Source organism: Acinetobacter sp. NEB 394, from assembly GCF_013374795.1.
GTDB classification, from domain to species: domain Bacteria; phylum Pseudomonadota; class Gammaproteobacteria; order Pseudomonadales; family Moraxellaceae; genus Acinetobacter; species Acinetobacter johnsonii.
The window spans coordinates 2,940,492-2,998,162 of sequence record NZ_CP055277.1 but is presented as its reverse complement, the minus strand read 5'-3'; the positions used below and the strand labels follow the sequence as shown (position 1 = coordinate 2,998,162).

Genomic DNA, 57,671 nt, shown 5'->3' with positions numbered 1-57,671 from the left:
TGAACTTTATAGCGTCATTGGTAACATCGCGCCACGTTCGACGTTAACTTTAGTGATTGAACGTGCGACAGATGAAGGTAAGAGTGAAATGGTTGAAGTGCCTGTAACTTGTCGTTTAGATACCGAAGAAGAAGTGTCTGTATATGAAGCGGGTGGTGTATTGCAACGCTTTGCGCAGGATTTCTTGGAAGGGAGTGTGGCTTGATACTTTAGTTAAACATTATTGATATTGTTTAAAAAAAAACCTATCTTAATGATGGGTTTTTTATTAAATTATAATATAGGGTTAGAATATGCCTAGTAGATTAGAATTGACGAAGAATGTTCTATTTTTTAAATCCAAAGTTTTATTTAATGATATTTTAATTCGCGAAATACTCAACTTAGCAACTGATAATAAAGAAGATAAGACGAAATTCATAATAGATAAATTTAGAACTAAGGAGAAGACACAAACAAATATTGATTACACTTTATCAATTAAAGTCTTTTCAACAGTTAGACCTGTTTATTTTTTAGATGATGATAGTTATGAGGATCGTATTTATGCTTATATAATTTTAATAGAGATAGATGATTATTTAGTTTTACTAAGTAAAAGTTGTGCGACGTATTTACAGTTTGTGAAAGAGAGTTTTCAATTAATTAATGTTAGCGAATTGAGTAAATTAGTTGGAAAAAATGCTGATTTCCAAAAAATATCATTACGCAATATGACTGTTTCAGAAAAAGCTATTAGAAATAGATCATTTGAAGCAAGTGATCTTGAAGGATCTTTTTCAAGTCATTCTGCAGGACGCTCAGTCCCATCGTACTTTAAAGTAAGGGAGCAAGGGCAAACAAAGTCTATTTCAGCAAGTGGTAGATTTGTTGAATCATCTCCTAGACAGTCTGTTGAGAGCATAGTTGAGTGGGCACATAGTCAAATTCAATTAATTAAAAATGCAAAAGAGAATGAGTTTCTTCAAATATTTGCAAGGAAAGTTTTATTAAATGATGTGCTTTCCTCTTGTAATCCAGCAGCTTTATTAATTGATGTTTCAGCGATTGAGGAAAGGATAGAGGATGGAATCATTTCATTAAAATACGAACGTAAAAGAAAAGAAAAAATAAATGGTAAAACTAAGCGTGTTAAAAAAGTTATAGATGTACCTAATGGAATATCTGAGAAATTATTTTTTCAATTGGGGGCTGTGTATGAAATAGATTCTAATTTAGACATAATTAGCTTAGAAGAATCCACAAAAATAAATAGAAATAAAAAAACATTGTCTATTTATTCTAAGTTATTGAGAAATTTTAAAATTGAAGAAAATGGTAAGTTAGAAAGTCTTGTAAATTACATTAATAAAAATGGACTATTTTGTTTAACTTTTGATAACCCTCGATATATGTACTGCATGGATAATTGCTTCGAGGATGTATCTGGCATGTCTGAAATAGATTCGATTTTAGCTATGCTTTATCCTCAAAATAACATCAAACAAGTTGCATCTGAAAAAGGACAATTTAGTACTGTACAAGAAGATTTTACAGCAGATTCAATGTTTAATTTTGTGGAAATGATACATTCGAATAACGATTATATTTTTTGTGATGATTTAGGTGATGAATGGGCAGATCATTTAACTATTGATTTGAAAGAATTTAGTATTAATTTTATTCATTCAAAATATTCGAATGATGAAACTAACTCTGCAAGTAAATTACAGGATGTAGTGGGGCAAGGTATCAAAAATTTAGGAAATATGCATTTTTCAAGTCAACAAATATTAAATAAATACTCCACAACTTTTGCAGATTCATATAAGAGTGGAAAGGGGGCTAATGGTAAAGGTAAGGGGGTACAAACAAAAATTTCTAGGATTCGCAAGGATGCTGGTAGTCTTGAACAAGATATTGATTTAATTTTAAAAAATCCAAAATTGCATAGAAAGTGTATCCTGAGTTGTAATTTTATTTCGAAATCCAAAATAGAAAAAGAACTAAAAAAATTGCAAAAAGGACAAAAGGTAGGAGGGCATATTACCCAATGGCTATGGATTTTATCATCGTTTTCTCATGCTGCTAAAGATGCTGGTGCTTTTCCTATGATTTATTGTGCCGCGTAAATGCTAATCAATTTATATAAGCCTATGGCTAGCAAGTTAAAATGGAGTACTTTACTTCTTGTAAGACGTTTAGATTTTCTATGGAAATCATTTCTTGCCCAAATGCCATCATCATTTGTCGAAATGATCAATAGACATTCATCATAAAATGCATATACTAGTAAGACCATTTTCTAAACATATGGAGAACAAAAATGGTTACTGCTGGCGAAAAACCTGGAACAGGCTTCTATTTTTGTGTTCAATGCGGACACCGCGTCTACTTAGAAATTGGTACAGATCGTTTACCCCCGTGTACCAAATGCCAAGGCAATCAATTTAACAATAAGAATGCCTAAGCTAAAGATTTAACAGTTACCCACTGTTTAAAAGAAAAGCCCTATCACCCGATAGGGCTTTTTGCTAAGTTATAAAAAAGATAAAAACATCCCAACTTAGGCGACATAGGAAAAGCACATGGAAACCATATTAGGACTTTGTATCGGCATTGGCTTAAGTGCGGCCTGTGGCTTTCGTGTTTTTGTCCCACTCTTGGTCATGAGCCTTGCATCTATTATGGGGTGGTTCGAACCCATGCAAGGTTTTGAATGGTTAACCATGCCATCGGTATGTATCGCCTTAGCCATTGCAACTGTTTGTGAAATCGCAGCTTATTACATACCATGGGTAGACAACGCTTTAGACACCATTGCAACGCCAGCCGCAATGGTCGCAGGAACACTTACCACTATGGCGGTTAGCAGCGGGGAAATGTCACAGTTTGCCAGTTGGGCTGCGGCAATCATTGTGGGTGGAGGAACAGCAGGCGCCGTGCAAATGAGTACCGTTGCTGTCCGAGGAGTTTCAACCGCGACGACAGGTGGGGTTGCCAACCCTTTGGTGTCTACCGTGGAATGGGTGGGTGCTGTTTTACTGTCCGTGCTGTCACTACTGGTTCCTGTCTTGGTGGTGATTGTAGGCATTATTTTGGCGATCTGGGCCGTGCGATGGTTTAAACGTAAAAAACAAGAAAGTATCAGCACCCCTTTATAGTTTCAGCAGTTTTCTTATGGTGTTGTTGGATCTTTAAATTTAAAGATAGAGTGGCTAATTTTTCGCTTATGTGGACATCAATTCTTTTAGCTGGATATGACTTAGAGATCAGTTTCACTTTTAAAATAATGATTGATTTTCATACGCTATCCGTTTAATTTTATAAATACATACTTTTTGTATGGTTTTGTTTGTAGTTGAACTTTATAAAAATTATTCGGGGAACTGTAAATGATAAAATTTATTGTAAATGAACAGCCTAGTGAAAAAGGCATTCATCATATTCATAATGCATCCTTAGGCTGTGCAGATTTACCCAGCTCGGAGGATCAAATTCTGATTGGTTATTTTGCCAATTACGAGCTGGCTTATAAACGGGCAAGAATGAACTGGCCTAGAGAAAAAGTCGAAGGTTGTGACAAGTGTTGTTTCAACTAATCAAAAACAAAAAAGCTCTGCAAATTATGTAGAGCTTTTCATTGTTGGATATGGATGTTCTATTTTTTAGGTACTACAAGATTAATGAATTTCAATTCGGGTCGTGACTTTAATTTTTCGACACTCTCGGTCAGCTTCAACTAAAGCGCGAATTTTAAAGTCAGAAAATCGCACTACTCGGTTTTGCATAGCAAACTGTTCAGGTGTTTAAATTTCTAAGCACTGAAAGGGACGCAGATTTTTTAGGATGTGCTTCTGTTTATCCGTCATGTTCTGTGTCGATAAGTACACATAGCCTTTGGTGGTTTTTAACAATACTTCATTTGGCTGTGTTTCAGTTGAGCTGGTGACTTTAACGATATGTGTTTTTAACACTTTGCATGCACTGAGGGAAAGCGCAAGGCACAGCATCAGCAGGGCAGTTTTGGTTTTCATGATGAAGCGTATTTGAATGGTCTTTCGCCACTTTAGCCGAAAGTTTTCAACGGCAGCAATCAAAATATGACACGGATACGGTCATCTGTTTTTAATTCTAGATCATTCTACAAACAGACTTCTGATAAATGCTAAGCTGCAGCACAGATGCCAAAAATGAAGCATTCATTAGCGCGCTCTTTTACCTACTTTATTTTAAAAATTAACAAAACTATGAAAAAACAGTTCATTCAAACTTCTCTAATGTTCGCTGCAATGTTGGGTATATCCACCAATCTCTGTGCTGAAAACTTAAGCGCAGCGGATATTCAGCGACACAAAGCCACCAACCAATACCAAGCTTACCTTCCCGCAAAATATACGGTGTATGAGGTCGTGCAAGGGGACTTAAACAAAGATGGTTTAAAAGATGTGGTTTTAATCGTCAAAGGTACAGATCCGAAACAATGGGTCACCGATGAATACCGTGGAAAACTAGATCGTAACCGCCGTGGTGTGATTGTGCTGTTGAATGCAAAAGGGCGCTACCAAAAAGTCGTTCAGAACCTGTCACTGTTTTCTTCAGAAAATGAAGATGGCGGTGTGTACTTTGCGCCTGAGTTGGTGCCCTCTATCGAAAAAGGCCTGTTAAAACTGCATTATGCCCATGGCCGTTATGGATATTGGGCCTATCAGTTCCGTTTAGAGGGGCGTGATATGCGCTTGATTGGCTATGACAGCTCCGATAATTTTGGCCCTTATGTGAACAGTGAAACCAGTGTCAATTTTCTCACCGCTAAGAAGCTGGTCAGAGAAAATCTCAACAAAGATCCTGATAGCGACCCTAAATTTAAAGAAGCATGGAGCAAAGTGAATGTTGCTCCGATGTATTTGAGCAAAATTCAGGACATCGACGATCTGAGTTTTGAATAGTGTTGGCTTAGTTTTTGCTAACTTATATCTCAAAATGCACTTTTATGAGTGACGTGAGTCTGAGGCATCAGTCACATGACTGCTTGGATTATGTATAGGGGAAAGCGATGGAAAATAAAGAACTGCTCTTGAGTGCTGCAGAGAAACCTAAGCTGAGTACAGCTGCTCATTTGATGGCAGGTTGGCCTTTGTTTTTAGTGATGATTGGTGGTGCAATCGGTGGAGCCTTAGCTGTGGTTGCGTATGTAATTAACCGAAAAATCTATCTGTCTCAGCTCAGCAATATGCAAAAGGTGCTTGCCAATTTACTCTGTGGTATGTCTGCGATCAGTTTATGGTGGTTTATTGCAACATGGTTGCAAGGCTATATGAGGACTTAAGCGTTCTGAAATGATGGTGTAAAAAATGATAGAAGTTCATTTTTATGCGATGAAATAGATGATTCAACTGTCGTTATGAATATTTTTATCAAGTCTGGTTTTATTTCTGGAAATATTTTTCATCATCGCTTGAAATTAGCTAATCTTCGGAAATTCATCCCGCACCAATTTGCTTAATATAGCGTTTAAGGGCACAGGAATCGAAAAGAGTAGTTTGCGACTCGTTATCTATCAGATCAGCGTCGTACTTACCCACAAGGTCTCGATTCGGCTTAGGACGCTATAGATTATCCATTTATAGGCAAAAGTTTAGAACTTACCCAGTTTTAATCGTTGAAGTTATCTCCTGATCCCTAGAAACTACATGATAAAAACAACACGATAAAAGACACGTCCATTTAAATATTTTCTTCCATTTTAAAACTTCTATATTGCTCCGAATTTATCCCAATATTTGCTCTAACTGTGTCAAAACAAATTGGCGCTTTGGTTTGCGAAAACGGCTTTAAAAAAATTGCGATTTGATAACATTGGAACGCTTAGAGTTCTGCTATAACCATTAAAAGTCTGATAAAAAATATGGAACAACAATGAAAATATATGTCACCAGTATCATGGTCGATAGCCAAGAAAAAGCCTGTCAGTTTTATACAGAAAAACTCGGTTTTAAAATCAAACATGATGTACCTGTGGGTGATTTTCGTTGGCTGACCTTGGTTTCACCCGAAAGTCCAGAGGGTGTTGAACTGCTACTGGAGCCTGATGCACATCCCGCGGCACAGCCGTTTAAGGCCGCAATTAAAGCAGATCTGATTCCCTATACTTCTTTTCAAGTGGAAGATCTCGATGCGGAATATGAACGACTCAAAAACCTAGGGGTACGTTTTACCAGTGAACCGATGCGGGCAGGAAAAGTTAAAGTTGCGGTCTTTGATGATACCTGCGGGAATCTCATTCAGCTGATGCAGGTCTGTGCAGGAAGTTGATTTTCTCATCTGTGATGCAGTAAAGAAATAAAATCCTGAGAAAAGTGATTTTATGTGAGAAAAAAATCATAAATACGCTGCATTTGGGAAAATATTTTTTAGATAACCTGAAAGCCAAGATTTTTTTCCAAAAATAGCCAAAAAGACTTTATCTTCGGGAAACAATCCCGCCCTTGGATTGTTAAATTATATCTCAAGGGTGTGACGGGATCGAAAAGAGTAGCATGCTACCAGTGGCGCAAAACGCGTGAGTAGTACTTACCCAAAAGGTCTTGATTCGGCTTAGGACGCTATAAATCAAAAGTTTATAGGCTATAAGATCATCACTTACAAAGTTATGATAGTTGAAGTAAACAACATGTTTTCCCAGACACCCTAAAAAATTTGAACTCGAATAAAAGATAAATCAAAAAAAAATAAATCAAAAAAAAATAAATTTTAATATTTCCCGCAAAAACCGAAAAATCCTGCTGTTGTAGTTTCACTTACATCATTTTATTTTAGGCGTTCAATCTAATCAGCGCTGCTAAAAAGCTGGCTTATATGGAGTGATGGACGCCTAGGATTCAGGCTGTTTTCCATATTTTGTGAATGATTGACAGCAGAAACACAGCTTGCTATTTTTCGCGCTCGCTTTTGTATGCTGTTATTCCCATGGCTCTAAATGACAACTTTATTTATACACCGCCCCAAGAAGACTTGGTGATCGTTTATGAAGACGATGATTTGGTGGTGATTGAAAAGCCTGCGGGCTTGTTGTCTGTGCCAGGACGTTTACCAGAACACCAAGACAGTGCCTATTTAAGGGTTTTAGCGCAGTATCCGCATGCCAAAATTACCCATCGTTTAGATATGGCGACCTCGGGGATTTTAATGTTTGCCAAGCACCGCGATGCCGAAGTTGCCGTCAGTAAAATGTTCCAAGCCCGCACGGTGGACAAACACTATATTGCTTTAGTTCAAGGCCAGTTGGATGCCGAAGGCAGTGTTGAAGTACCACTGATTACAGACTGGGAAAATCGACCACGGCAGATCGTGCACTTTGAACTGGGTAAGCCTGCAAAAACGCTTTATCAAGCGCTTAGCTATGATACTGAGACCGATATTACGCGAGTTTTATTGACTCCGATTACAGGTCGTTCGCATCAGCTCCGTGTGCATATGCAATATATTGGGCATCCAATTACAGGGGATAAGTTGTATCACCCTGAGCCGACACGGAGTCCATTAAAACGTATGGCTTTACATGCCAGTTTTCTCGCCTTTCAGCAGCCTTTAAGTGGGAAAGCGGTCGCGATTCATGGAAGTGTGCCATTCTAACTGTGTCACACTTTGCCTATATTTTGAGAAATACTTAAAATTTGGGATATCGGGCAGTTTAAAAAACCGTTAGCGTAAGTTGTGTAAGTGCACTTTTATCCAGTGTGCTTATCTTTGTTGAAATTAACATTTGAGTTTGGCTTTTTGGCCATCGTCATGACTGATTGAAATTGAATGAAAATATGTTTGTCTGTTCCAAGGCTTACTGTTTGAGTTTCATGTATTCTTACAGCTGAGTCTTTAAAATAAAAATGACATTCCCTTAGGGAGATAGGCCATGCTTTATGTACTCGCTGTCATTCTTGTCCTGCTGTGTGCTGTTATATGCGGGCAAAAAATACACAGTCTTGCCCAAAAAAAGAAGATTGAATCCTTAGAAAGTAATTTAGAACGTAATCGAAACAGTTTAGAGGTTTATGAACAGCAGCAAAGTGAATTACAACATCGGCTGACCAGTTTAAGAATTGAGCTTGGAACACTCAGGCAACGTAACGAAACTTTGAGTCCTTACCAAGAAATTATTGATGTCGAACACTATGTTATTGAACGGCACAACCAAGTTGAATTATTTGCTGAAACGGTCAAATTTGATGCTGAACAAATGCTCAAACAGTGTCGGCAGCGCATTGAAAAAGTACATCACTTCTTAACGGAATATGAATGTAAAGTCAAAGAAGTTACTATGCAGCGCGCCAGAGAAAAACTGGGTGCTTTTTTTCACATGGCTGAAGAACGACAACATCTGGCTGAAATATCAAAGGCCTTACACCATAAAATTGAAACCTACAGCCAAAGTTATCAACTGCCTTCGGAGCAGTTATTAGATGAACTCATCGAAGGCTATGGGAAAACGGATGCGGCCGGCCATTTATTGAAAATCCGGCAACAGGTGATTCATGCGGTTGAGCAAAATGACGTTGTGATCTGTGCTTTTATGGATGAACATCGACGACTATCGATGATGGTCTTGGTTTCACAGTTATTTAATACGAAAGCAGATTTTTATTTGCAACGTGTGAGCAAAGACAATCTTGGCCTTTTGATTCAAGCTTTGCAGGATGATTTTACCCTTATCAATCACTATGGTACGGCCTTTGGTCATACTCGTATACAAGACAGTTATTTGGCTTTACGCCTAGAAGAACTCAAATTTGCGGCCTTATTAGAAAGCCTAAAAAGCAGTGATTTACAGTTTCAAGCGGAGATTTTAGTTGAACATCGGGTTTTACAATAACACGGCAAAGTCTGCGTGAAATAAAGTCCAAACAACCTTCGAAAAATCAGATGTAACTGCTATAAAAATGAGCAAAATATGCTATGTTGAAGTCACTATTTTGTCACTTGCCAACGATATATTGGCTAAAAAGATAACAAGGACATACGCATGACACGTGATTATGAATTATATCCAGATGATGATAACGGAAATGTACTTTGGCAAATGGCTGAGGATGGCGACGACCTATCTGAACCGCATGAAATAGAATATTCGATTGCCTTTCAAGAGCAGTCACAAGCAGAAAAGTGTGCGTTGTATTTATTACAAGAAGAGCAAAAAATCACGTTGTTTGTCGATGAAGAAAGCGATGTATCTGAGTGGATTATTACCATCTATGTGTATATGGAACCTGAGTATTCAGACATTGTCGACTTAGAACAATGGTTTACTAAAATTGCAGAACAGTTTGGTGGCGAATATGATGGCTGGGGCTGTATGGCCTATGTCTATGACGACGAAGATGACGAGGACTATGAGCAAGGTCAGGCTTAAAAAAATGGTCAAATTTAAAGCATGTTGAAAAACATGCTTTTTTATTGGTGGGTAGAAAAGCCAGCGGGCCGAGTTTGGCTATTTAAAAAAAGATGCACAAAAAAATACAGTATGTGGGTTTGAGCGTTTTAAACTAAATCTGAATATTTGAAAAGAACGAGAAAAATCATGTCAAATAGCGTCCAATTACACCGCGTATTTAGTGCACCCGTCGAGCGCGTCTATCGTGCTTTTACCACTGCAGATGCATTAGTGAAATGGATGGCACCACATGGCTTTACCGCACATGTAGATCAGTTTGATCTGCGTGAAGGTGGTCAATATCGCATGTTTTTTACCAACTTTAGTACAGGCATGCAGCATTCATTTCATGGCACTTATCATGAAATCGTTGAAAACAGTTTATTGCGCTATACCGATGAGTTCGATGTGCCTGAACTTGCAGGTAAAATTGAAGTGCGTGTTGAGTTTAAAGAAGTATCTGTCGGTACTGACGTCCATATTACGCAGTCTGGTTTACCTGATGTGATTCCTGTCGATGGTTGTTATTTGGGTTGGCAAGAGTCATTGCAACTCTTGGCTTTTTTAGTGAATCCAGACATTCCTGATGAATAGTGCATTGTCATCGTTGAACAATAGAATAAGTTGCACAATAGATTAAAAGGAGTTTTGCATGCCAATACGCATGAAGCGAATTTATGCGCCTGTCGAGGCAGAGGATGGCAAACGGATTTTAGTTGATCGGCTATGGCCTCGAGGGGTCTCAAAACTTGAGGCCAAAATAGATGAATGGCCAAAAATTCTCACACCATCCAATGAACTAAGGAAATGGTACCACCAAGACATGGTGGCACATTGGGATGAGTTTAAAGTCCGTTATATGAAAGAACTGGAAGCACATCCCGCCGAGTTGAATGATTTGCGCCAATTGGCGGTGCAAGAGCAGATCACGTTACTCACCGCAGCCAAAGAAGAACAGCATAACCATGTGGTGATTCTGAAGCAGTGCTTGGAACAAAAATAAGCGTTGGAGTGATGCCATTACACTTAAAACTTATATTTCCCTAAGCATTATTTTATCAATCCCGTGACAAGGCTAAAGCCTTAAAATAAATAGGTGATTCGCATCGTTTTCGTCTGAAAAATGCTATATTGGCGTTTTGAGCAATGTGAATTGCTTATTTTTTTTATTTTTGAGGTTTTTATGTCTTTACCCAACTGCCCAAAATGCCAGTCCGAATATACCTATGAAGATGGTGACTTGCTGATCTGCCCTGAATGTTCAAATGAATGGAAAGAGGGAGAAGCAACTGAAGAAGTGGTAGCAATCAAAGATGCCAACGGCAATTTACTTGCTGACGGTGACACGGTAACGGTGATTAAAGATTTAAAAATTAAAGGTTCGTCATCGGTGGTGAAAGTCGGAACCAAAGTGAAAAATATTCGTTTACTGCCAGATGCCGCAGATGGTCATGACATTGACTGTAAGATTGACGGTGTCGGTGCGATGAAACTGAAATCTGAGTATGTGAAAAAAGCCTAATCCGCTGAGTTTGCAGCTTGAGATTAAAACGGAGTCAATTAGACTCCGTTTTTGTTTTTTCAGCCATTCTAAAAAGACATTTAAACGTTGAAACACCAGCACAGCATGCTATAAAGATAAAAATCTGTTGAAGAATACGCTATGCCACATATCCACCTTGAATATTCAGACAATATCGACACCCTTGAAGTTAAGCCGATTTTATTGGCGTTAAACCAAGCTTTGCTAGATGGTCAGTTTGTACAATCGGGCAATGACATCAAAAGTCGTGCCATTCGACAGTCCGATTTTGTGATTGGGGTAGATGGCGATGCACAGGCTTATTTGCATGCCAAAGTGTCCTTATTAAGCGGACGAGATGAAGCCACCAAGTGTGCCATTTCGAGCCAATTGCTTAAAACTTTGCAGCAAAACTTTACAGCCCCTCAGGATTTAACGGTACAAATTTGTGTAGAAATTATTGAAATGCCAAAAAGCAGTTATAGCAAATTGGTATTAAAAGCATAAAATTAGGAAGAGTGCCAAACCGTTTATTGGGCCGATACTGCGTGTCATTTAAACGGTTTGTGGCTGTCATGCGTTATTCATATAGCGCTGTTATTTTAAAAAAATAAAATTTGGGCTGGTAGTAAATGCACTTTTTTTTATAAAAGAAGTCATTTATATTTTATGAAATTGGATGTTTTTTTATTCAGTTTTGGTGGATCTACAATCACTTTAAAATAACAATAGGTGAGCTTATGTCAGGATGGTACGAAGTAAGTCAGGCAAATGATGGCCAATATCGCTTTGTTTTAAAAGCGGGAAATGGCGAGGTCATTTTGACCAGTGAACTGTATAAAGCAAAAGCGTCAGCACATAATGGAATTGAGTCGGTGCAAAAAAATAGCCCCGATGATACGCGTTATGAACGCTTAGAAGCCAAAAATGGCAAACCTTATTTTAACTTAAAGGCTGCCAATCATCAGATTATTGGTACCAGTCAGTTTTATGCCAGTGAGCAATCCAGAGATAAGGGCATTGAATCGGTGAAAAACAATGGTTCAAGTACCACGATTAAGGATTTGACGACTTAAGATCAGATTACATATTTTGCTTGTTTTAAGAATTAAAGAAAACCGCGTGTTTGCTATGGATGGCGCACGCGTTTTTTTATGCGGTTTGATTTGTAGTGTGGGAGTGCGATGTGGATTTTCGATTAGTTGGAGATGAGCATGCAGGGCATGAAATTATCTTCAGACTCAAACAATGGGATGATGCCATTTGTAAAATGGATGTACAAAATATCATTCGTCTTTGTCAGAGTGATGTCAGCTTGTTTGATATTGGGTTTGAGCTGCAAGGTGTGCAAGCCTATCAAGAATTGTGGAGACGATATGCCCCATTTTTTCAGGGGGAAATCAAAGTGTTTAGGCGTAACATCAATATTTTTAGTCGTGACGGTTTAGCTTTTTTACATTGTTATTCTAAACTGGATCATGCCAGTGGTGTTGCAACTCCAGAGATTCCTTGGTGCAGAATCACCCTATGTTTTCAAAAAACGGCAGGTGAGTGGTTGGTTGCCCATCAGCATATTTCGGTGCCTGTGGACTTTGAAACTAAAATGTCAAAGCCGATTTATTTTCCAGACTGAGTTCGACTAAAGCTTTGGCTTGGGCACAGATCGAGCCACCTCAGTTTTAGTGAGTTATGTTTTAATGACAACATGAACAACATGAACAACATGAACAACATGAACAACATGAACAACATGAACAACATGAACAACATGAACAACATGAACAACATGAACAACATGAACAACATGAACAACATGAACAACTTAAGAATAAGGTATATATGGCATTTCAAGACTTTTACCGACTGAGTTCTCATGCGGTGCTAACCAATGCTGTAGGGCAGGTTTTATTACTGAAAGCCAATTATGCCGATCAGGCTTGGGGGCTGCCCGGTGGAGCCTTGGATATGGGAGAAACCATTCATCAGGCTTTGCTGCGTGAGTGCCAAGAAGAACTCGGTTGTCAGGTTCAGATCGATTATTTGTCGGGCGTGTATTTTCATTCGGCAGTGACCTCACATGCCTTTATTTTTAGATGCCATTTGGCTGCATCTGCTGAGATCAGGCTCAGTGATGAACATACGGCCTATGCTTGGTTTGATTTAGATCAGCTGTCGAAAATACAACGGATTCGCGTTGAAGATTGTTTAAATTATACAGGTATCGTGCAAAGCCGAAGTTTTTGAGTGCAAGATTATATTCCTCTAAAGTGGAGTGAGTGCATATGTTGAATAATAAGATCATAAAACGAAATAGTCCCATTATTGGTGTGTTGCTGATGAGTGCCTTGAGCCAGTTGACTCATGCTGAAACGGGTAACTATTTTATGCATAAAGACTGGGAGCTTGCCTGTGATAATACGGGTATGTGCCGCGCGGTAGGGTATCAAAGTGATGCTCAGTTTGGTCATCCAGTTTCATTACTGATTTCTCGTCCGGCAGGTGCAGGCAGTGCGGTGCTCAGCCAAATTCAAGTGGCTGAGGAGTTTACGCAGGATACTGAAGCCAGTTTAAATGTAGGAGGAACATCTCTGGGGAGCCTGACCATCGATGCCAAGAAAAGTACTGCGAAACTGTCCAGTGCTCAAAGTGCGCTGTTGTTAAAGGCTTTGGTGGGCGCAGAAGATATTCGTCTCACGACTCAAGCACAGCAATGGCAAATTTCAACCGCTGGGGCAAATGCTGTTTTGCTCAAAATGGATGATATACAAAAACGTGTAAATACACCGAACGCGGTATATCAAAAAGGCAATCAGTCTGAGCAAAATGTTTTACAACCCAAAGCCATCCCCAAAATTGGTATTACGGGATATCGACCTACGGTTGCCAGTCATTTTGCCGTGGACAGTAAAAATGCCCATCAACTCTTTAAAAAGTTAAAAGTGAAAACAGATGAACAAGACTGTCCAAATCTATATGAAGCACGGTTTTTTGAGGAAGATCGGGTTTCAGTCTATCCGCTGAATGCGGAACAAGTGGTGGTTCAAGTGCCATGCTGGCGTGGGGCGTACAATGAAGGTCTAGGTTATTGGGTTATGGACAAAGCATTACAAAAGATTCAGCAGCAAGTCACCACATCAGGCTCAAGTTTTAGTGAGGCGCAAATTTTCTCAGAACAAAAAGGGCGGGGTATCGCTGACTGTGGTATTCGTTCCGAGTGGGCTTGGAATGGAAAGGCTTTTGTCCTCAGTTATCAGGCACAATCGCAGCAATGTAAAGGCTTTACAGGTGGTGCGTGGAACTTACCCACTTATGTCGCGATCGTTGCGCGAACGGATTAAGTCGCGCTTGCGTTTAGTTTAAGAATAATGTCATCCAGCGGCTTGATACGTTTGACTTCATCCCAGAGGGCTTTGGCTTCAGGATAGTGTTTAGACATCATGCCCAACCATTGCTTATAGCGTCCGACCATATTCATTTCTTTCTTATACCCGCCGTTTAAGAAACGGATTTGTAAAGTCAATAGCTCATTCCATGTCAGCAGAGGCGTATCGATATTTTGACGAATACACTGGGTCAAATCGGGTGTGGTCACGGCACCACGTCCAATCATCAAATCTTCACAGCCAGACTCTAAGCGACACTGTTTCGCGTCTGCATTGTTCCAAATTTCGCCATTGGCAATCACATTGATTTTCAATGCTTCACGAATCGGGCGGAGCTGATCCCAAAAAGCGGGTGGGGTATAACCATCGGCTTTGGTACGTGCATGAACCGTAACCCATGCTGCACCTGCATCTTCAATGGCATGAGCATTGTCCAACATAAAATGTCGGTCCATATAACCTAAGCGCATTTTCGCAGAAACAGGAATGTGTGCAGGAACCACATCACGTACTGCTTTGACCAGTTCATGTACCACTTCTGGCTCATCTAAAAGCACAGAGCCACCACGATGACGGTTCACGGTTTTGGCTGGACAGCCAAAGTTCATATCAATGGCGGGCGCACCGAGTTTCACTGCACGGATGGCATTGGCAGCCAACATTTCAGGGTCATTGCCCAAAAACTGCACATGCACGGGTGTTCCTGCCGCCGTTTTTCCGCCATTGAGTAATTCTGGGCAATACTGGTGGTAAATATGATCGGGTAAGACCGAATTGGTCACACGGATAAACTCGGTCACACACCAGTCGAAGCTACCTACAGACGTGAGCACATCACGCATGATTGGGTCGGTTAAGCCTTCCATTGGTGCAAGAATGAGTTTCACAGCGGTGTCACCAGTCAAATAGAAAAACGGTGTTATACGTTTTTTTAGTGGGGATGTCTAGAAAAAGGTCTTTGAAATCTTGTAGAGTGATAGAGGCTTGAGTACTTATATTTCGTATAAGAGATTTTATGTTAAATAGATATTAAGAACATTTGGAGAATCAAAGAATAATGCTTACATTTTTAGAAATTCAACGTAAGGTTGATCAAATTTGTGAAAAAATTGGGCTGGAAAAAAAAAGAGTTTGGCCCGCAGTTCAGAATGATGGAGCTCCATATGTATTAATCCATGAAAATAAATATTGGTATATTTCTGAAGAAAGAGGAGAAGTTTTTTTTGAAAAAACAACTAAGGATTTTGAAGAGTTGCTTTATTGGATAATGGATAATTTTATATCTAGCTATTCGTTTGAGTTTGAACTTAAGAATAGAACTAGAGGACAAGATTCCCGTCGACTCGCTTTTTCAAAACAAATTGAACTTTTTGGTTTAATCAGTGATCAATGGAAAGTAAAAAAAGAAAATGAGATAAAAAAAGTATTGGAAACAGCTCCTTTTAGAGATGTTTGATTTATAAATATTTATTTTCAAGAGAATTAAAATATCTATGGAATTTCGCATAACAGCCATTATGTTAAATGGAATCAATCTCTCTCCTCAAAGTCAGCATTAATTCTATCGATAGTCCATTTTACTGTATTGTTATCTAAGTAAAAAAAATCTCTATTTAAAATATCATCTTCAAAAATTAAGCCATTAACATCTATCTTCCCTTCTTTTAAATATCCAATAATTTCATATCTTAGACTATTATCTATTTGCTTAATTTGATGGGGATAATGTATTTTCTCAATAAGGTAATCATCAAAAATAGTAGCTTCTAAATCTATAAGGTAATTTTTTTTGAGATCAATACATGAGGGTATTGAAGAACTAAATACCTCTAGAATTTCATTACGAACCTTAATTTTTAGAATGAATTCGAGATCCTCATTACATTCTATGATTTGAGCTATATATTTCACTTCGATTAAGTTTTCCTAAAATTAACATAATACACCTTATACGAAACTAAAAATGGGAGCTTTAAGCTCCCATTTTTGCTGAGTTTTTCAATTTTTAGGTAGTAGCCTAGGCTTCAATAAATTACGCACCTAAACGCATTAACTTTTCTTGAATCGCATCACTGACAAAGGCATTTAGAGAATTACTTGATGCTAAAACTGCCTTACGGTGCAATTCAGGGCTAATACGGACATTAAAAGTGCCTTTGAATGGTTGATCAGGAGATTTTCCTAGTTCAGCACATGATTCTAAATAGCCGTCTACAGATTCCTGAAAAGCTTTCTCAAGGGCTTTTAAAGTTTCCGCTTCATAGGTGATAAGATCACGAATAAAAGCAAGTTTTCCAAATAACTCACCTGTTTCAAGATCAGGCTCAATTGTTCCGAGATAACCCTTGTATTTTAAATAGCTCATAAAAATCCCTCCTGCTTGAGTGCCTGTTTTACAGCTTTCAATGCCCCACCTTTGATTTCATTTTCAGGGTGTGGTCTATGCAGTAAAATCATATGTTCAGTTTTTTCATTAAAAAACCGAACACGAGAGCCTGCCATTTCAAATTTTTCATAGCCGAGCTGGCTCAGTAAAACGACTAAATCTTTATATGGAAACGTATTTTTTGAATTTCCAAATTTTTCCAATAACTTTTCCGTTTTACCCATATTTTAGCCCTACTCAGTTACGACTAAGTATAGTCCCTTGAAATTAAAAAATGCAACTAAATTTAGTTGCATTTCATATAATCGCCATTATGTTAAATAGAGATGGCTAAAAGATATTTTTCCACCACTGATTGGCTGTTTTCTGTTTTTCTTCGTTTATTATTTTATTAATTTCTGCATCCATTATAGGTTTGAATTTTTTATTTATTTTTTCTAAAACCTGATTGAGATCATCTCGACTCCACACATGAAATAATCCCATTGTAGCTCCCATAGCTTCTATGATCGTTTGATGTACTTCTTCATTGTCATAGCCTTTTAATTTTTTACTCAACATATCAATAACTAAATCAGTCAAATTAGGCTGTAGGTCATTATAAAAATCTATTGTTGTAAGATCTTCTAAATTATCATCTTGTATAGTCCACTTTGGTACTGGTAAGTCAAAACTATCAAAGATAATACTCACTCTTATGATGTCTTCATAGTGCATAATTCTTTGAGTGCCATTGAATCGAATCTCTATTATTTTTTCATCATCCCATGTTAGCTCTTTAGTCAAATAAGGTTTAGAATTTTCATTATTTTTGTTTCTACGGCTAAAAAGATTAAATAACATTATTTCACCTCTTATTAAAATAAAGCCCATTGAGTAAATGCTTCTAACTCCTCATCAAAAGCATCAACTAATAGATAAGCACTAACTCCGCCAATTGCCCCACCAATGATAACTCCAACAGTAGAACATATAGGCGAGCCTGGGCCACATATCAGACCTGCTGTAGCACCACCAGCAGCACCTCCTGCGATTCCTCCACCAATGGTAATTCCTTGTCTATATGTTTCTTTTTCTTTATTTTCAGCAGGCTTTGTTGCACAAACCTATCTGTAAAGGCTTTTTTAGCGATATAATTTTCAAATGAAGAAGCCTACACACAAAATCTACCGCACAACCAATTGGCCCGCATATAACCGAGCACTCATGAATCGCGGAAATATTGCCATTTGGTTTGATCCTGCTACGCAATGGTATGCGCCATCAAAAGGCAAACAAGGGCGAAATCAAACCTACTCCGACGCAGCCATCCAATGCTGCTTAATGATTAAATCCTTATTCCGTCTGTCTTTACGTATGGTTACTGGCTTTGTGCAAAGTCTGATTAAACTTTGCGGATTAAATTGGATAGCTCCAGATTACACCACGCTTTGTAGAAGACAAAAGCATATTGATATTGTAATCAGCTACCAAAAAAGTAGCGATGGGCTGCATCTACTCATGGACTCTACAGGCATGAAGTTTCTAGGTGAGGGCGAATGGAAACGCAAGAAACATGGACCTGAATATCGTCGCCAATGGCGTAAACTTCATATTGGTATAGATGCTAAAACCCTGCAAATACGAGCAGTTCAGCTTACAACCAATAATGTCAGTGATTCACAGGTGCTTGGTGATTTACTTAATCAGATTCCACAAGATGAGCGGATTGACTCTGTTTATACCGATGGAGCTTATGACACCAAGCAATGCCGTCAGGTCATTGCAGATCGGCAAGCGCATGCGGTGATTCCACCTAGAAAAAATGCGAAACCATGGAAAGATACAAAGAGTAGCTCGCTAGAGCGAAATGAATTACTTCGAACAATTAAACGTTTAGGCAGGACGCTATGGAAAAAATGGTCAGGCTATCATCGGCGAAGTTTGGTTGAAACTAAGATGCACTGCATCAAATTATTAGGCGATAAATTAATGGCAAGAAGCTTTCCTAGTCAGGTGAATGAAATTCATGCTCGTGTAGCGGTCTTAAATATATTTACAGAATTAGGCAGACCTCATACCCAAGTTACGCCTTAAATTTGACTCAATTAGGGGCGCTTTGCATTTCAAATCTTTGTGCAACAAAGCCGTCTATAGCTGCTCGATTTGATTTTAAAGCATTAAATTTATTAGGATCGTTTATTTCCATTGCATAATACTCAAGAATTTGCTCTAAAGTTTTCCCCAAAGCTTTTTCTTTTTGTGAAACAGCTAACCCTATGGCAGAGTTTTTCTTTCGAGTAGCGTCTAAAATTTGATTTCTTAAGTCGGTTGCTTCTAAAGCTGCATCTTTAACAGAAATACTTCCTTTTTTCACAGCTTCAAGATAACCATCACTCATTTTTTTAATTTCACGCATATATGCTGCACGTAAGTTAGCATCATGAATTAAAAAATTATTACCAAAATAAACGGCTGTTCCATTCAAGTTATCAAGAGCAACTTCTAATTCATTTTTGACTTTCACAGGAACTTTGTTTGATTCAGATTTTTGGGTTGTTCCTGTTGTGGATTTTAACGTAAAAGTGGATTTGTTAAATTCACCATTTTCTAATGCAGGGACATGTACTCTCGCAAGCTTTGAATTATTTAAAAATAATTCTACAAAAATTAGATCTAACTTATTGCAATTATAGACTTTTGTGCAACCATTAGAGTCAATTTTACCACCATAATTTTGCTTAGTTGTTGTATTTGCAAAGGTGTAACTTAATTTAGATAAAATATCTTTATTATCACAAAAGACTTTTAAACGAGCCGTATAAGTCATTCGTCTTGCTCCGCTACGTCCGCATCATATTTATGTACCATGATGGTATATTTTTCTTCTTTATCATTCGATGTAATTCTTACGATCCCATCTTTAGGAACATCACCTGTACGAACATTTCCTTTAGAATCAATAAGGCTAAAAGTTGGTGCACTTTCTAATAATTCATTACTAATCTTGTGCCTAACATCAAACTCTAAGATATATGCACCATCATGTGGGGTTGGTAAAAATGGAATATCGTTTATGATCTGCTGACCTGATAAAAATTGATGTTGTCCAGCTTTTACTTCAAATTTTCCACCCATTGGGTTCAACCTTTTTAATAAGTTTTATTTTATGGTTTGATTATACAATTCTATTTTTCGAAAACTCCATCACAGCATGACATTAACTGTTGCTATAAACATTGATGATTACATTATTCTTACTGGTGATCATCGACTAACGATAGAGTGCGAGCCGTTTACAGGCTTGCCTGCAAGAACAGTTGTGGATGACTATAAAAAAATTAAGTATTGGAAATATGGTGCAATCACTGTTTCAGGTGATGTTTTACTGATGTATTACTTTCATGAAGTATTAGAGTTTTATGCGAAACAGAATAATTGGGATTTTTTACAGGTAGCTCAAGTAGCTAGAGCTATGTATTTGAATGATGATAAACCTGAACAGCATGCAACAGGAACAGCTTTTTTCTCTCTCTTTACATTAGGAAAAGTGGAAATTATTCATCTTTCAATTAAAAAAAATTATATTGAATATGAAACAATTAAACCTATGCATGCTCATTTTTCTTTATTTGAAGGAACACCTGACGATCCAATTTATCAGCTTTTTGTAAATTCTCTACGGAAAATAGATAGCTTTTTAAATTTTGAAGATTTTTATAATTATCATACTGAATTGTTAAGGTTTTTTTATACAAGGCAAAAACGTATTGATGATTCTATAACATCATCCTTTGATTTATTTATTCAAAATACAAAAACAGGGCAAGGATTTATGCAAACCATAGAGAATTAATGCTTATCTTTCCTAAAATTAACATAATACACCTTATACGAAATGCACTGCATAAGTTATGTGAAATCAATAGATTATTGATCAACTAAAAAGCCCAGTTTATACAAACTGGGCTTTTCTATTGAATTATTACGTTTCACGCATGATATTTACGTAAAGCTCCACATTTTTTTAATTAGTAAAACGAAACAAAAAAGATTTCACCTACCTAAAATCATTTCCAATACAAACTTAGATCCGATAAAACCGACAGCCAACAAGAAGAATCCAATTAAGGTAAAACGAATAGCCTTTTGACCGCGCCAACCAAAACGGTAATGTCCGATGAGCAGAGCCCCATACACAAACCAAGAAATAATACTAAAAGCGGTTTTATGTGCCAGATGTTGGGCAAAAAAGTTATCGATAGTAAAGAAACCAAACACCAACGCCACGGTTAGTAAAAGAAAACCCGTTTTAATCAAGTCAAACAGTAAAGACTCCATCGCTTGAAAAGAGGGCAGTAAGTTAACCCAAAAGCGTTTCTTCTGTTTGTTCTTTAACTCACGATCTTGGAACCATAAAATCACGGCTTGTATGGTCGCCATGAGTAGCACCGCATAGGCCGACAGCGATAAAATAATATGAATATCTAAACCCAATGAGCGCTGTTCAATAAATTGAGTGGACTGGCTAAAGGCAAAACCTAAAATGAGTCCTGTAGCGGCCACAGGAATGCCAATCAGGTTCAAAGCTAGAATTGGACGATAAGTGCTATAGAGTAGACTAAGTAACAGCATGAGCCCTGATGTAAATGACATTAAGACAAAAACGTCATAATTCACCCCCATCGGCGTGAGCATGTCATGGTACAAAACAGTCGCATGCAGTAATAAGCCTAAGCCTAAAATAACGCCAATAAACCAATGGTTTGGATCACGTTTAGCCATTAACTTGAGAAACAAATACCAAAAAGATGTGGTATAAGCGACTAATGCTAAGATGGTGTAAACCAAGGGCAGGCTAATCATGTCAAACCTTTTTCAGGATGATGAATATTCATTTATATAAATTCGGTGCGAACTACAGTATCCTATAGCATTCTATGCATAAATTTTCTATTTTAAGAAAGATTTTTTTGCAACTAGCAATTTTAAGCGGATTTTGCAATGTTTGATACCTTAACGGAACGACTCACGCAGAGTTTAAGAAATGTTACTGGCTCTGGGCAGCTAACCGAAGACAATATTAAAGATACCCTACGTGAAGTACGTATGGCACTTCTTGAAGCCGATGTTGCACTTCCTGTAACTCGTGAATTTATCGCGAAAGTTAAGGAAGAGGCGTTGGGTCAAGAAGTCATGACTCAATTATCGCCAGGCCAAGCATTTGTTAAAATCGTGCATGACGAATTGACAAAAATGATGGGCGAGGCAAATGAAAGCCTTGATCTTGCAGCAAAACCTCCTGTTGTAGTCCTACTCGCGGGCTTGCAAGGTGCAGGTAAAACAACAACGGCTGCAAAACTTGCTCGCTTCTTACAAGAACGCCAAAAGAAAAAAGTAGCGATGGTATCTGCCGACGTTTACCGTCCAGCAGCAATTAAACAGCTACAAACCGTTGCAGGTGAAGTTGGCGCGATTTTCTTTGAATCGAGTGCAGACGAAAAACCAATTACCATTGCAACGCGTGCAATTGAACAAGCCAAAATTCAGTTTGCGGATGTCTTGATTGTCGATACTGCAGGTCGTCTACACGTAGACGATGAAATGATGGACGAGATCAAAGAGCTTCATGCGGCGATTAAGCCAACTGAAACTTTGTTCGTGGTCGATGCAATGACCGGTCAGGATGCGGCAAATACAGCCAAAGCCTTCAATGATGCACTGCCATTAACGGGTGTGATTCTGACCAAAACTGATGGTGATGCACGTGGTGGTGCGGCGCTTTCAGTACGTGCAATCACAGGTAAGCCAATCAAATTCTTAGGTATGGGCGAAAAGCTCGATGCCTTAGAGCCATTCCATCCTGAACGTGTTGCACAGCGTATCTTGGGTATGGGTGACGTACTTTCTTTGGTCGAAGAGCTTGAACGTAAAGTCGACAAAGAAAAAGCCGAAAAAATGGCGAAAAAACTGCAAAAAGGCGGCAGCTTCAACTTTGAAGATATGCTAATGCAGTTTGAGCAAATGAATAAAATGGGCGGCATGATGGGCTTCTTGGATAAGTTGCCTGGCATGAGCAATGCAGGGATTCAAGATGCGTTGGCGCAAGCGAACCCTGAAAAGCAAGTGAAAAAGATGGAAGCGATTATCCAATCGATGACCATCAAAGAGCGTCGTAACCCAGACCTGATGAACCCAAGCCGTAAAAAGCGTATTGCAGCAGGCTGTGGTATGGATGTCGTCGAAGTCAATAAGTTGATTAAACAACATGCGCAAATGGCGAAAATGATGAAGAAATTTGCCAATCCATCGGGTATGGCAAAAATGATGAAATCATTAAGCGGTATGCAAAAACAGTTTGGTGGTGGCGGTGGAATGGGACCATTATTTGGTGGGAGCGATAAGAAGTAATCTGCTTCTAACTATTTCAGAAAAGGCGCGTTGAGCGCCTTTTTTTATGTTGTTTTGTGAGTCATGGAAAATATTATGTGTATTTTCAATACCCTCAATCAATAACAAAAACGCACTGTTTATGGCTTGAAAGTTGCGTAAAATTTATTCTTTTCAAACATTATAATAAGAAGTTGAAAATGAATGGATCAAAACAACATATCTATATTGTGCATGGCTATCAAGCATCGCCCAATGACCATTGGTTTCCGTGGCTAAGTCAAAAACTCAGTCAGATGGATCTGCATGCTGAAGTAAAACGTTTAGTGCTCCCGCATAGTGATGCACCACATTTCGAAGAATGGTAACAGGCTTTGGCCCTGCAAATGACCACTTTGGATGAAAACACCATCATCATTGCGCATAGTTTGGGGTGTCTAGCGACTTTACATTATCTCAGTAGTAAACTGCGTGAACGCCGAATCAAAGCAATTTTTTGTATTGCGGGCTTTAAAGCGGCGTTAAAAAGCTTACCTGAGTTAAGTGGCTTTATTGCGCAAGCAAAGTTGGACAGCGGTATACTCCACTCTCACATCGCTTCACGTGTGGTGATGTTTTCCAATAATGACCCCTATGTTCCACCGCCTTTGGCGCTTACCTTTGGGCACTTCTTGAGTGCAGAGGTACTGGAGGTGAAACGTGCAGGGCATTTTATGCGTGAAAATGGCTATGCTGAATTTGAGCTACTGCTTAATACCTTAAAACCCCTTTTACAGCAGCAGGCGGTGGCTCAGGGTTGATGCTGAATATAATATTGTAGCCCTTTAAGTAATAAATCATTTTCAATACGTGGTGCATACTCTGCCAAATAGCGTGCAAATACAGGCGCATCACCGCCAGTTAAAATCAGTTGGCGTGGAGACTGTTGCAAGACTTTTTCAATGGTGCTCACCAAGCCGAGCAAAATCCCATGATGCACTGCGTCGATGGTATTACGACCGGGCCCAAGTTCATCAAAAGCCGCATCTGGAATTTTAATGCCTTTGGTGTTTTGGATTAGCGAGTCTCGTTGTAAGTAGAGATTTGGTAAAATATAGCCGCCCAAATGCTGCAAACCATCCGCCAAGTCGATGGTCAGCGCCGTACCACAGCTAATTACACAATAGTTCTGCTCTGGATTGCGTGCGACGGCCAACACTTGCAGCCAACGGTCAATTCCGAGTTGTTCAGGCTGTTCGTAACCACACTGCAGGCCTGCATAGTTGGCCTGCACTTGGGCAAAGGTAATCGGTACATTTAAACTTTTTAAAAGTCTACGGATTCGGTCATTATTTTTTTTGTCCTGAACCGAAGAAACACCAATTTGTTGGATGTTTAAGTTTTTAAAATGCTGAATTAGACCTAAAAGCAAATCGGCAGGGGACTGTAAATGTAACTCAGCCCCTTGTTCCAAAATTTGATCTTCCTGCGTAATCCAATACTTCAGACGAGTATTACCAATATCTAACCATAAATTTTTCATGATGATGCTCAATCATTTAAACAGGGGTCACTGGGCGTAAACGGCCTTGATAAAAGTTTTCAACACCATTGGTGGTCTGAATTTGTACCGCACCATCATCTTGAATGCCTAAGAATAGGCCTTGAGACAGCCCCTTCATATGTTCAAATTCAACCTGTTGCTGCATAAATGCTGCGTAATGATTGAAACGAGAAGTCAGATTTGCACTATTATGGGTGAACCATAGGCCTGCCTGTTGAATCGCCAGATACAGTTCTGCCATTAAGCTAATTCGATCTGCTTGGGCTAAACCCAGCTGTTCAAGTGAGCTGGTGGCTTGATCAAGCTGAGTATCTTCGACTTGGTTGATATTGATACCTACCCCAATAATAGCTTGGTGGCTCGACAGTGGTTCAACTAAAATTCCGCCCCATTTACCTTGAGCACTGTAAAGGTCATTTGGCCATTTCACTTGCAGAGCAAGGCCCTGCAAACTCGGCATTTGCAAGATATTTAACGCAATTTCTAAAGCCAAGCGCCCATCTATAGGTGTTTTGGTCTGTAGCAATGTGCTTAAATAGATGTTTCCTTCAGGAGAAACCCATTGTCGTTGGCGCTGTCCACGACCTTGAGTTTGTCGTGTACTGCAGACCAAAACGCTCTGAATCCCTTTTTGCGCAATTTCACGCACATCATCATTGGTGGATGTGGTAACTGGCTTGAGCAATAAAACTTCAGGAAGTTGCTGTGCTTCAGCGAGAAGCTGTTGTAATTGGCGTGTCTCTAAATCCATATGAATCTGAGAAAAGTGAAAAATGATCATGGAGTTAATCATATATTCACTGATTGGCGCAATCGCTGGTTTTGCTGCGGGGCTATTTGGGGTCGGTGGTGGACTGATTATCATCCCGATTTTATATGTGGTGTTTACTCATCTAAACTATGACCCGAGTGTCATTATGCATATGGCGGTTGGTACATCACTGGCGACCATTATTGTCACGTCAATGAGTTCCGTGAGTGCACATCATAAACGCGGGGCAGTGTTATGGTCTGTGTTTTGCAATTTGGCCCCAGGTCTAGTCATGGGCGCTTTTTTAGGTGCGGGCATTGCAGACTATATGTCAGGACATGGCTTACAACTGCTGATCGGTTTTTTTGCGGTATGGGTGGCGTACAAAATGTTTAGTGGCGCACATGTTGAGGTCGATCCATCGCGTCAGTTGCCGTCTACAGGCAAACAGTTATTTGTCGGTGCTGGCATAGGTGTAGCTTCTGCGATCTTTGGCATTGGTGGGGGAAGTTTGACGGTGCCGTACTTAAACCGTCATGGTGTGGTTATGCAAAAAGCGGTAGCGACGTCAGCTGCTTGTGGCTTACCAATTGCAGTGGCTGGAGCTTTAGGTTTTATGTGGTTCGGGCATCGGGCTGAAGTGAATGTACCGAATACCATTGGTTATATTCATGTCTATGCCTTTTTCGGGATTGCGGTCATGAGTTTTATTACCGCGAAGTTTGGTGCGAAAGTGGCGCATCTTTTATCGCCTGCGATGTTGAAAAAGTGTTTTGCGGGTTTGTTGGTGGTTGTTGGTTTATATTTTATTTATCAAGGTTTTAGTTCTTAATTTCTTTGATAATATTGTGTGCGTTGCTGTTGATTGGCATTATAGACGGTAAAATTGTTAGACAATGACATAGTGTTTAGCGTTTAAGATCGGGTAAAACCTAAAAATAGGTCACTAAAGACCATGGATTGCATCTTATAAAAACAAGTTAGGAACAGTATGCAAGCACATGATACAGAGAGTTTGTCCGAACAAATTGCCAAGCACATCAGTGAACAAATCATTCGCGGTGAGTTGGTCGAAGGTGAGCGCATACAAGAATTACGTATTGCCGCTGAACTGGATGTGAGTCGCGGCTCGGTGCGTGAGGCCTTGTTACTGCTTGAACGTACACATCTGATTGAAATCTACCCCCGCCGTGGTGCCATCGTTTCTGAAATGTCGGCTCAACAAGTGCGCGCCTTGTTTGACACCAGTAGTCTGCTGTTGGGGCAAATTGTGCAACGCATAGCGGAGACATGGCGCAGCTATGAAGCGGAACGTTTACAGCTTTTATTGGATGAGTTGGGGAATCAGCTGAAACAGGGCAGTATCGAAAAATTTTATGATTTGATTTTTGAAGGATTGGCGCGCCAGCATGAAATGGTGGGCAATGCTTATTTGATGAAGTTTTACCAAGAACTGTTACCCTCGATACGGCGGAGCTATTTTTTAACCTTAAATACTTCGCGTAGAGAGTTACAAGAATCTTATGATTTATTTAAACTGGTGACTGATGCGGTTTTAATCAGAAAATCACAACAAGCTACTTTATTTATGGAAGATTTTTGTCGACACTTACGTAACTTGGTGTTGGAATCTCTGACCCGAATGAAACAAATTGAACTTGCGTGGGCGAGACGCTCACGACGTTAGTCAGGACATTATGCGTTTAAGCAGTTTAAAACTTTCCGGCTTCAAATCTTTTGCCGACAGTACCACATTACACTTTAAAGATAACCGAACGGCAGTGGTTGGGCCGAACGGTTGTGGTAAATCCAATGTGATCGATGCTATTCGCTGGGTCATGGGCGAATCCAGTGCGCGTCAGTTGCGTGGCGGTAGCATGCAGGATGTCATTTTTACAGGCACGGCAAAGCGCAAACCCGTCAGTGTCGCCAGTGTAGAACTGCGTTTTGACAACACTTATGGCAAGTTAGGCGGTAGCTATAATGCCTATACAGAACTGGCGGTCAAACGTCAGGTCAACCGCGATGGCAAGTCTGAATACTTTTTAAATGGTACTAAGTGCCGTCGTCGGGACATTACCGATATATTCTTAGGCACAGGTTTAGGGCCACGTTCTTATTCGATTATTGAACAGGGCATGATCAACCGTTTGGTCGATGCGAAACCTGAAGAAATGCGGGTTTTTATTGAGGAAGCCGCAGGAGTTTCGCGTTATCAAGCACGTCGCCGTGAAACTCTATTGCATTTGGATCACACTACGCAAAATTTATCGCGTTTAGAAGATATTGCCTCCGAGTTAAGATCACAGTTAAAAACTTTAAAACGTCAAGCTGAAACCGCAATTCAGTACAAAACACTGGAAAGCCAAATTCGCACCATTAAAGTCGAAGTTTTATCTTTTCAATGTGAACAAAGCAGCCGTTTACAGCAAGAATATACGTTGCACATGAATGATTTGGGCGATCAGTTCAAGTTGGTGCGTTCAGAGTTAACGACTTTAGAGCATGATTTGACGTCAACCAGTGAGCTATTTCAACGCCTGATTCAGCAGTCCACGCCACTACAGAGTGAGTGGCAACAGGCAGAGAAAAAGCTGGCTGAGTTGAAAATGACTTTGGAACAAAAGCAGAGCCTGTTCCAGCAAAACACCACTACTTTGGCACAGCTTGAACAGCAGAAGGCGCAAACCAAAGAACGGATGCAACTGATCGAGCTGCAACTGGAAAGTTTGCACGAACAAAATGAGCTTCATACCGAACAGTTACAACAGCAAGAAAGTCAAAACCAACAGCAAAGCCAAGGTTTAACGGATTTAAAAGCACAGCAGCAACAGTTGCTTCAACAGTTTGAACAAGTCAAAAGTTTGGTAGAAAAACAGCAGCAACAAAAAACGCAAATGTTGGCGCAAAGTGAACAGTTGGCCAAAAATATTTTACGCTTTGAACAGCAAAAGCAGATTTTAGAGCAGCAAGCGGCGCAAATTCAAAACCAAAGCCAGTTGGATGCGATCGATCAACTGTTACATGCCAAGCAAGATGCTGAGGCACAGCAGTTACAACGTGAGCAAAGTATCATTGAGGTGCAGTTGCAGCTGGATGATTTGCGTATCCAACATCAAACTGCTCAAACTGAGTTGAATCAGCACAAAGCAGATATACAGGTCTTAAGTGCCGAACAGAAGCATCTCAAGCAGCTTCTGGTCAAAGTCAGTGCCTTAAAAAATAGTGATCATCCACAGTTGATGCATGTGCTGCAGCTTAAAGATGCAGCTAAAACCCATGCCGCGCTGGTCGAAAAATTCTTAGCCAAATGGCTTTCAGCGCATTGTTTGGAAAACAGAGATGCATTCACTGATGCCGTTGCACGTCAGTTAACGCCTCAGCCGCATGTTGAGCTGATCGAAATTGCAGGTTGCGATAGCCTAGCCAGTTGGATTGAATCGCCACAATCCTCTTTGTGGCAGCAGGTGGGGGTGACCACCAACTTAAAACAAGCCTTGGCTCTGCAAAAGCAATTGAAAGATGGTCAGTCTCTTCTGAGTTTAGACGGTTATCATGTCGGCATGGACTGGGTGATTGGTTTGGATTATGACGAAGCGAGCCAAGCTGGACAGGGTGCGTTAAGTCATCGAATTCGTTTAGATGAAATTGAACAGAGTCTTGCTGAAAAAACGGGACTTCTGACTCAGCTTGAAACGAAAACTACCGAGCTTCGTACTCAAGTCCAAGCGGTGGATGAACAGTTAAAAGCCGATCAACAACTGTTGAAAAAAGAAGTTCAAGCGACGCAGCAGATTGATTTGAATATTGCCAAAGTGCAAAGTACCAACCAAGCTTTTGAAGTGCAAAAGCAACAATTGGCCAATCAACTGGTGCAGCTAGACAGTCAGCTTGAAGAAGATGCCATGCAAAAAGATGATCTAGAGATTGATCTGCATGCATTGAATATTAAGCTCGAGCAAAACTTGCCAAACTACAAAAGCATGCAGTTCCAAGTGGAGTCTTTGACTGAGCAACTGGATGATAGCCAGCAGCAGGCGCAGCAGGTTTGGCAAGCACTTGAAATGGTGCGTCGTCAGGCGGTGCAAACCACACAGCAGATTGAACTGTTAGAAAAAGACAGTACTTTCTTAAAAGCGGAGTATCAGCAAATTTTGTCGCAGATGGAGCAGGCCAAAAAGTTTATTGACCCTGTACAACTTGAGCTGCCTGCCTTAGAAAGCCAGTTCAGCGAACAAGCACAGATTACTGAAAAGCTGCAAAAAACATGGTCTGAATGGCAAGTTGAGCTGAATGCAGTGCAAGAGCGTCAGCAGAGTTTGACCGAACACCGTCATCATCAGCAACAACAAGATGAAAAGCTAAGAACCCAGTTAGAAGAGAAACGTTTGGCGTGGCAAGCGGCAAAGTCAGACTTACAACATTATTCTGAACAGCTGAAAGAAATGAATGTTGAACCTATTGTGGGTTTGAGTATTGAGATCAGCAGCCATCAACAGATTTTGGAAAAAGCGCAGCAGCAGTTTGAGAAATTGGGTGCAGTCAATTTGGCTGCTTCAGAAGAATATGAAGAAGTATCAAAACGTTTTGAAGAGTTGAGCCATCAAATTCAGGATTTGGAAAATACCGTTGAGCAGTTACGTGCTGCAATGAAAAGTATTGACCAAGAAACCCGTAAACTGTTCATGAGCACTTTTGATCGGGTCAATACCGAACTACAAGATCTGTTCCCGAAAGTTTTCAATGGTGGAGAAGCGAGTCTGACTTTGGAAGATGACTGGCAATCTGGAGTTAAACTCATGGCCCGTCCACCAGGCAAACGCAATAGCTCTTTGGCGCTACTTTCAGGGGGAGAAAAAGCCCTGACCGCATTGGCTTTGGTGTTTGCGATTTTCCGCCTCAATCCATCGCCATTTTGTGTTTTGGATGAAGTTGATGCGCCTTTGGATGATGCGAACGTGGGAAGATTTTGTAATCTTGTAAAAGAGCTTTCTGAACAGGTGCAATTCATTTACATTACCCATAATAAACTCGCAATGACGATGGCGACCGACTTGTTAGGTGTTACGATGCCTGAACCGGGAACATCAAAATTAGTGACTGTAAATTTAGAACAGGCAAAAGAATACGGTTTAGTCGCGGAGGCCTAATAAGATGGAATACACAACAATTATTGGTATCGTCATAGCAGTGATCATTATGCTGTTTGGGGTTCGAATGATTTTTCGAAAGCCGGCAGATGCAGCGCCTTCACTTGAGTCCGCATTGCATATCGATGCTGACAGTCAAAAACCGATTATCCCGCGTCACGTACGTGATCAACTGCAAACGGCATCAGTTGAAGAGGCTGAACGTAAAGAGCCGACTTTAAACGAAAACTCTGTAGAAGAGACACTGTCTGAAAAAGCCGAACCGAAAGCTTTGGATGCAGACAGTGTGCTCGAAAGCAGCAGTACTGAACCAAGTTTGGATGCGTCAGCTGAGGTAGAAAATAAAGCAGTAGACTCAGTCGCTCCTGAAAATGCTGTAGCAGATGCAACGGAATTAACGACTGAAAGCGCAAGCTCCTCGCTTGTTGATGACCAAGCAAAAGCGGATAAAGCTGAATTTAGTTTAAATGCCAATGTCGAAAAAGCCGAAATTTCAGAGTTTGACGATGAAAGCAGCATTTTAGATGCACATTTGTATGAGCAAAAAATTGTCGATGATGAAAGTGCCTTAGCCACAGCAGAGTCGTTTATTGCCCTGAATGTTTATCCTGAACGTCGTGCATTGTCTGGTGAGAAAACTTTAAAAGTTTTAATGAAGTATGGTTTACGTTTTGGCGAAATGTCTTGTTTCCATCGCTATAACGAAGATGGAACTAAGTTACTGTTCTCTGTGTTGCAAATTACCGATACAGGCATGGATGGTTTTGACTTGGAAAATCTGTCGACCGATCCAATTAAAGGCTTGGCATTTTTCTTGGCCTTACCACACCGTGATGTCCAAAATGCCTTTGACACCATGGACAGTATTTCACGTTTAATTGCTCGTGAAATCGATGGAACAGTTTATGACCAAAACAACCAAGAGTTCACGCCACAACTGCGAGAGCATTGGCGCCACTTGGCGATTGATTACCGTGCTGGACAAGCAATCGACGCTTAATCTGATTGAAAGCAACGGTAACGATTTCTATAATAGACAGTAGAAATACAATTTTTAGGGCGGAACAAAGACCGCCCTTTTTTATGGTGAAATTATGACTCAAACTTCGACTGTCGTTGCGCAAATGCGTCAACTGATCCAAATTTTGGCACAGCATAATCATGCTTATTATGTGATGGATCAGCCGACCATTTTAGACAGTGAATATGATCAGCTCTTTCATCAACTGAAAGCTTTAGAAGAACAATACCCTGAGTATATTCAGCCAGATAGCCCGATCAATAAAGTCGGTGCTAAACCTTTGGCGAAGTTTACGAGCGTGACCCATGTGGTACCGATGCTGTCTTTAGGCAATGTATTTAATCAAGAAGAACTCTTTGCTTTTGCACGCCGTGCAGAAGAACGTTTGCCGAATCAAACGATTCAATATGATGTCGAACTGAAGTTTGATGGTCTTGCGATTTCACTGTGGTATGAACAGGGGGTGCTGGTTCGTGGGGTGACGCGTGGTGATGGTGAGACAGGGGAAGACATTACCCAGAACGTCAAAACCATTCGTAACTTGCCGAAGGTGTTGACCACAAATCAGGGCGAAGTACCTACGCTACTGGAAGTTCGTGGCGAAGTTTTGATGCCTAAAGCAGGATTTGAAAAGCTCAATGCAGAAAATGAAGCCAAAGGTGAGAAGACTTTTGCTAACCCACGTAACGCCGCAGCTGGAAGTCTACGTCAGTTAGACCCGAATATTGCGGCTTCGCGTCCACTCGCATTTTATGCTTATGGTATTGCGCAGTGTGAACCCAATCATGGTCAAAGCACCATGTCGGAAAGTCTAGAGTGGTTGCAACAGTTTGGTTTTGCAGTTGGTGAGCGTCATTTTGTCTGCGATAGTATTCAAGAAGTTCAAGCGGTTTATGAGCAAATCAATGCGGAACGACCACAATTGAGTGTGGAAATTGACGGCATGGTGATTAAGGTCAACAGCCTCAAACAACAGCAACAGCTCGGTTTTTTAAGTCGTGAACCACGTTGGGCAACGGCTTATAAATTCCCTGCAGTGGCTGCGCTTACCACGGTTGAAAATATTGACTGGCAAGTGGGGCGTACAGGTACACTCACACCTGTGGCGCGGTTGAATCCTGTTGCTGTGGGCGGCGTGACTGTTTCAAATGTGACCTTGCATAATATTGGAGAAATCCACCGCCTAGATGTGCGAATTGGCGATACCGTCAGTGTTTACCGTAGTGGTGATGTGATTCCCAAAGTGGAAAAAGTGTGGCCTGAGTTCCGTCCTGTCGATGCCACTGAAGTTGAACTCCCGAGCCAATGTCCCGTGTGTGAATCACCTGTGGTGATGCCCGAAGGTGAAGCTTTAGCGCGTTGTTCTGGTGGTTTGTATTGTGCCGCACAACGTATCGAGGCAATTCGTCACTTCGTATCACGTAAAGCGCTTGATATTGAAGGGTTGGGGGATCGTTGGGTCGAATCATTGTTACATCTTGATCTGCTTAAAGATGTGGCTGATATTTATCATCTACATGAGCACCGAGAAAAGCTATTAACCATTGAAAAAATGGGTGAGAAGTCCGTTCAGAACTTGATTGATTCGATTGAAAATAGCAAGAAAACTACTTTGGCTGCATTTATTTATGCACTGGGGATTCGTGGGGTGGGTGAAACCACAGCGCGTATGTTGGCCAATACCTTCCAAACTTTAGATGCGCTACGTGTCGCAGACATTGAAGCTTTAAAGAAAACCCCAGATGTGGGGGATATCACGGCAGAGTGGATTGTCGATTTTTTCCAAGCACCACATAATCTTGAAGTTTTAGACCGATTATTGGCGGCAGGTATTCACTGGGATGCACCTGTGGCACCAAGTCGCCAGCCTCTAAATGGAGAAAGTTGGGTCGTGACGGGTACACTCAGTACGATGGGGCGTGATGAAGCAACACAGCTCCTACAAGCACTGGGCGCACGTGTGAGTGGTAGTGTGTCGAGTAAAACCAAGTGTGTTGTTGCAGGTGAAAAAGCAGGTTCAAAGCTGGATAAAGCGGAGAAGCTTGGGATTGCTGTGATTAATGAAGCTGAGTTTATTCAACTGATGAAAGATTATGGTCAGTTAGAGGCTTAGATTGTTGACTCAGGTTAAATCAGAAATATGATACTTGGGCACGTCATCTGCAACCTGCGTGGTGTAAGTAAGATAATATTTCTGCGACATATTTCTGATACATCAAAAAGTGGTCAGGTTTTGCAGATGACAATGGTTTTGCCTACTTTTGCCGAAACAAAAGTAGGGCTAGCTGCAGGCTAATGATGAAATGGGGTGAGAAATTGATAAGACTCCGCCAAGATCATTTCTTCAATAAGCTGGAGAAATATTTAAGTCAAAATTAGGTTGTTTATTTCAAGGAATATATTGCTTAATGACACCGTCATCGAGCAATTGTTGAAAGTGCTCAACCAAGCTCTCTTTGACATCTCGATACTCTAAGCCCAATTCTTTTTGGCTCTTGTTCGCATCAAAATAAATCGGATAACCCATATTCAATTCAACAAACTCGCGGCTAAAACCAATGAATGGACCAATTACTTTAAAGGCTGCTTTGGGAAGTTCATTTCGTGGAAATGGAAACTTCCAACCAAAATGTGCTTTAAGCAATTGACCGATTTCAAGCAAACTTAAAGTTCCACCACTCACGATGTAACGACCTGTTGCTTCTGGGTTGAATGCTGCTTGTAAGTGCGCTTCAGCAACATCTTGAACATCGACCACACCATTCCACATAGGTGGGACACCAGCTAAAGTCAAACCATTGGTAAACTGTTGTAAAACCTCAATTGAGCCTGACTGTGTATTTGGTGTCAATGAACGGCCAAAGACCAACGCAGGGTTAATGCATACTAACTGCCAACGATCTTGTGCCTCAGCAATTTCCCAAGCTTTACGCTCAGCCATCACTTTAGAATATGGATAAGGCTGATGGGTCTCAGAACTGCTGGTATTCCAGTGACTTTCATCAAAAGTATTATGATCGGTTTTTAAAATATCCACGGCATCGCCATAGGTTGACGCAATACTCGAAGTGACAATGACGCGTTTAACGGACTCGGTTTCATTCACGGTGTTTAAGACATTTTCTGTACCCAAAACAGCAGGTTCAATGATGTCTTTCACCGCATCTTTATAGTTGGTGACAACGAAAGGAGAGGCCATATGAAACACAATTTCACAGCCCTGCATTGCTTCTCTAAATGAATTTGGTTCGAGCAAATTGGCTTTAAAGAGTTTGAGTGTTCCAGCACTGCTGTCTGCAATTTTAGATAAATGCGCGAAGCTTTGAGTTTTGTTCAGGTCACGGACAGTGGCATGAACGGTATAGCCTTGGGTTAATAATTTTTGAATTACCCAACTGGCAATATAACCCGATGCACCTGTAACCAGTACCGGTGCTTGTGTTGCTAAGTTTGTCATAGATTACCCATTGTTGTTTTAAGTATTGGCTTAGTGTAAACGTGAATGCCATGAAAGTCTTTGCCTATGGGGTGAACAGGTGTCTGACTTATACGTCATTTTATAATATTGCACCACACTGTATTGAAAATGAGCAAGTAAAACGTATTTTTTCGAAGTAAGCTTAAATTTGTATTTTAGATCAGATAGATAAGTCAAATGATAAAATACAATAAATAATGATAATTATTTTACATATAATAATGATTCTCATTAAAAATAAGTGTTGTTTAAAATGAAATCCTTCTCTAAGAAAATTCTTGCAAGCTCTGTTGGGCTTTTGATGATGGGTGGAGGCTGTTTACAGCTTGCTTTTGCAGAGGAGGTTTCAGTTTTACCTGCCTTAAAATCAGAAGCGCAATCACAACAAGGCTATGCCGATGGTAAATTGGCGAAGGCGGCTAACTTGGGTGCTTTAGGGAATAAGTCAGCGATTGATACACCATTTACGGTTTCTACTTATACAGAGCAACTGATTCGTGATCAACAAGCATCTACAGTGGGGGAAGTTTTAGAAAATGATGCCAGTATTCGTGCGACGACCAATCAAGGTCATTTAAACGAAAACTTCCAAATTCGTGGTTTTAGTGTCGGCTATGATGATATGGCTTATAACGGGTTATACGCTGTAGCTCCTATGGGACGTATACCAACAGATTTACTAGAATCGGTGACAGTATTGAAAGGGCCGAATGCTTTGGTTGCAGGTATGGCACCAGCAGGAAGCGTTGGCGGAGTAGTGATTGCTAATTCTAAACGTGCCGACCAAGATCTAACACGTATTTCGACGTCATTAGAAGATGAGAGTTATTATAAAACCAATGTGGATGTTTCTCGTCGTTTTGGTGACCAAAAACAATTCGGAGTTCGTGTAAACGGCACATATGGAGACGGTGAGCATCTTATTGAAGGTATGGATGACCGTTTAGCGCTTGGTTCGATTGCAGCGGACTATACGACCGATAAATTAAAACTAAACTTTGATGCTTATGCCATTCGTGAAAACCGTGATAATGGTTCACCTGCAATGGTCTCTATGCAAAAAACAGGCGTAGTTGCTGCACCAAAGGGTGATAATAATTACTTTGATCAAATTCATGGGGAAACCTATAGCCGTTATGCGGGCTTAAATGGTGAATATAAATTCACTCCTGATACTAAGGTTTTTGCAGGTGTGGGTTATGTTGAAAAAGGTTATTCGGGGCATATTTTTGGTACGCGTATGATCTTGCAGAACAGTGCAGGTGATGCAACTTCGCAGTATTATCGAGTCGCATCTAAAGAAAATAACCTAAGTGGTAATACGGGTATTGAAACTAAATTCAATACAGGCGCCATTAAACATACCCTTGGGTTACGTGCAGATTATGTGCATCGTGAATACGATCAACACTCTCGTGCGACAAGTTCATCATTTACAACGAATCTTTATAATCCTAACTCGAACGGGACAATGCCAACGACCTATCCAACAGTTGTACCTTATGAAGATGATAAATTCATGAGTTATACCTTGACGGATCAAATTTCAATGTTGGATGACAAATTGCAGTTGATTTTGGGTGCTCGTTATCAAGATATGCAGTTAGAAAGTCTCACTACAGATGTGAAATACGATGAAAATAAGCTTTCACCAAGTTTAGGCATCGTAATCAAACCGTTTGGAGAAAATTTATCTTTTTATGCAAGTTATGTTGAAGGTTTATCAAAAGCAGACTCAGTAACTTCTACCGCGGATGTGAATGAAGGAAAACTGTTTAAGCCTTACGAAACGAAGCAATATGAAGTGGGGACGAAGTATCAAGCTGGTTCTTGGTTAAATAGCTTGGCGCTTTATCAAATTGAAAAACCGACTCTGATCACAACAGCTTTGGCGACAGCGGTTAATGGTAATACACAGATCACTGAAGATGGTGGGGAAAGTCGATCACGTGGTATTGAATGGTCCTTCTCAGGGAGTTTGACAGACGACTTAAGTCTACTGGGAAGCATGGCTTATATTGATGCTGAATATACAAAAGGTTCTACAAGCACCACTGATATTTCAGGCAATACGATTTATGGTGTACCAGACTTTACTGCCTCATTAGGTTTGGATTATGCCGTACCTGTGGTAGATGGTTTAAATGTTAATGCTCGGGCTAACTATGTTAGTGAACAATATTTAGATAGTTTGAATACCTATAAACTTCCTGACTATACTATTCTTGATGTTGGTGCGCGCTATAAAACAAAACTGGGTGGTGTAAACACGACTTTCTTAGCCAATGTAGATAACGTGACTAATAAAAAATACTGGGAAGGTGTGTTCAACTCTTACTATGCAACGGTTGGTGGTGCACGTACCTATAAACTTGGCGTCACTTTCGATTTCTAATTTTTATGATCAGCCCATTGCGATGCAGTGGGCTTTTTTATGTCTGAATGCTGTCTCATTTAAGTTGAACGCAATGATGAAATTTCTCGGTTTACTCCTGTGCTGTGGTGGTTGTGTGCTGCTGTATTTGACCCATCCTAACCAAACGGTTCTTAAACAGGCTGTGGCGAAAAAGTATCGTTGGGTCGGGTGGATTGGTTTTTTTTTGGCATTGGTTCTTTTATTGGCGGTATTACCAAAACTGGTGGCGGTGTTGATGTGGTTACTGATGCCATTGGTGTTGTGGTCAGCACTACCATTTATTCCTTTATTACATGGGGCTTTGACGCATGAGGTTACTACGCGATCAAAAGATACAACCTGACTGGTGGACGAAAAGCTTTGCAGGAGCAGTTCTTGGACTCAGCCTAGCTTTCGCTTTAGCTGCATTAATCACAATGTGGGGACTGCAATCTGAGTATCGTAGTCTTGCTCCACAGTTAGGGATGTGGTCGATTCCGTGGATTTGGTTTCCACTCTTTTTCGTGGCCTATTTTATTCCACGTGGATGGCAGTCCATTGTGATTTATCTGTTTTTCAATATCGTGGCTTACACACTTGTGTTTTGGCTCAGAGGGGAATAGGGCATGAAGGTACGTACAGATATTCTCCGACTGGCCAAAGAGTTACATACGTGGGTAGGAATTTGCGCAGGCATTCTCTTGTTCATTTGCTTTTTTGCAGGTGGGCTGAGTATGTTTCAGCATGATTTGAGTAAGTGGGCAACGCCACCGCAACAAAGTTTAAATACGGTTGAATTCCATCAGTACAACGATTTGGTGTCACAGGTACAGCAGCGCTATCCTGCAGCTCAAAAAAGCTTTCAGATCAATTTAAAATCCAAAGAGTTTCATTATGCCCCGATTCAGTGGCAACCTGCGCAAAGTCAAGTACATGATGATCATGCCTTTTATACCGATCAAAGCGCGATGTTAGCAACACTGAAACCAGATGGGACTTTACAGGTTGAGCAAGAAAACTTATCCAAACTGGGTTGGTTGATTGAACAGCTGCATGAAACAGCAGGCATTCCGGGAATGCTTGGGCATCATACACTCGGTGTTTATGTGATGGGTGTGGTATCTGTCTTATATTTTTTGGCGCTCATGACAGGTTTAATCATCCTCTTGCCGACGTTGGTTAAAGAGTATTTTGCGATACGGCAAGGTAAGAACAAAAAACGCTTTTGGCTCGATGCGCATAATGTGATTGGCATTACCAGTTTACCGTTTCATATTTTGATTAGTGTGACGGTGATTGTTTTTGCATTTCATGATCTCTTTTATGATGGCTTGGGGCAGTTGGTGTCCAAAGGAAAACCATTGTTTGAACGTCCCGCTGCGGTGCAGATTGTAGATCCAGTTCCTCAACTGGATGTTGAAAAAATACTCTTACAGGTACAGCAACAAGCACAGGGCTATGAGGTCTCGTCTGTAAGCTTTAACAATCTAGACCAACCCGCCAAGGCATCGGCACGGGTCAGTTTATATAGTCCAGATCAGATGTTACGCGGTGATAACTTCGACGTGATGTTTTTCAATCCTTATCAGCCTGCACCCTATAGTACAGCCAATTTAAATACCCAAAGTTCTGGTCTAGATCAACTGATTCGATCGATGTTCAGTTTGCACTTTGGCAACTATGGCGGAGATTTTACCCGTTGGTTGTATTTGGCCTTGGGTCTGGGCGGAGCATTTTTATTTTACTCAGGTAATCTGTTATGGATTGAATCGCGTGTAAAGCGACAAAAAAATCCAAATTTAGCGCCTCCTACGCAGCGTAAGGATGTGAAATTTATTGCAAACTTAACCATAGGGGCATGTTTGGGAACGGTCTTTGGCATTGTTATCAGTATGTTGATCGGGCGTTGGGCCTATGTACTCAGTCCTGAGCTACACAGTATCAACACATGGTTTATGTATATCTATTATGCGATTTTTATCTTCAGTTTAATGCTGAGCTTCGTACTGGGTGCGGCACGAGCTTTACCAACGTTACTGCTGTCGATTGTGGTTGTTTTACTGCTCATGCTTTTGACTTCTGCTATAGCACTGCTCTTACCTGAGATTGGGCTATGGTCATCTTCTTCCTCTTTATGGTGGGTTGACGTCTTTGCTCTTCTTTTTGCTGGGTTGTTTTTCCGTTTTTATCGTCAAGCTCAGACCCGAGTACAGTCCGCAGAAGTGGGTTCTCTTTGGTCCGTTGCTCAGAACAAGTGAAAGAATGAATACCGTTCCAAGGCTGAAATAAGAAGCATTTTTAATGGTTACAAAATGAAGCACAGGGCTGTTCAAGCCTAAAAAGCCTTTGTAAAAGCGATGAAGTTTTGCAAAGGCTTCTTTTATAACTATTATTTTGATGATTCATACTGCAAATGCGTATGTTTCTCATTTTAATTTTATAAAAATCATAAACTTACATAATTTATCTTTTGCAAAGTGAATTAAATGTGTCCATAATAGTTGCATTAGAGAATGGAGATTTTGAAATGCGTGGCAATCCTGAAGTCGTAGACTACTTAAATATGTTGATCGGTGGAGAATTGGCTGCACGCGATCAATACCTCATTCATTCACGTATGTATGAAGATTGGGGTTTGAGCAAAATCTTTGAGCGTATCGATCATGAAATGCAAGAAGAAGCACAACATGCAGATGCGATTATTCGCCGTGTTTTGTTTTTGGAAGGCACACCAAATATGCAACGTGATGACGTTGAAATTGGTGAAGATGTGGTTTCATGCTTAAAAGCCGATTTAAAGCTTGAATATCATGTACGTGAAAAATTAGCGCAAGGTGTAAAATTGTGTGAAGAAAAGGGTGATTACATTACCCGTGACATGTTACGTCAGCAAATGTCAGATACCGAAGAAGACCACACCTATTGGTTAGAAAAACAATTACGTTTAATTGAATTGATTGGTCTGCAAAATTATATTCAGTCTCAAATGTAAGAGATGCCTGCCACTTTATGTAAAAAGTGGCATGTGTATTTACATGTTGAGTAATCAAAAAGCCTTCGAATCAATGTCCGAAGGCTTTTTTGTATGGGTTATTTTTTAGAGAACTTTTGAATATCTGCTAATACTTGTCCTGCATGGGTTTGGGTATTCACACTGCTGTAGTGATAGACCACTGTACCTTGTGGGTCGATCAGAAAGGTTTCACGTTTTGCAATTTTCGCGATGCCCAAGTTCCGCACGATGCCGAGTTGATTTGCCAGTTGATGATTGTTATCAGCCAAAATAGGGAAATTCAGTCCCAACTTTTTAGAAAATTTTTGATGCGACTGTACATCGTCCAAACTCACGCCTAAGACCACCGCATTATTTTTGCTAAATTGTGGGTAGAGTGCTTTGAACTGATTGGCTTCTTGGGTGCAGCCCGGCGAGTCATCTTTCGGATAAAAATATAACACTACCCATTTGCCTTGATATTGTTTGAGCTCATGCCATTTGGCATTTTGATCTTGTAACTTAAAACTCGGTGCGGGCTTGCCTACCCATTGTTTTTGGTCTGATGAAGCGCTTGAAAAAGCTGGTGCTGCATAAGTGGCATTACTGATGGCACAGAAACTACCTAGCGAAATTAAGCTAATCGTTGCCATTTGCATTATTTTCATTGTGTAGGCTGTCCAGAAATGTATTCCATCGATCTTAGCAAATTTTAAGGCACTAAAGTGCTGAGATTCTCATGTCCAAATTTGAATTATTTATTTAAATTTGCTGTTCATTCAAAGGGCTTGCTTTGCAACGGAGTCTGAGGTTTTATACTGTTTGAAATTTACAGTTTTAGAGTCTGCATTGAATCAACGTATTTTACTCATCACGGGCTGGGGTGGTGGGACCAAGTTACTGCAACCTTTGGCTCATGCTTTGCAGCATAAAGGTCATTCGGTTGAGCTGATCAATATTTTTAATGGATTGGATACACAGGCGTTGCAGCAATATGCTGAACAAGCCAAAGATTTTGATGTCATTATCGGCTGGTCTTTGGGGGGACAACTGGCGACTTTATTGGTCGAGGCTGTTGAACAGCAGTATCAACAGCAAAAAGTATTAATCACTTTGGCTTCAAATCCGTGCTTTGTGGCGCATGAAAACTGGGCAACCGCGATGAGTCCAGCGACATTTCAAAACTTTAAACAATCCTTCGAAGCAGACGCGATTGCAACATTAAAGAAATTTGGATTTATGGTGTGCCAAGGGACGGCAACCACCAAGCAAGATTTTTTGCAGTTGCAAAGTTTGCTTCAGCCTCAGTCTTTAGATCTGTTAAAACAGGGACTCAATTGTTTAGAGCATTTAAATACGGTTGAGATCTTACACAATTATACGGGGCATCAACTCCATCTGCTGGCTAAACAAGATTTTTTAGTTAGCTACAAAGTCTTGGATAATTTAAAAGCTTTAGGTGCAAATTTTTTAGATGCGATGCTTTTAAGTGGTTCACATGGACTTCCAGTTTTCCATGTCGATGAAGTAACTGACAAAATCTGCCAATATTTACAAAAAATGGATTAAACAATTCGCTGAGTGGTGAATATCGCAATTTCTTTTTGATGCGCGCAGGTTTAAGATCAGTCAAATTGAAATTTTGCTGTAACTGTAGTCGATATGGAGTTAAGGATGACTGAGATCAATGCCAAATTGGATGGTGAGTTGGATGACTTAGCATTTGATCGAGAACATATTTGGCATCCTTATACCTCGATGACTAATCCGCTCCCCACCTTTAAAGTTAAAAAAGCCTTTGGCTCAACCATTGAGTTAGATGATGGTCGTCAGCTGATTGATGGAATGTCTTCGTGGTGGTGCACCATACACGGCTATAACCATCCTGAACTGAATCAGGCCGTGACAGACCAACTGCAAAACATGTCGCATATTATGTTTGGTGGTTTTAGTCATGATCCCGCCATTCAACTGGGCAAATTACTGTTGCAAATCACCCCGCCAAGTTTAGATAAAATTTTCTATGCAGACTCAGGTTCTGTTGCGGTTGAAGTGGCATTAAAGATGGCAGTTCAGTATTGGACTTCGCTTGGGAAACAAGACAAAACCAATTTTGTCACCCCGCGTTCGGGCTACCACGGTGATACATGGAATGCGATGTCGGTCTGTGACCCTGTCACAGGCATGCATCAAATTTTTGGCTCAAGTTTACCCAATCGTATTTTTGTTCCTGCACCGCAAGTTGCCTTTGATGCAGCATGGGATCAAGAGGACATTCATGAGCTTGAAAACACCTTAGCTACACAGCATGAAAGTATCGCCGCGCTGATTATTGAGCCGATTGTTCAGGGTGCAGGCGGGATGCGTTTTTATCATCCTGAGTATTTACGACAGGCCAAATTGCTCTGTGAAAAATATGGTGTTTTACTGATTTTTGATGAAATTGCGACTGGTTTTGGGCGTACGGGGAAACTCTTTGCTTGGGAGCATGCACAGGTCGAACCTGACATTATGTGTATGGGTAAAGGTTTAACAGGCGGCTATATGACTTTGTCAGCAACCTTAACCACAAAGCATATTGCTGAAACTATCAGTCGAGGCGAAGCGGGCGTATTTATGCACGGCCCAACGTTTATGGCCAATCCCTTGGCGTGTGCGGTGGCCGCGAAAAGTACAGAACTCCTCATTTCACAAGATTGGCAAAGCAATATTCAACGCATTGAAACACAACTTCGTACCGCCTTGACCCCGTTGCAGTCACTTGAATATGTACACGAGGTTCGTGTATTGGGTGCTATTGGTGTGGTTGAGCTGACGTTTAATGTGGATATGAAGACCTTACAACAGGAGTTTGTCCGCCGTGGTATTTGGGTGCGACCCTTTGGAAAACTGGTCTATGTGATGCCCCCTTATGTGATTACCGCACAGGAACTCAAGACCTTGCTTGAGCAATTGGTTGAAGTGGTGGTGCAGATGCAGGAGCCTTTTGTATGAATCATGTAGAACATTTTGCAGCACAACTGGATGTACTTAAACAGCAAGGCAATTTGCGCCAGTTTACGTCCAATGTGCAGCAAGGGCGGATGATTCGAATTCATGATCATGAGATGTTGAATTTGGCATCGAATGACTATCTAGGATTGGCTGCAAATATCGAATTACGTGAACAGTTTTTCGATGAAACACCGAATGCGCAGCGCTGGATGAGTTCAGCTTCTTCACGCTTATTGACGGGTAATTTTCCTGAATATGAACAGTTTGAGGCCAGTCTAAGTCAAGCTTTTCATGGTCGAGCGGCTTTGGTATTCAACAGCGGCTATCACATGAATATTGGTATTTTACCTGCGTTAGCGGACAGTAAAACCCTAATTCTGGCTGATAAATTAATCCATGCCAGCATGATTGATGGTATTCGTTTATCGACAGCGAAGTTGGTACGTTATCGCCATAATGACTTGGCACATTTGACTCAACTTTTACACAATTATCATACCGATGATACTTTTGAGCGGATCATTGTGGTGACCGAGTCAATTTTTAGTATGGATGGTGACGAAACCGATTTGACTGAATTGGTCCGCATCAAAAAACAGTTTGAAAAAGTCATGCTCTATGTCGACGAAGCACATGGTATCGGTGTGCGTGGTGAGCAAGGTTTGGGCTGTGCCGAGCAATATCAAGTGATTGATGAGATCGACTTTTTGGTTGGTGCTTTGGGTAAGGCTATGGCTTCAATCGGCGGCTATCTGATTTGTCATCCTGTGATTCGAGACTATCTCATCAATACTATGCGCCCATTGATTTTTAGTACGGCACAACCGCCGATCTGCATGGCGTGGAGCAACTTTATCTTGCAAAAAGTCTTGCAGTTAAAGACCTCAAGACAGCATTTACACAGTATCAGTCAGACCTTGCAGCAAGCGGTTCAGGCCAAAGGTTTTGATTGTCCATCAACGTCTCAAATTGTCCCTGTGATCATCGGTGATTCGAGCAAAACGGTAGAGAAGGCGAAAGCTTTGCAACAAGCAGGTTTTTATATTATGCCTGTACGACCACCGACTGTGCCGCAGCACAGTTCTAGACTACGTATTTCCTTGACCGCTCAAGTTCGCCATACTGATTTAGATCAGTTGATTCAGTTGTTGTGAGTGAGTCGTGAAGAATTTAGAGATTGATAAAGCACAAGTCGCATTGCGCTTTGCTCAGGCAGGGCAAAGCTACAGTGAACATGCGGTTGTGCAAAAACAAATTGCACGCCAGCTTTTTAATTTAATCCAAGGTTATGCCACTAAAACGCAATTTGAGCGGGTGTTTGAAATTGGTTGTGGCTCAGGCAATTTAAGCCATCTATTGCTGAAAAATTTCCAAATTCAGCACTATTTACTGAATGACTTATATGCCGAGGTGCAGCAGCACTTTCAGGGTTATTCAAATATAGACTGGTTGTTGGGCGATATTGAACAGCTTGTTTTTCCAGCTCATTTAGAACTGATTGTATCGACCTCTGCACTGCAGTGGATGACGAATCTTGATGCTGTTTTTCAGAAAGCGAATGACAGTCTGCTTCCACAAGGGCTGTTTTGTTTTTCCACCTTTGGGGAGCGGAATTTACAAGAGATTAAGATCTTAACGGGGCAAGGTTTAGATTATGTCAACCTCGATCAACTACGGGAAAAATTGCAAAACCAAGGCTTTGAAGTTCTGCATTTGTCTGAACAGATTGAGTACTTAGACTTTGCGACACCGAAACAGGTACTGCAACATTTAAAAGCCACTGGTGTCACGGCAACTGCATCGAGCTTTCGTTGGACCAAGCACTCGCTCGAATGCTTTTATCAAGATTATCAACAATTTTCACAACTCGATACATTAGGACAGATTCATTATCGCCTGAGTTATCACCCTATTTATTGTATTGCACGGAGAATGCCATGACTGGATCAGTTTACTTTATCAGTGGAATCGATACAGGCATTGGGAAAACCTATACTACGGGCTACTTAGCCAAGCTTTGGAATGAACAAGGCCAAAAAACCATTACCCAAAAGCTAGTACAAACGGGCAATGTTGATGTTTCTGAAGACATTGAACAGCATCGTAAAATTATGGATATGGGCTGGTTTCCAGAAGATGACAGTAAGCTGACCATGCCTGAAATTTTTAGTTATCCTGCATCGCCACATTTGGCGACTAAAATTGATGGTCGTGAGATTGATTTTGTAAAAATCGAGCGTGCTACTCAGCAGCTGGCTGAAAAATATGAGGTGGTGTTGTTAGAAGGTGCGGGTGGTTTGATGGTGCCTTTAACCACAGATTTGCTTAGCATTGACTATATTGCAGCTAAGCAACTGCCTGTAATTTTGGTGAGTTCGGGGCGTTTGGGCAGTATTAACCATACGATTTTAAGTTTAGAAGCACTGAAAAGCCGTGGTTTAGAGCTTTACGCTTTAGCCTATAACTTAAATGATGAGTCACAAGATGAACTCATTTCTAAAGATACTGCGAGCTATTTAAAAGCTTATTTGGCGACACATTTTCCGCAAGCATTGTGGATCGACATTCCCGTATTGAAGTAATCTTTTTACTTTTATTGTTGACATGTGAAAAAGAGCAAAACTCATCCTCTTCCAAAGCGTGCATGATCATATTGCACTGGGAGGATGAGTTGTTTCTAAATTTTGGAAATCTTCAAGCCGAACTTCGCTCAAACTAAAAATGAAGATTTGCAGTGACGAAAATGTTTTTTATGAATATCGACTAGAAAAATAATTCAAATGACATCGAAGAAGTAAAACGATAGTGTGCGCAATGACAGAGGGATAACTGTATGGCCTCACTTTTATCGTCTGAAGCGAATAAAGAGCAGGGCCACTATTCAAAAAGAAATCGATGTTTTACCTAAGTTATATTTGAAGCTTGGTCGTATAAATTGGATGGAACATTTTTCGACTTATGGTACAACATCCTAAGGAATTAGAAAAAATAGGCGTGGCATGATATTCGCTTTGTTGCAGAGGTGAATATTTGCCCATGACCGTTTTTTAAATTTTGATAATTAAAATTTAATTTATAAAACATGGGCTTATGTTTTAAGTTTTTGTCAGTGTGGTCTGAAAAATAAAACACTGACATTGAACATGGATGGCATGAGATCACCTTGCTTAAAAAAAGATGTGTATAGGTATGAACTTGAATTCAAAAAAACTGAAGCTTGCTGCTTTATCCCTTGCGATGGGCTTTGGCTTTTCTGCCTATGCAAAGTCGCCTGCAGATCCCAACAAAGTATTAAATATCGCTTATGAAGCGCCTGATGATGGTTTTGATACGGTTAAAACCTATAATTTTTATAGTGGTAGTATTGCCCAAGCCATTTTTGAACCGCTTTTAAAATACGATTATTTGGCACGCCCCGCTCAATTGGTTCCAAATACAGCAGTGTCGATGCCAAAAATAGAACAAGAGGGCAAAGTCTATATCTTTAAAATTCAGCCCAATATTTATTTTAGCGATGACGCGGCCTTCAAAGGCAAGCCGCGGGAGTTGGTGGCGCAGGATTATATTTATTCCATGATGCGGATTATGGATCCGAAAAACCGCTCACCGACCTATTCATTTATTGAAGGCAAAATTGTCGGTGGCGATGCTGCTGTTGCTCAAGCCAAGAAAACAGGCCAGTTTAATTACGATGCCGTGATTCCGGGTTTAAAAGCCTTCGATAAATACACACTACAAATCACATTAACCCGTCCTGACTATAATTTCCCGTATATCTTGGCTTATGCCACATTTAGTGGAACAGCGCGGGAAGTGGTGGAGTTTTATGGGGATCGAATTGCGCAGCATCCAGTGGGGACAGGGCCTTATCAACTGAGTAAATATGTACCGCGGAGTCGTATTGAACTGGTGGCCAACCCGAAATATCGTGGTTTTACATGGAACTTTAAATCTACAGGTTCAAGTTGGGACAACCGTCTGGTCAAGGAGATGCAAGGCAAAAAAATGCCACAAATCGGCAAAGTCAGCGTCAGTATTATTGAAGAAGAACAGTCTCGCTGGCTCGCGTTCAAATCGGGACAACTCGATTTTGACAAACTGACTTCCAATGCAGTACCGCAGGCTTTAAATGGCAAACAACTCAAACCTGAACTGGTCAAGCAAGGCATTCAACATTTTCCCAATAAAGACGCTGAAATCACCTATACCATGTTTAATATGCAAGACCCTACGGTAGGTGGTTTTGGGCTTGAAAAAGTTGCATTAAGACGTGCGATTAGTCTGGCTTATAACCAAGCAGAAGCCATTAAACAACTGTATAAAGGGCAGGCGGTGAAGTCGGAGATGTTAGTGCCTGAGGGGGTACAAGGCTTTAATCCCAACTACCGGAGTAGTGTGGCCTATAACCCGCTTTTGGCGAATAAATTACTGGATCGTTTCGGTTATAAGAAGGGAGGAGATGGTTACCGCCGACTACCGAATGCTCAGCCTTTAACGCTCAAGTTTATGACTGAAAACAGTTCCAGTTCCGTGATTCAATCTGAACTGTGGAAGAAAAATTTAGATGCGATTGGTCTGCGTGCCGACTTTGTGGTGAGTAACTTTGCTGACAATTTAAAAGCAGCGATGCAATGTAAATATATGATTTGGGGCGGGGCTTGGATTGCCGATTATCCTGAAGGGGAAAACTTTGCCCAGCTGCTGTATGGGCCCAATTCGGCTCAGGGCAATCTCAGTTGCTACCAGTCCAAAGCCTATGATGCACTTTATACGCAGGCTATGGCCTTACCACCGCCTCAGCGTTTGCCATTTTATGAAAAACTCAGTCGTCAAATTGAAGCCGATAATCCATGGATTATTCATAACAGTCGCATTCGAAATTGGTTGTTACATCCACAGATTCAGGGTTTTAAAGCACATCCGATGATGAACACCAACTGGCAGTATTTGGATATTCAGCCCATAAAAAATAATTGAGATGTAGAAAATAATGAAAGATCTAAATCAGAAATTGAAACGATGGGGGTTGGGGATTTGGGTAGGCAGTATTCTGCTGAGTAGTTCAGTTTCCAGTTTTGCACAAAGCCCTGCCGACCCGAAAAAAGTTTTACGTTATGTTTTTCCTGTGGCTGAAACAGGCTTTGACCCTGCGGGCGTGCATGACTTGTACTCGGCGCATGTCAACGGTTCGATTTTTGAAACGTTGTTTACCTATGATTATTTGGCCTCACCTGCGAAATTGGTACCACGAACAGCTGCGGCTTTACCCGAGGTGAGCGCGGATGGATTGACCTATACCATTCGTTTGCAAAAGGGGATTTATTTTGCTGCGGACCCAGTGTTTAAAGGTAAAAAGCGTGAGCTGACCTCAGCTGATTATGTGTATACCTTTAAGCGCTTACTGGATCCGAGCTTGCGTTCACCCAACAGTTGGCTGCTTGATGGGCGAATCTTAGGGATGGAGGCTTTGCTGAAACAGGCGCAGAAAACAGGAAAATTCAATTACGACCAATCTGTCGCTGGTTTACAAACACCAGACCGTTATACCTTAGTTATTCGCCTGACCAGCCCTGATCAGAACTTTCCAATGCTGCTGGCACATCAGCCTGCGGGCGCGGTTGCACGGGAAGTCATCGAAAAATATCGTGACAAAGCGGGTTTTGTGATGGGGCATCCAATAGGAACGGGGCCGTATATGCTCAGTCGTTGGACGCCGGGTTCGCGGATCATTTTAAAGGCCAATCCTGATTTCCGAAGTTTTGTTTGGAACTTTAAGGCCAGTACGCCTGAGGACCAAAAGATCGTCAAAGCCATGCAAGGCAAAAAAATGCCGCAAATTGGCGAGATTGATATTCAGGTGATGGAAGAAGGACAATCACGCTGGTTGTCCTTTATTAAAGATGAAGTGGATTTGTTTGCCTTAGATGGTGAGTTGACGGTTCAAGCCTTGCAAGATGGAAAACTAAAACCGGAATTGGTCAAGAAAGGTGTACAGCTGTCACGGATCACTGATCCTTCGATTGACTATCATTATTGGAATATGCAAAACCCAGTGGTCGGCGGCTTAAGTAAAGATAAAATCGCCTTGCGCCGTGCCATGGCGATGGCATTTTCAGCCGATAACTACATCAATATTTTACAAAAAGGTGATGCGCAAAAACTGCAAGCGCCGATTCCAAGTGGTGTGGTGGGCTATGACCCCAATTATCGAAGCAGTATTCCTTATTCAGTCAAAGCGGCAAATTTATTGTTAGATCGTTATCACTATACAGTAGCTGCGGATGGTTGGCGTACTCAGCCAAATGGCAAACCTTTGGTGATTGAGATGACGCTTTCGGGCAATAATTTACGCAGTCAACAACAGGCCGAGTTTTGGAAGAAAACTTTAGACAGTATCAAAATCAGAATGACCACCAAGTCGATGCCTTTTGCTGAGGCTTTGAAATTAGAAAAACAATGTAAAACCATGTTTAAAGCATCAGCATGGATTGCAGACTACCCAGATGCAGATAACTTTATGCAGCTGTTTTATGGCAAAAACATCAAGATCACCAACAATGGCTGCGCCAAAATTCCTGAATATGACCGCCTATATGAACAAGCTCAGAAGATGACCCCGAGTCCAGAGCGCGATGCAATCTACGCCAAAATGTCACGCCTGCTGGAAGTGTATATGCCTGTACAGGTAATTGGCGCGCGTTACCGCAATATCTTGGCACAACCGCGGGTGATTGGTTTTAAAAAGCATCCCATACTGCCCGCAGAGTGGATGTATATCGATATTGATTTGAAGAAATAGAAATTAAATAAAACTGGAGTCATGATGAAAAAGCAAAATTTTAAAGTCACTGCATTGTGCATGTTAGGCCTAGGGATGAGTCAGATGGCTTTGGCTGAAACAGCACAGCGCCAAACCTTGCCCAGCTTTCAAGCCAAAGATATCCCTGCGCTGTGTAATGCCAAAATTGCGGATGTGAAAAAGCAACTCAAAGCGTTTGAAAATAAGCCCCTTAAAAACGAAACCGCGGCAGCACCTGTATTGGCTGAATGGGATCGTATTTTTGCATCATTTGAAGATTTTTACGGCCCGATTGGTCTGTATAGCAATGTTGACCCTGATGAGGCACTGCGTAAAACGGCTGAAGACTGTGAAATTAAAATTAGCCAATTCCAAACCGATGTTTATCAAAATCCAAAGCTATACCAACAAATTAAGAAAGTTAAAATTGCGGATCCAATTGAAGCCAAGTTCCGTGAAGATATTTTGGATGGTTTTGAAAAAACAGGGATACAGCTTTCAGCAGATAAACAAGCACGCTTAAAAGCGATTTTTGATGAACTAGCAAAAATTGAACAAGAGTATGCGCGTAATGTCCGTGATAATCCTGAAAAACTCGAATTTAGCCCTGATGAGCTAAAAGGCCTGCCACAAAGTTATATCGACGGCTTAAAGAAAAATGACAAGGGTAATTATCTGTTAGGGTTTGAGTATCCCGATTATCGTCCGTTTATGGAGTTGGCAGACAACGATGACGCACGTAAGCGTTATCAAATTGCATTTACCCGACGTGGTGGCGAGAAAAATTTAGCGCTGCTGAAGCAAGCCATGGACTTACGTTATGAGTTAGCACAACTGTTTGGTAAGTCTAGTTATGCCGAATGGGTACTGCAAAGCCGGATGGCGAAAAACCCTGAAACTGTGAATAAATTTTTGGCAGATGTACATGCTACCGTGACACCCCTAGAGAAAAAGGAAGTCCAAACTCTACGCGAGTTTAAAGCGCAAAGTTTGAATATCCCTGTTGAGCTAGCCAGTATTGAGCGTTGGAGCGAAGCATATTGGAGTGAAAAATTACGCAAAGCCAAGTATCAGGTCGACCAAGAACAACTGCGTCAGTATTTCCCAACGCAAGCCTCTCAAGACTGGCTATTTGCCATTTCTGAAAACCTGTATGGCATCAAGTTTAAGCCTGTAAAAGTCGAGGTTTGGCAAGATGAAGTGGAATATTATGATGTGACCGATGCCAAAACAGGGCAACTGCTCGGTGGCTTATATATGGATAAATTTCCACGTAAAGGTAAATATGGACATGCTGCTGTATGGGGTGTTTATGGCGGCAGTAGCTTAACTGGGCGAAAACCAATTTCAGCACTGGTGACTAACTTTAACCGCAATGGTTTAAATAGCGATGAACTTGAAACTTTTGTACATGAGTTTGGTCATGCGCTGCATGGCATTTTATCCAACACACGTTTTTCATCTCAGTCTGGAACTTCGGTTGAGCGAGACTTTGTCGAAGCACCTTCACAAATGTATGAGGAATGGGCACGAGGCAAAGAGACTTTGTCAAAGGTGGCAGACTACTGCAAACCTGACTGCCCACGCGTGGATGATGCGCTGATTGCCAAACTCAATGCCGTGCATAGTTATGGGCGTGGTTTGCATTATGCTCGTCAGACGTTGTATGCGCAGTATGACATGGCGCTACATGGCAGTGATGCACGAGAGGTTCAGCCCTTAAAGGTTTGGGAAAAAATGGAAGGCGCAACGGCTTTGGGCTATGTTCCAACCACCGAGTTTCCAGGGCAGTTTGGTCACATCATGGGTGGTTATCAAGTCGGGTATTACGGCTATATGTGGTCAGAAGTGATGGCGTTGGACATGCTCTCAGCCTTTGGTGATAACTTAAATAATCCTGAAGTGGGACAGCACTATCGTCAAACCATTTTGTCCCAAGGCGGTCAAAAACCTGCCAAAGCATTGGTCAAAGACTTTTTGGGTCGTGAGCCTGATAACAAAGCCTTTTTCGATGAAATTACCGGTCAACGGGTGAAATAAGGGGCATTTTTATGCTGGCATATATTATTCGTCGAATTTGGCAAATGATCCCGACCATGCTTGGAGTGGTGTTGCTGATTTTCTTCTTGTTTAACTGGGTTGGTGGCGACCCTGCCTATATTTTGGCAGGGAAAATGTCGAACCCTGAACAAATTGAAAATATCCGACAGCAGCTTGGGGTCGATCAGCCCTATTATGTGCAACTGTGGATTTTCATTAAGCAGATTTTGACTTTTGATTATGGGTTAAGTTGGAGTACAGGGGAGTCAGTATCGCAAATCATCACGACACGACTCGGGCCTTCACTCACTTTGCTCATTCCACTGACGATCTTACAAACCATTATTTCTATTGTGTTGGCTTTGGCGGTGGCAGCCGTGCGCGGCAGTTTAACAGATCGTATGGTGATGATGCTGTGTACGATTGGCATGTCGATCAGTATCTTGGTGTATATCATTGTTTTTCAGTATGTCTTTGCCTATCAGCTGAGCTGGTTTCCAGTACAAGGCTGGAGCGATAGCTTTAGTGTGAACCTGTTTAAATATGCTTTATTGCCCATTCTGATAATGTTAGTGGTCAGTATTGCCCCGACTTTACGGTTGTATCGTAGTTTTGTTTTGGATGAAGTCAATCAAGACTATGTTCGTACTGCACGTGCCAAAGGGATTGGTGAACGGCGCATTTTAGGCGTGCATGTGCTACGTAATGCCTCAATCCCGATTATTACAGACGTGATGGCAAGTTTACCTGCTTTGTTGATTGGTGCATTTTTGATTGAGCGTTTCTTTGGTATCCCGGGCATTGGTCGTGAAGTAATTATTGCGGTAGAGCGTAGTGATTTTCCCGTAATTAAAGCCATTACCGTGTACGTTGCCCTCGCAACGATGTTTTTCAACTTGATTGCCGATTTGATTTATAAATGGGTCGATCCACGTGTACAGTTGAAGTAGGTGAATTATGCTCAGTGTTCTTACTAAAAGAAAACCAGATACTGCTGAACCTACAACAGCGTCTACAGGACTATGGCAACTCGCCATGCGCCGCTTAAAACGCGATCGAATCGCCATGTTTTCTCTCCTAATCGTACTGTTTTATTTGGTGCTGTTAATTTTGTCATCTACAGGATTGATTGCAAAAAACTGGAATAAAGAAGTCGCTGTGAGTTATGCACCGCCTACGTTTATCGGTGCAGCAGCGATACCTGCTACGCAAAGTGAAACACGAAAAGTCGAAGCGGCTGTGCCTGAGAACCCTGTTGATCCTTTAAAAGATGTGATTCGTGAGCTCAACACAGAAATTGCTGCTGAACAGGGTGTGGGGGGGGCAATTGATTACTATGGGGTTGTTGATCCTTTAGCCGAAGATATGAGAGCGATTGATCAAGCGCTAGATGGTCATTTACTAGATCAGCAAGCGGAACTTAAGCAAAGCCTGATTTTAGGTGCCGACAAATGGGGACAAAGTGTTTTACTGAAAACCATTAAAGGTGCAGAAACATCAATTATTGTTGGCTTAGTCGCAGCTTTTCTTGCTGTGGTGATTGGCACGGTTTTAGGTGCCATTTCGGGCTACTTTGGTGGCTGGGTCGATGATGTCTTGAATTGGTTTTATAACATTTTTACCTCGATTCCTTATTTGCTTTTGGTGCTAGCTATTGCCGCAGTACTGCAACAAAAAGGTGTTTTATCCATTGTTTTGATTTTGGGTTTAACGGGGTGGACGGGGGTATATCGTTTAATTCGTGCCGAATATATGAAGCATACTTCGCGGGAATATGTGTTGGCGGCAAAAGCAATTGGGGTGAGTCATAGCCGACGTATTTTTGTGCATATATTTCCCAATGTCAGTCATATTGCACTGGTTCAAATGTCAATTTTAGTGGTGGCCTTTATTAAGTCAGAAGTGATTTTGAGCTTCCTAGGTTTTGGTGTCCCTGTTGGTGTGGTGTCATGGGGCAGCATGTTGAATGAAGCGCAAAGTGAACTGATTTTAGGTAAGTGGTGGCAGTTAGCGGCTGCTTCTGTGGCAATGGCGGTTCTGGTCACTGCATTTTCAATGTTTACCGATGCATTGCGAGATGCATTAGACCCGAAACTGAAATAGGAGTATGAGAATGTCTGAACTCAATCATATGACAGCGCCAGTCTTACTTCAGGTGGAAAACTTGCGTGTCAGCTTTAAAAATGAAGAAAAGCAGTACATTGAAACAGTCAAAGGCATTAGTTTTAGTATTCCAGTGAATGCCACTGTGGCTTTAGTCGGGGAGTCTGGCAGTGGTAAATCGGTCACATCGCTAGCAACCATGGGGCTATTATCTACAGAAAGCAGTCAAATTGCTTCGGACAGTAAAATTCTGTTTGAGGGACAAAACCTACTCGATTTACCACGCCGTGAAATGCGGAAAAAGTGCGGTAAAGATATTGCCATGATTTTTCAAGAGCCGATGTCATCACTGAATCCTGTGTTTACGGTAGGTTCACAAATTGCAGAAATTTTGCAGTTACACTTGGGCATGAGTCGTAAGCAGGCGCGTGCACGTGCTTTGGAACTCTTGATAGAAGTTGGGATTCCATCTCCTGAAACCAAGATTGATGCTTATCCGGGGCAGTTGTCGGGTGGGCAGCAGCAGCGCGTCATGATTGCTATGGCAATTGCGTGTAAACCCAAACTATTGATTGCTGATGAACCGACAACAGCGCTGGATGTCACCATTCAAAAGCAAATTTTAGATTTGTTGGAGTCTTTGCGGAAGAAGCATCAAATGTCGATGCTGTTTATTACCCATGATTTGGCTTTGGTCGGGGAAATTGCCGATCAGGTAATCGTGATGCGGCAGGGGAAAATTCGTGAACAAGGCTGGGTTAAAGATGTACTTGAACGTCCTCAAGATGTCTATACCAAAGCGTTGTTGCACTGCCGTCCGCAACTATCTAAACGTCCCATGCGTTTGCCGATGATCAGTGACTTTATGCAACAAAAGGGCGATGACTATATTGAAACGCATAGCGTTGATGTCGAGTCACTTCAACAAAGATCTCGTGGCTTAACAGGCCAAGAAGCGATTATTTTAGATGTGCATGACCTTAAAAAGTCATTTTATAGTCGTAAAGGACTATTCGGCAAAGAGGAGTTTCAAGCGGTCAAAGGCGTGAGTTTTCAACTGGCAAAAGGCAAGACTTTGGGCTTGGTGGGTGAGTCTGGTTCGGGGAAAACCACCATCGGATTATTGCTGATGCGCTTACAGGAAGCGACAGGAGGAAAAGCGCTGTTTGAAGGTCAAGATATTTTAGCCATGTCAGAAAAAGAGTTTGCTCGGTATCAACGTAAGATTCAAATCATTTTCCAAAATCCCTATGCATCACTGAATCCACGTTTTACCGTCGGGCAGATTTTGATGGAACCAATGCAGGTACATGGGATCGGGATGAATGATAGTGAACGCAAACAGATGGCTTTGGACTTGTTGGAACGCGTGAGCTTACCTGCACAGGCTTTTTATCGTTATCCACATGAGTTTTCAGGCGGACAGCGTCAACGTATTGCGATTGCGCGCTGCCTAACCTTAAAACCTGAGATTTTGATTTGTGATGAGTCTGTTTCGGCCTTGGATGTTTCGGTACAAGCCCAAGTACTGAATTTGCTGCAAGATTTACAGGATGAATTTGGACTGAGTTATATCTTTATTTCACATGACTTGTCTGTAGTGAAATATATTTCAGATCAAATCATGGTTTTGAATCATGGTGATTTGGTGGAAATAGCCAATTCGGATGATTTGTACCAGTCACCACAGCATGACTATACCAAGCGCTTGCTTAGTGCTATCCCGCAAAGTGTGGCATGAATGGGTGGCTGTTGTTTTAATAATAAAAACGCTCAATAAGTTGGGCATTTTTTATAAGGAGCTTGCAGTTTTTTCTGATCTAGAGCAGAAAGGGAGCTTATTGTGCAGCGTAAACACATATAAAAAGAGCCACTCGAAAGTGGCTCAAATTTGGACTTTAAAAATTAAAACTTCTTAAAGCTTTTATTTCCAAAAGGTTTACGTGGCGCATTTTCATCACGCGCGTCGCGTTGACCATAGGTGCCTTTGTTGCCAAAGTTCTCTGGACGGCTGTCACGTTGTGCATAGCCTGAGTTTTGGCGTGGTTCACGTTGACCATAACCAGTTTGTGCATTGTCCTGACGACGTTGGCTATGTCCATTTGGATTTTCACGGCGTTCACGATTGAAAGCTGGCTTCGCTTGTTGTTGGCCTTCATCTTCATTGTCACGGCGCTGTTGACGTAAGAAACCACCACGACGCGCAGCCATTGGTTTTTCTTGCATACGTTCAGTACGACGTTTTGCCATGCCGTACAAACCCGTGCCTTGACGTGGTTTTAGCTCAACCGCTTTGGTTAAGTTGTCGATGTCGTTTTTGTCCAACTCCATCCAACGACCCGTACGTAGTTCGCGCGGTAAAATAACTGTGCCATAACGTGTACGTAGTAGACGGCTGACTTTTAAACCTTGCGATTCAAAAATACGACGTACTTCGCGGTTACGACCTTCTTTTACCACTACTTGGAACCAACGGTTAATCCCTTCACCGCCAATTTCAGAGAATGACTCAAACTTCGCTGGGCCGTCATCTAACACCACACCTTTGAGCATGTTGTTTTTAATTTGCGGGGTTACTTCACCCATAACACGCACAGCATATTCACGTTCGATTTCATTCGATGGGTGCATCAGGCGATTCGCCAACTCACCATCGTTTGTAAATAACAGTAAACCTGTTGAGTTAATATCTAGACGACCGACCATTACCCAGCGATCATTCGCGATTGCAGGCAATTGCTCAAATACAGTTGGACGTGACTCAGGATCACTACGTGAACAAATTTCGCCTTCTGGTTTATAGTAAATCAGAACACGACGACGAATTTCATCTTCAATTTGGAACGATACTTTACGACCATCGATGCGAAGCTCATCACCTGGTTCAATACGTTCGCCTACTTGGGCAACTTGGCCGTTGACACTCACACGACCAGCGGCAATCACTTCTTCCATATAACGGCGAGAACCCAAACCAACTCGTGCGAGTACCTTTTGCAACTTTTCACTCATGACAGCATAACCTTAGAAATTATCATCAACAGTTCACCTATTTACGACTTCGGTGCATTCGCATCGAGCGCCATAAAAGCTTCCTTGGCATCCTGCAGGGGAGGCAACTGACCTAAAGAATTTAGGCCAAATGCATTTAAAAATTGGGGCGTCGTAACTAACAACGCAGGTCTTCCTGGGAGTTCACGAAAACCAGATTCTTTAATCCAGTTCCAATCAAATAACGTTCGTAACAGTTGACTGTTATTTGAGACTCCTCGAATTTGTTCTATATCTGCTCGAGTGACGGGTTGATGATAGGCAACCACGGCCAACATTTCGAGTAGC

The 57,671-nt window shown here is 41.1% G+C and carries 58 protein-coding genes and 2 pseudogenes (2 of these 60 cut by a window edge); 45 read left to right on the top strand and 15 right to left on the bottom strand.

Translation table 11 applies throughout. The annotated features are described in order from the left end of the window. From acnD to HUK62_RS14495, 5 genes are all read left to right on the top strand, one after another. Positions 1–205, top strand: the 3' portion of a protein-coding gene (acnD, locus tag HUK62_RS14515) for a Fe/S-dependent 2-methylisocitrate dehydratase AcnD (protein ID WP_176538213.1). It extends 2,402 nt beyond the left edge of the window; only the last 205 of its 2,607 coding nucleotides appear in the window; its start codon lies beyond the left edge, outside the window; the stop codon is at positions 203–205. 88 nt (positions 206–293) lie between these two features. Then, on the top strand, positions 294–2,111 hold the full coding sequence (locus HUK62_RS14510) for a hypothetical protein (RefSeq protein ID WP_176538212.1): 1,818 nt from the start codon (positions 294–296) through the stop codon (positions 2,109–2,111). Positions 2,112–2,305: 194 nt separating this feature from the next. Further along, entirely contained in the window at positions 2,306–2,449 is a 144-nt protein-coding gene (locus HUK62_RS14505) for a zinc ribbon-containing protein (protein ID WP_004695201.1), read from the top strand. Between the two features lie 118 nt (positions 2,450–2,567). Further along, the gene (locus HUK62_RS14500) at positions 2,568–3,143 is read left to right on the top strand and encodes a DUF4126 domain-containing protein (protein ID WP_176538211.1); all 576 of its coding nucleotides are present in this window, start codon (positions 2,568–2,570) and stop codon (positions 3,141–3,143) included. A gap of 231 nt (positions 3,144–3,374) precedes the next feature. Further along, the gene (locus HUK62_RS14495) at positions 3,375–3,581 is read left to right on the top strand and encodes a hypothetical protein (protein WP_176538210.1); all 207 of its coding nucleotides are present in this window, start codon (positions 3,375–3,377) and stop codon (positions 3,579–3,581) included. A 207-nt stretch (positions 3,582–3,788) separates the two neighbouring features. Here the strand turns inward: HUK62_RS14495 and HUK62_RS19110 are convergent, their stop codons facing one another. Then, positions 3,789–4,016, bottom strand: a complete 228-nt coding sequence (locus tag HUK62_RS19110) for a hypothetical protein (protein ID WP_228723705.1) — start codon at positions 4,014–4,016, stop codon at positions 3,789–3,791. A 213-nt stretch (positions 4,017–4,229) separates the two neighbouring features. Here HUK62_RS19110 and HUK62_RS14485 point away from each other — a divergent pair, with 213 nt between their 5' ends. The 14 genes from HUK62_RS14485 (at position 4,230) to HUK62_RS14420 (ending at position 14,266) form a co-directional block, all read left to right on the top strand. Next, positions 4,230–4,928 (top strand): hypothetical protein, encoded by a 699-nt coding sequence (locus HUK62_RS14485; RefSeq protein ID WP_176538504.1) that lies wholly within the window; start codon positions 4,230–4,232, stop codon positions 4,926–4,928. 107 nt (positions 4,929–5,035) lie between these two features. Continuing rightward, entirely contained in the window at positions 5,036–5,308 is a 273-nt protein-coding gene (locus tag HUK62_RS14480; RefSeq protein WP_125274690.1) for a hypothetical protein, read from the top strand. A gap of 590 nt (positions 5,309–5,898) precedes the next feature. Beyond that, the gene (locus HUK62_RS14475; protein WP_005400276.1) at positions 5,899–6,294 is read left to right on the top strand and encodes a VOC family protein; all 396 of its coding nucleotides are present in this window, start codon (positions 5,899–5,901) and stop codon (positions 6,292–6,294) included. A gap of 654 nt (positions 6,295–6,948) precedes the next feature. After that, positions 6,949–7,614: an RluA family pseudouridine synthase gene (locus tag HUK62_RS14470; RefSeq protein ID WP_062034114.1), complete on the top strand. Its 666-nt coding sequence runs from the start codon at positions 6,949–6,951 to the stop codon at positions 7,612–7,614. 277 nt (positions 7,615–7,891) lie between these two features. Beyond that, the gene (locus HUK62_RS14465; RefSeq protein WP_176538209.1) at positions 7,892–8,848 is read left to right on the top strand and encodes a DUF5660 family protein; all 957 of its coding nucleotides are present in this window, start codon (positions 7,892–7,894) and stop codon (positions 8,846–8,848) included. Positions 8,849–8,998: 150 nt separating this feature from the next. Further along, positions 8,999–9,385 carry a ribonuclease E inhibitor RraB gene (locus HUK62_RS14460; RefSeq protein WP_004695219.1) on the top strand — a complete coding sequence of 129 codons (387 nt, stop codon included), beginning with the start codon at positions 8,999–9,001 and terminating at the stop codon, positions 9,383–9,385. 168 nt (positions 9,386–9,553) lie between these two features. After that, positions 9,554–10,000, top strand: a complete 447-nt coding sequence (locus HUK62_RS14455) for an SRPBCC family protein (protein ID WP_176538208.1) — start codon at positions 9,554–9,556, stop codon at positions 9,998–10,000. 58 nt (positions 10,001–10,058) lie between these two features. After that, on the top strand, positions 10,059–10,409 hold the full coding sequence (locus HUK62_RS14450) for a DUF488 family protein (protein ID WP_176538207.1): 351 nt from the start codon (positions 10,059–10,061) through the stop codon (positions 10,407–10,409). A 180-nt stretch (positions 10,410–10,589) separates the two neighbouring features. Further along, positions 10,590–10,928 carry a zinc ribbon domain-containing protein YjdM gene (locus HUK62_RS14445; RefSeq protein WP_004695225.1) on the top strand — a complete coding sequence of 113 codons (339 nt, stop codon included), beginning with the start codon at positions 10,590–10,592 and terminating at the stop codon, positions 10,926–10,928. Positions 10,929–11,069: 141 nt separating this feature from the next. Further along, positions 11,070–11,435 carry a 5-carboxymethyl-2-hydroxymuconate Delta-isomerase gene (locus tag HUK62_RS14440; protein ID WP_078389055.1) on the top strand — a complete coding sequence of 122 codons (366 nt, stop codon included), beginning with the start codon at positions 11,070–11,072 and terminating at the stop codon, positions 11,433–11,435. A gap of 233 nt (positions 11,436–11,668) precedes the next feature. Then, positions 11,669–12,004 (top strand): YegP family protein, encoded by a 336-nt coding sequence (locus tag HUK62_RS14435; RefSeq protein ID WP_004695228.1) that lies wholly within the window; start codon positions 11,669–11,671, stop codon positions 12,002–12,004. Positions 12,005–12,114: 110 nt separating this feature from the next. Next, positions 12,115–12,561, top strand: coding sequence for a nuclear transport factor 2 family protein (locus tag HUK62_RS14430; RefSeq protein ID WP_176538206.1), 447 nt, complete (start codon positions 12,115–12,117; stop codon positions 12,559–12,561). A gap of 206 nt (positions 12,562–12,767) precedes the next feature. After that, positions 12,768–13,172 (top strand): NUDIX domain-containing protein, encoded by a 405-nt coding sequence (locus tag HUK62_RS14425; protein WP_176538205.1) that lies wholly within the window; start codon positions 12,768–12,770, stop codon positions 13,170–13,172. A 38-nt stretch (positions 13,173–13,210) separates the two neighbouring features. Beyond that, positions 13,211–14,266 carry a DUF1176 domain-containing protein gene (locus HUK62_RS14420; protein ID WP_176538204.1) on the top strand — a complete coding sequence of 352 codons (1,056 nt, stop codon included), beginning with the start codon at positions 13,211–13,213 and terminating at the stop codon, positions 14,264–14,266. Here HUK62_RS14420 and HUK62_RS14415 read toward each other — a convergent pair. Continuing rightward, on the bottom strand, positions 14,263–15,198 hold the full coding sequence (locus HUK62_RS14415; RefSeq protein WP_176538203.1) for a tRNA-dihydrouridine synthase: 936 nt from the start codon (positions 15,196–15,198) through the stop codon (positions 14,263–14,265). The two genes, HUK62_RS14420 and HUK62_RS14415, sit on opposite strands and share 4 nt — an antisense overlap. 170 nt (positions 15,199–15,368) lie before the next feature. Between HUK62_RS14415 and HUK62_RS14410 the strand changes: the two genes are divergently transcribed. Continuing rightward, a complete protein-coding gene (locus HUK62_RS14410) occupies positions 15,369–15,767 on the top strand; it encodes an Imm63 family immunity protein (RefSeq protein WP_120402731.1) in 399 nt (132 codons plus the stop codon). Positions 15,768–15,841: 74 nt separating this feature from the next. Here HUK62_RS14410 and HUK62_RS14405 read toward each other — a convergent pair whose 3' ends face one another. The 4 genes from HUK62_RS14405 to HUK62_RS14390 form a co-directional block, all read right to left on the bottom strand. Further along, complete coding sequence (locus HUK62_RS14405; RefSeq protein WP_176538202.1) at positions 15,842–16,222, bottom strand: hypothetical protein; 381 nt, start codon at positions 16,220–16,222, stop codon at positions 15,842–15,844. 121 nt (positions 16,223–16,343) lie between these two features. After that, entirely contained in the window at positions 16,344–16,676 is a 333-nt protein-coding gene (locus HUK62_RS14400) for a type II toxin-antitoxin system HicB family antitoxin (protein WP_004812232.1), read from the bottom strand. Further along, on the bottom strand, positions 16,673–16,921 hold the full coding sequence (locus tag HUK62_RS14395) for a type II toxin-antitoxin system HicA family toxin (RefSeq protein WP_004812233.1): 249 nt from the start codon (positions 16,919–16,921) through the stop codon (positions 16,673–16,675). Before HUK62_RS14395 ends, HUK62_RS14400 begins: the two co-directional genes overlap by 4 nt. Before the next feature lie 106 nt (positions 16,922–17,027). Continuing rightward, on the bottom strand, positions 17,028–17,570 hold the full coding sequence (locus tag HUK62_RS14390; RefSeq protein WP_228723704.1) for a hypothetical protein: 543 nt from the start codon (positions 17,568–17,570) through the stop codon (positions 17,028–17,030). Positions 17,571–17,840: 270 nt separating this feature from the next. Between HUK62_RS14390 and HUK62_RS14380 the strand changes: the two genes are divergently transcribed. Beyond that, on the top strand, positions 17,841–18,773 hold the full coding sequence (locus HUK62_RS14380; protein ID WP_176538201.1) for an IS5 family transposase: 933 nt from the start codon (positions 17,841–17,843) through the stop codon (positions 18,771–18,773). Between the two features lie 7 nt (positions 18,774–18,780). On the opposite strand, the gene HUK62_RS14375 is transcribed toward HUK62_RS14380, so the two are convergent. Both HUK62_RS14375 and HUK62_RS14370 read right to left on the bottom strand, forming a co-directional pair. Further along, positions 18,781–19,506 (bottom strand): hypothetical protein, encoded by a 726-nt coding sequence (locus HUK62_RS14375; protein ID WP_176538200.1) that lies wholly within the window; start codon positions 19,504–19,506, stop codon positions 18,781–18,783. Continuing rightward, positions 19,503–19,814, bottom strand: coding sequence for a hypothetical protein (locus HUK62_RS14370; RefSeq protein WP_228723703.1), 312 nt, complete (start codon positions 19,812–19,814; stop codon positions 19,503–19,505). The genes HUK62_RS14375 and HUK62_RS14370 overlap by 4 nt, the downstream gene beginning before the upstream one ends. 76 nt (positions 19,815–19,890) lie before the next feature. On the opposite strand from HUK62_RS14370, the gene HUK62_RS14365 reads away from it, so the two are divergent. Beyond that, positions 19,891–20,532: a hypothetical protein gene (locus tag HUK62_RS14365; RefSeq protein ID WP_078426704.1), complete on the top strand. Its 642-nt coding sequence runs from the start codon at positions 19,891–19,893 to the stop codon at positions 20,530–20,532. Positions 20,533–20,732: 200 nt separating this feature from the next. On the opposite strand, the gene ccsA is transcribed toward HUK62_RS14365, so the two are convergent. Continuing rightward, a complete protein-coding gene (gene ccsA, locus HUK62_RS14360) occupies positions 20,733–21,542 on the bottom strand; it encodes a cytochrome c biogenesis protein CcsA (protein WP_176538199.1) in 810 nt (269 codons plus the stop codon). A gap of 138 nt (positions 21,543–21,680) precedes the next feature. Here ccsA and ffh point away from each other — a divergent pair, with 138 nt between their 5' ends. Together ffh and HUK62_RS14350 are read left to right on the top strand one after the other, a co-directional pair. Then, the gene (gene ffh, locus HUK62_RS14355) at positions 21,681–23,087 is read left to right on the top strand and encodes a signal recognition particle protein (protein ID WP_004695248.1); all 1,407 of its coding nucleotides are present in this window, start codon (positions 21,681–21,683) and stop codon (positions 23,085–23,087) included. 179 nt (positions 23,088–23,266) lie between these two features. Next, a pseudogene (locus HUK62_RS14350) lies at positions 23,267–23,866 on the top strand (alpha/beta hydrolase). On the opposite strand, the gene HUK62_RS14345 reads toward HUK62_RS14350, so the two are convergent. Both HUK62_RS14345 and HUK62_RS14340 read right to left on the bottom strand, forming a co-directional pair. Beyond that, a complete protein-coding gene (locus HUK62_RS14345; RefSeq protein WP_010327402.1) occupies positions 23,857–24,588 on the bottom strand; it encodes a type III pantothenate kinase in 732 nt (243 codons plus the stop codon). The pseudogene HUK62_RS14350 and the gene HUK62_RS14345 overlap by 10 nt on opposite strands. A 16-nt stretch (positions 24,589–24,604) precedes the next feature. Beyond that, positions 24,605–25,360, bottom strand: coding sequence for a biotin--[acetyl-CoA-carboxylase] ligase (locus tag HUK62_RS14340; protein WP_176538503.1), 756 nt, complete (start codon positions 25,358–25,360; stop codon positions 24,605–24,607). A gap of 28 nt (positions 25,361–25,388) precedes the next feature. On the opposite strand from HUK62_RS14340, the gene HUK62_RS14335 reads away from it, so the two are divergent. The 5 genes from HUK62_RS14335 (at position 25,389) to ligA (ending at position 33,644) form a co-directional block, all read left to right on the top strand. Next, a complete protein-coding gene (locus tag HUK62_RS14335) occupies positions 25,389–26,192 on the top strand; it encodes a sulfite exporter TauE/SafE family protein (protein ID WP_176538198.1) in 804 nt (267 codons plus the stop codon). Positions 26,193–26,351: 159 nt separating this feature from the next. Further along, positions 26,352–27,047 (top strand): GntR family transcriptional regulator, encoded by a 696-nt coding sequence (locus HUK62_RS14330; RefSeq protein WP_004983028.1) that lies wholly within the window; start codon positions 26,352–26,354, stop codon positions 27,045–27,047. 10 nt (positions 27,048–27,057) lie between these two features. Beyond that, on the top strand, positions 27,058–30,510 hold the full coding sequence (gene smc / locus HUK62_RS14325) for a chromosome segregation protein SMC (RefSeq protein ID WP_176538197.1): 3,453 nt from the start codon (positions 27,058–27,060) through the stop codon (positions 30,508–30,510). 4 nt (positions 30,511–30,514) lie between these two features. Next, on the top strand, positions 30,515–31,510 hold the full coding sequence (locus tag HUK62_RS14320; protein WP_125280318.1) for a cell division protein ZipA C-terminal FtsZ-binding domain-containing protein: 996 nt from the start codon (positions 30,515–30,517) through the stop codon (positions 31,508–31,510). A 94-nt stretch (positions 31,511–31,604) separates the two neighbouring features. Further along, complete coding sequence (ligA, locus tag HUK62_RS14315) at positions 31,605–33,644, top strand: NAD-dependent DNA ligase LigA (protein WP_151835765.1); 2,040 nt, start codon at positions 31,605–31,607, stop codon at positions 33,642–33,644. A 276-nt stretch (positions 33,645–33,920) separates the two neighbouring features. Here the strand turns inward: ligA and HUK62_RS14310 are convergent, their stop codons facing one another. Further along, the gene (locus tag HUK62_RS14310; protein ID WP_176538196.1) at positions 33,921–34,988 is read right to left on the bottom strand and encodes an aldehyde reductase; all 1,068 of its coding nucleotides are present in this window, start codon (positions 34,986–34,988) and stop codon (positions 33,921–33,923) included. 274 nt (positions 34,989–35,262) lie between these two features. Between HUK62_RS14310 and HUK62_RS14305 the strand changes: the two genes are divergently transcribed. The 5 genes from HUK62_RS14305 (at position 35,263) to bfr (ending at position 40,396) form a co-directional block, all read left to right on the top strand. Then, positions 35,263–37,404 (top strand): TonB-dependent receptor, encoded by a 2,142-nt coding sequence (locus HUK62_RS14305; RefSeq protein ID WP_176538195.1) that lies wholly within the window; start codon positions 35,263–35,265, stop codon positions 37,402–37,404. Positions 37,405–37,477: 73 nt separating this feature from the next. After that, on the top strand, positions 37,478–37,768 hold the full coding sequence (locus HUK62_RS14300; protein ID WP_176538194.1) for a hypothetical protein: 291 nt from the start codon (positions 37,478–37,480) through the stop codon (positions 37,766–37,768). Then, positions 37,734–38,027 (top strand): hypothetical protein, encoded by a 294-nt coding sequence (locus HUK62_RS14295; RefSeq protein ID WP_176538193.1) that lies wholly within the window; start codon positions 37,734–37,736, stop codon positions 38,025–38,027. The genes HUK62_RS14300 and HUK62_RS14295 overlap by 35 nt, the downstream gene beginning before the upstream one ends. A 3-nt stretch (positions 38,028–38,030) precedes the next feature. Continuing rightward, positions 38,031–39,662: a PepSY-associated TM helix domain-containing protein gene (locus HUK62_RS14290; protein ID WP_176538192.1), complete on the top strand. Its 1,632-nt coding sequence runs from the start codon at positions 38,031–38,033 to the stop codon at positions 39,660–39,662. A 269-nt stretch (positions 39,663–39,931) separates the two neighbouring features. Continuing rightward, positions 39,932–40,396, top strand: coding sequence for a bacterioferritin (gene bfr, locus HUK62_RS14285; protein ID WP_004695301.1), 465 nt, complete (start codon positions 39,932–39,934; stop codon positions 40,394–40,396). Between the two features lie 98 nt (positions 40,397–40,494). Here bfr and HUK62_RS14280 read toward each other — a convergent pair whose 3' ends face one another. Beyond that, a complete protein-coding gene (locus tag HUK62_RS14280; protein WP_176538191.1) occupies positions 40,495–41,064 on the bottom strand; it encodes a peroxiredoxin in 570 nt (189 codons plus the stop codon). A 154-nt stretch (positions 41,065–41,218) separates the two neighbouring features. On the opposite strand from HUK62_RS14280, the gene HUK62_RS14275 reads away from it, so the two are divergent. The 11 genes from HUK62_RS14275 (at position 41,219) to HUK62_RS14225 (ending at position 56,073) form a co-directional block, all read left to right on the top strand. Continuing rightward, on the top strand, positions 41,219–41,965 hold the full coding sequence (locus tag HUK62_RS14275) for a hydrolase (protein ID WP_126037709.1): 747 nt from the start codon (positions 41,219–41,221) through the stop codon (positions 41,963–41,965). A gap of 105 nt (positions 41,966–42,070) precedes the next feature. Beyond that, positions 42,071–43,390: an adenosylmethionine--8-amino-7-oxononanoate transaminase gene (gene bioA / locus HUK62_RS14270; RefSeq protein WP_176538190.1), complete on the top strand. Its 1,320-nt coding sequence runs from the start codon at positions 42,071–42,073 to the stop codon at positions 43,388–43,390. After that, entirely contained in the window at positions 43,387–44,544 is a 1,158-nt protein-coding gene (locus HUK62_RS14265; protein WP_176538189.1) for an 8-amino-7-oxononanoate synthase, read from the top strand. Before bioA ends, HUK62_RS14265 begins: the two co-directional genes overlap by 4 nt. A gap of 7 nt (positions 44,545–44,551) precedes the next feature. Then, a complete protein-coding gene (bioC, locus tag HUK62_RS14260; protein ID WP_176538188.1) occupies positions 44,552–45,331 on the top strand; it encodes a malonyl-ACP O-methyltransferase BioC in 780 nt (259 codons plus the stop codon). Next, positions 45,328–45,972 (top strand): dethiobiotin synthase, encoded by a 645-nt coding sequence (bioD, locus tag HUK62_RS14255; RefSeq protein WP_176538187.1) that lies wholly within the window; start codon positions 45,328–45,330, stop codon positions 45,970–45,972. The genes bioC and bioD overlap by 4 nt, the downstream gene beginning before the upstream one ends. Positions 45,973–46,579: 607 nt before the next feature. Beyond that, complete coding sequence (locus tag HUK62_RS14250; RefSeq protein ID WP_176538186.1) at positions 46,580–48,367, top strand: ABC transporter substrate-binding protein; 1,788 nt, start codon at positions 46,580–46,582, stop codon at positions 48,365–48,367. Between the two features lie 13 nt (positions 48,368–48,380). Beyond that, positions 48,381–50,189, top strand: a complete 1,809-nt coding sequence (locus HUK62_RS14245; protein ID WP_176538185.1) for an ABC transporter substrate-binding protein — start codon at positions 48,381–48,383, stop codon at positions 50,187–50,189. Positions 50,190–50,213: 24 nt separating this feature from the next. Beyond that, a complete protein-coding gene (locus tag HUK62_RS14240) occupies positions 50,214–52,229 on the top strand; it encodes a M3 family metallopeptidase (RefSeq protein WP_176538184.1) in 2,016 nt (671 codons plus the stop codon). Between the two features lie 11 nt (positions 52,230–52,240). Next, complete coding sequence (locus HUK62_RS14235; RefSeq protein ID WP_005400312.1) at positions 52,241–53,179, top strand: ABC transporter permease; 939 nt, start codon at positions 52,241–52,243, stop codon at positions 53,177–53,179. 7 nt (positions 53,180–53,186) lie between these two features. After that, a complete protein-coding gene (locus HUK62_RS14230; RefSeq protein ID WP_005400313.1) occupies positions 53,187–54,332 on the top strand; it encodes an ABC transporter permease in 1,146 nt (381 codons plus the stop codon). 10 nt (positions 54,333–54,342) lie between these two features. After that, entirely contained in the window at positions 54,343–56,073 is a 1,731-nt protein-coding gene (locus HUK62_RS14225) for an ABC transporter ATP-binding protein (protein ID WP_176538183.1), read from the top strand. A 419-nt stretch (positions 56,074–56,492) separates the two neighbouring features. On the opposite strand, the pseudogene rluB reads toward HUK62_RS14225, so the two are convergent. After that, positions 56,493–57,344 (bottom strand): annotated as a pseudogene (gene rluB / locus HUK62_RS14220) (23S rRNA pseudouridine(2605) synthase RluB); the annotation flags it as partial. Positions 57,345–57,385: 41 nt separating this feature from the next. Further along, positions 57,386–57,671, bottom strand: the final stretch of a protein-coding gene (gene scpB, locus HUK62_RS14215; RefSeq protein ID WP_010327370.1) for an SMC-Scp complex subunit ScpB. It continues 302 nt past the right edge of the window; only the last 286 of its 588 coding nucleotides appear in the window; the start codon falls outside the window, past its right edge; its stop codon occupies positions 57,386–57,388.

Bases quoted from the DNA above. Each gene is read 5' to 3' on its own strand.
- HUK62_RS14510 (WP_176538212.1), top strand. From the start codon at position 294: ATGCCTAGTAGATTAGAATTGACGAAGAATGTTCTATTTTTTAAATCC.
- HUK62_RS14505 (WP_004695201.1), top strand. From the start codon at position 2,306: ATGGTTACTGCTGGCGAAAAACCTGGAACAGGCTTCTATTTTTGTGTT.
- HUK62_RS14500 (WP_176538211.1), top strand. From the start codon at position 2,568: ATGGAAACCATATTAGGACTTTGTATCGGCATTGGCTTAAGTGCGGCC.
- HUK62_RS14495 (WP_176538210.1), top strand. From the start codon at position 3,375: ATGATAAAATTTATTGTAAATGAACAGCCTAGTGAAAAAGGCATTCAT.
- HUK62_RS19110 (WP_228723705.1), bottom strand. From the start codon at position 4,016: ATGAAAACCAAAACTGCCCTGCTGATGCTGTGCCTTGCGCTTTCCCTC.
- HUK62_RS14485 (WP_176538504.1), top strand. From the start codon at position 4,230: ATGAAAAAACAGTTCATTCAAACTTCTCTAATGTTCGCTGCAATGTTG.
- HUK62_RS14480 (WP_125274690.1), top strand. From the start codon at position 5,036: ATGGAAAATAAAGAACTGCTCTTGAGTGCTGCAGAGAAACCTAAGCTG.
- HUK62_RS14475 (WP_005400276.1), top strand. From the start codon at position 5,899: ATGAAAATATATGTCACCAGTATCATGGTCGATAGCCAAGAAAAAGCC.
- HUK62_RS14470 (WP_062034114.1), top strand. From the start codon at position 6,949: ATGGCTCTAAATGACAACTTTATTTATACACCGCCCCAAGAAGACTTG.
- HUK62_RS14465 (WP_176538209.1), top strand. From the start codon at position 7,892: ATGCTTTATGTACTCGCTGTCATTCTTGTCCTGCTGTGTGCTGTTATA.
- HUK62_RS14460 (WP_004695219.1), top strand. From the start codon at position 8,999: ATGACACGTGATTATGAATTATATCCAGATGATGATAACGGAAATGTA.
- HUK62_RS14455 (WP_176538208.1), top strand. From the start codon at position 9,554: ATGTCAAATAGCGTCCAATTACACCGCGTATTTAGTGCACCCGTCGAG.
- HUK62_RS14450 (WP_176538207.1), top strand. From the start codon at position 10,059: ATGCCAATACGCATGAAGCGAATTTATGCGCCTGTCGAGGCAGAGGAT.
- HUK62_RS14445 (WP_004695225.1), top strand. From the start codon at position 10,590: ATGTCTTTACCCAACTGCCCAAAATGCCAGTCCGAATATACCTATGAA.
- HUK62_RS14440 (WP_078389055.1), top strand. From the start codon at position 11,070: ATGCCACATATCCACCTTGAATATTCAGACAATATCGACACCCTTGAA.
- HUK62_RS14435 (WP_004695228.1), top strand. From the start codon at position 11,669: ATGTCAGGATGGTACGAAGTAAGTCAGGCAAATGATGGCCAATATCGC.
- HUK62_RS14425 (WP_176538205.1), top strand. From the start codon at position 12,768: ATGGCATTTCAAGACTTTTACCGACTGAGTTCTCATGCGGTGCTAACC.
- HUK62_RS14420 (WP_176538204.1), top strand. From the start codon at position 13,211: ATGTTGAATAATAAGATCATAAAACGAAATAGTCCCATTATTGGTGTG.
- HUK62_RS14410 (WP_120402731.1), top strand. From the start codon at position 15,369: ATGCTTACATTTTTAGAAATTCAACGTAAGGTTGATCAAATTTGTGAA.
- HUK62_RS14400 (WP_004812232.1), bottom strand. From the start codon at position 16,676: ATGAGCTATTTAAAATACAAGGGTTATCTCGGAACAATTGAGCCTGAT.
- HUK62_RS14395 (WP_004812233.1), bottom strand. From the start codon at position 16,921: ATGGGTAAAACGGAAAAGTTATTGGAAAAATTTGGAAATTCAAAAAAT.
- HUK62_RS14390 (WP_228723704.1), bottom strand. From the start codon at position 17,570: ATGGGCTTTATTTTAATAAGAGGTGAAATAATGTTATTTAATCTTTTT.
- HUK62_RS14380 (WP_176538201.1), top strand. From the start codon at position 17,841: ATGAAGAAGCCTACACACAAAATCTACCGCACAACCAATTGGCCCGCA.
- HUK62_RS14375 (WP_176538200.1), bottom strand. From the start codon at position 19,506: ATGACTTATACGGCTCGTTTAAAAGTCTTTTGTGATAATAAAGATATT.
- HUK62_RS14370 (WP_228723703.1), bottom strand. From the start codon at position 19,814: ATGGGTGGAAAATTTGAAGTAAAAGCTGGACAACATCAATTTTTATCA.
- HUK62_RS14365 (WP_078426704.1), top strand. From the start codon at position 19,891: ATGACATTAACTGTTGCTATAAACATTGATGATTACATTATTCTTACT.
- ccsA (WP_176538199.1), bottom strand. From the start codon at position 21,542: ATGATTAGCCTGCCCTTGGTTTACACCATCTTAGCATTAGTCGCTTAT.
- ffh (WP_004695248.1), top strand. From the start codon at position 21,681: ATGTTTGATACCTTAACGGAACGACTCACGCAGAGTTTAAGAAATGTT.
- HUK62_RS14345 (WP_010327402.1), bottom strand. From the start codon at position 24,588: ATGAAAAATTTATGGTTAGATATTGGTAATACTCGTCTGAAGTATTGG.
- HUK62_RS14340 (WP_176538503.1), bottom strand. From the start codon at position 25,360: ATGGATTTAGAGACACGCCAATTACAACAGCTTCTCGCTGAAGCACAG.
- HUK62_RS14335 (WP_176538198.1), top strand. From the start codon at position 25,389: ATGGAGTTAATCATATATTCACTGATTGGCGCAATCGCTGGTTTTGCT.
- HUK62_RS14330 (WP_004983028.1), top strand. From the start codon at position 26,352: ATGCAAGCACATGATACAGAGAGTTTGTCCGAACAAATTGCCAAGCAC.
- smc (WP_176538197.1), top strand. From the start codon at position 27,058: ATGCGTTTAAGCAGTTTAAAACTTTCCGGCTTCAAATCTTTTGCCGAC.
- HUK62_RS14320 (WP_125280318.1), top strand. From the start codon at position 30,515: ATGGAATACACAACAATTATTGGTATCGTCATAGCAGTGATCATTATG.
- ligA (WP_151835765.1), top strand. From the start codon at position 31,605: ATGACTCAAACTTCGACTGTCGTTGCGCAAATGCGTCAACTGATCCAA.
- HUK62_RS14310 (WP_176538196.1), bottom strand. From the start codon at position 34,988: ATGACAAACTTAGCAACACAAGCACCGGTACTGGTTACAGGTGCATCG.
- HUK62_RS14305 (WP_176538195.1), top strand. From the start codon at position 35,263: ATGAAATCCTTCTCTAAGAAAATTCTTGCAAGCTCTGTTGGGCTTTTG.
- HUK62_RS14300 (WP_176538194.1), top strand. From the start codon at position 37,478: ATGATGAAATTTCTCGGTTTACTCCTGTGCTGTGGTGGTTGTGTGCTG.
- HUK62_RS14295 (WP_176538193.1), top strand. From the start codon at position 37,734: ATGAGGTTACTACGCGATCAAAAGATACAACCTGACTGGTGGACGAAA.
- HUK62_RS14290 (WP_176538192.1), top strand. From the start codon at position 38,031: ATGAAGGTACGTACAGATATTCTCCGACTGGCCAAAGAGTTACATACG.
- bfr (WP_004695301.1), top strand. From the start codon at position 39,932: ATGCGTGGCAATCCTGAAGTCGTAGACTACTTAAATATGTTGATCGGT.
- HUK62_RS14280 (WP_176538191.1), bottom strand. From the start codon at position 41,064: ATGAAAATAATGCAAATGGCAACGATTAGCTTAATTTCGCTAGGTAGT.
- bioA (WP_176538190.1), top strand. From the start codon at position 42,071: ATGACTGAGATCAATGCCAAATTGGATGGTGAGTTGGATGACTTAGCA.
- HUK62_RS14265 (WP_176538189.1), top strand. From the start codon at position 43,387: ATGAATCATGTAGAACATTTTGCAGCACAACTGGATGTACTTAAACAG.
- bioD (WP_176538187.1), top strand. From the start codon at position 45,328: ATGACTGGATCAGTTTACTTTATCAGTGGAATCGATACAGGCATTGGG.
- HUK62_RS14250 (WP_176538186.1), top strand. From the start codon at position 46,580: ATGAACTTGAATTCAAAAAAACTGAAGCTTGCTGCTTTATCCCTTGCG.
- HUK62_RS14245 (WP_176538185.1), top strand. From the start codon at position 48,381: ATGAAAGATCTAAATCAGAAATTGAAACGATGGGGGTTGGGGATTTGG.
- HUK62_RS14240 (WP_176538184.1), top strand. From the start codon at position 50,214: ATGAAAAAGCAAAATTTTAAAGTCACTGCATTGTGCATGTTAGGCCTA.
- HUK62_RS14235 (WP_005400312.1), top strand. From the start codon at position 52,241: ATGCTGGCATATATTATTCGTCGAATTTGGCAAATGATCCCGACCATG.
- HUK62_RS14230 (WP_005400313.1), top strand. From the start codon at position 53,187: ATGCTCAGTGTTCTTACTAAAAGAAAACCAGATACTGCTGAACCTACA.
- HUK62_RS14225 (WP_176538183.1), top strand. From the start codon at position 54,343: ATGTCTGAACTCAATCATATGACAGCGCCAGTCTTACTTCAGGTGGAA.